A 57391-nucleotide genomic window follows, 5' to 3' on the forward strand; every position below is an offset into this window, starting at 1 on the left:
TCACCCGTTCGCCACTCGCCGCCAGACCGAAGTCCGCGCTGCCGTTCGACTTGCATGTGTAAGGCATGCCGCCAGCGTTCAATCTGAGCCAGGATCAAACTCTTCAGTTCAATCTCTGTTGCGCCCTTGCGGGCAACCTCGTAAGAGGTGTCGCTCACTCAAAATACTGACAGGTGGCATCTTGCGATGCCGACCTACTTGTTTCTTGTGCGAGCACTTCATATGCTTTGAGCCACGCAGCTTGCGCTGCCGGCTCGCTTCATCGAGCGCCCACACTTATCGGTTGTTGGTTGTTAAAGAACCGGACTGCCTGCAACAGAAGTCAGAAGACTGTTTCCGTCGCATCACTGTCGAAGCGTTTTGTTCGTCAGCAGCAGAGAAACGAGATTATGGACGCTTTTCGAAATGCCGTCAACAGTGATTTTCGGCTTTACGATTTACGAAACAATGCACCGTTGCTCCAAGAATTTCCTTGGTGAAAGGCAAGCGTGCAGCACCTGTATTGATCCTCCCTACTCTTAGTACGTGTCTACGCTTCGGAGCGTCTCCTCAGGCTTCGCGCGTAGCGAACCGTGTCCAGACAAGCGTCGACCAGCCGCTCGGCCTCCTTGACAAGATCAAAGACGTCGCTCGCAAACAGCCAGCTTTTCATTGCTCCATCCATACCCGCATGGAACATCACGGCAGCCAAGGGGATATCAACGTCGCTTGCCAGCTGCCCCTTTTCCACGGCGAGCTCCAGTATCTTGACCAATCTAGCCCGTCCATTCAGGAATGCTTCTTGCTGCCTGATGTAGGCCGGATCGGTCGGGTCGACAAATTCACACTTGTTGTAGAGGATGTCGAAGACCTTGCGCATGTGAACATCGGTAGCTGCCTGCGTCAGGAATAAGATGCAAATGCTGCGCAGATGTCCAAGAGGATCTTCATTGTCGGAACTGACGCCGGCTGCGGCCAGCTCCTCCATCGGCAAACGAATGCGTTCGCACATGGCATTGAAGAGATCGCTTTTGTTTTTGAAGTGCCAATAGATTGCGCCGCGGGTCAGCCCTGCTGCTTCGGCCACCGCTTCGAGTGTGGTACGTGCGTAGCCGGCCCGGTGAAATACATCTTCCGCGGCGTCAAGCAGATGGTTGCGCGTTTCAAGCGCTTCTTCCTTGGTTTTCCTTGCCATTTGGGTAGGGAGTGAAGTTGGCTGATAGCCGTAGGTCAACAACATACATTCAAGATCGTATGTATAATACACCGATCACGAAAGCAGCGGAAAGCAGAATGCAGTTCACCGAAGACGACTGCACATTCTTGCAATCTGCAGTAACTTATTCCACTTTTCCCTCGGAAAACCCACATGAGAGCACTATACCGATACACCCCGCTGGCAGCCGTCCTCGCTGCCGCGCTGAATTTGTCGGGCTGCGGCGACCAGATCGCGAGCGCCCATGCGCAGGCGCCGGGGGGAATGCCGCCCCCGGAAGTTTCCATTGTCACCGCCGCCCCCGAAAGGCTGACGCTGACCAACGAACTTCCCGGCCGCCTTGAAGCAACCCGTGTGGCGGAAGTACGAGCGCGAGTCGCCGGTATCGTCACCAAACGGGTGTTTCGCGAAGGCAGTGAGGTGAAGGCCGGCGAATTGCTGTTCCGGATCGACCCCGCACCTTTCGAAGCCGCGGTCAACAGCGCCCAGGCGAGCCTGGCGCGGGCCGAAGCCAATCTTTCGCAGGCTACGACAACCGCACAGCGATACAAGCCGCTGGTAGAAACCAATGCGATCAGCAAACAGGAATATGACACTGCACTGGCAAGCCAGAAACAGGCGGCGGCGGACGTTCAGGCTGCCAAGGCGTCAGTGGTCACGGCACGCCTGAATCTCGGCTATGCAACCGTCAATGCACCTATTTCCGGCCGTATCGGCCGTGCATTGGTCACCGAGGGAGCGCTTGTTGGTCAAGGCACGGCAACGCCGCTGGCCACGATCCAGCAGCTTGATCCTATCTATGTAAACATTACACAGTCCGCTTCCGAAGCCTTGAAACTGCGGCGCGCAATGAGCGCGGGCCAACTGCAGAAAGCAGGCAAGGACGAGGCCAAGGTCAGTATCGTGATGGAAGACGGTGAAGTTTATCCGCAGACTGGCAAGCTGCTGTTTTCCGACCAGACGGTCGACCCGAGCACGGGCGCCATCACATTACGCGCGCTTGTACCCAATCCTGACCGCTTCCTCCTGCCCGGCATGTACGTCCGTGCCAAGGTAGAGCAGGCGGTGCGCGAGAACGCGATTACTGTGCCGCAACAGGCGGTGCAGCGTACGCCCAAAGGCGCAGTGGTCATGGTGGTCGGCGAGGACAACAAGGTGGCGGCGCGTCCGGTGAAGGCCGACACGGCGCTGCAGGACAAGTGGGTGATCAGCGAGGGGCTCAAAGGCGGCGAGCGCGTGATCGTGGAAGGTTTCCAGAAGGCGCAGCCGGGCGCGGTCGTGAAGGTCGTCCCCTGGAAGCAGGCCGGCGCTCAGGTACCGGCGCAACCTGCCGCCCAGCAGGGCAATCAGCAGCAGGGCAACCAGCAACAATCTGCCCAAACGAAATAAGAGAGCAAGCGAATGGGAAAATTTTTCATTGATCGCCCGGTATTCGCCTGGGTGATCGCGGTCTTTATCTTGCTCGGCGGCGCACTGGCCATTACAGGCTTGCCGATCTCGCAATATCCGACGATCGCCCCGCCAGCGGTGGTAATCACCGCCACGTATCCGGGCGCGACCGCCCAGACCCTGGAAAACAGCGTCACCAGTTTGATCGAGCAGGAGCTTAACGGCGCGCCAGGCCTTCAATACATGGAGTCGCAAAGCCAGGGCAACGGCCAGGCGCAGATCACCGCGACCTTCGAACCCGGGACCAATATCGATCTGGCAGCGGTCGAGGTGCAGAACCGCATGCGCCGCGTCGAGTCACGCCTGCCGCAGGCTGTCACCCAGCAGGGCGTGCAGGTGACCAAGGCCCGCAGCAACTTCCTGATGGTGATCACACTGTCGTCCAAGGACGGCAGCATGGATCCGATTGCGCTGGGTGACTATATCTCCCGCAACATCCTGAACGAAGTCAAGCGCGTACCGGGCGTTGGCGAAGCCATTCTTTTCGGTACCGAACGCGCGATGCGCATCTGGATCGATCCGGACAAGCTGGTCGGCCTCCAGTTGACACCCACCGATGTCGCCAATGCAATTCGCGCGCAGAACGCGCAGGTTGCGTCCGGCACGCTGGGTGAATTGCCGGCTCCCGGCAGCCAGCAGGTCACCGCGCCTATCGTGGTCACCGGCCAGTTGAACAGCATCGAGCAGTTCGGCAACATCGTGCTCCGCGCAAATACCGATGGCTCCATCGTGCGCCTGCGCGATGTCGCACGCGTCGAACTCGGCGGCCAGGCTTATGCGACATCGGCCCGCATCAACGGCAGCCCGTCGTCGGCGATCGGCTTGCAGCTCTCGCCGACTGCCAATGCGCTTGCCACCGCGACCTCGGTTCGCGCCAAGATGGAAGAACTGCAGAAGTATTTCCCGGCCGGCATTCAGTACGACATTCCTTACGATACTTCGAAGTTCGTCAAGATTTCGATCGAGGAAGTCGTCAAGACCCTGCTTGAAGCGGTGGTGCTGGTGTTCCTCGTGATGTATCTCTTCCTCCAGAACATCCGCTATACGCTGATTCCGACGATCGTCGTGCCGGTAGCACTCATGGGCACGTTCGCCGCGATGTTCGCATTCGGCTTTTCGATCAACGTGCTGACCATGTTTGGCATGGTGCTGGCCATCGGTATCCTGGTCGATGATGCAATCGTCGTCGTTGAAAACGTCGAACGCATCATGAGCGAGGAAGGCTTGTCGCCTGCCGAAGCCACGCGCAAGGCGATGGGCCAGATCACCGGCGCCATCGTCGGCATTACCCTGGTGCTCATCGCGGTGTTCATTCCGATGGCCTTCTTCGGCGGCGCCGTCGGCGCGATCTACCGCCAGTTCTCGCTGTCCATGGTGGCATCCATGGCGTTTTCGGCACTGATGGCGCTGACGCTGACACCCGCCTTGTGCGCCACGCTGCTCAAGCCGGTACAGGCAGGACATCATCATGAAAAGCGCGGCTTCTTCGGCTGGTTCAACCGCAAGTTCAATTCCACGACCGATGGCTATCAACGCGCGGTGGTCGGCATGCTCGGCAAGACAGGCCGCTACATGATCGTGTATGGCCTGATCCTGGCCGTGGTAGGAATGCTGTTCATGCGCCTGCCCTCCTCCTTCCTTCCGAACGAGGACCAGGGCTACATCCTGACCAATATCCAGCTGCCGTCCGGCGCCAGTGCAAACCGTACGCTGGACGTGGCCAAGCAGGTGGAAGGGTATTTCCTCAAACAGCCGGGCGTCGAACACATCATTTCGGTGATCGGCTTTTCCTTCTCGGGAAGCGGCCAGAATGCAGGTATTGCCTTCGTTCCGCTCAAGGACTGGGATGAACGCGGTTCGGATACGGCGGACAAGATTGCCGGCAAGGCCATGGGTGCGCTGAGCGGCATCAAGGACGCCATCGTGTTCGCACTGAACCCGCCGCCCATCCCCGAGCTCGGCACGGCGACCGGCTTCAACTTCCGCCTGCAGGACCGCAGCGGCATGGGTCATGATGCCTTGCTTGCGGCGCGCAACCAGCTGCTGGGCATGGCAGGCAAGAGCAAGATCCTGGCAGGCGTGCGTCCGGAAGGTCTGGAGGATGCGCCGCAGCTCCAGATCGACGTCGACCGCGACAAGGCAAGTGCACTCGGCGTGTCGTTTGCCGATATCAACAACACGCTGTCCGCCGCACTGGGTTCGTCCTACCTCAACGACTTCCCCAACCAGGGCCGCCAGCAACGCGTGATCCTGCAGGCGGAATCGACCAAGCGGGTTCAGCCGGAAGACTTGGGCAATCTGTATGTGCGCAATACAGCAGGCAACATGGTGCCGCTGTCGACCTTCATTTCGGCAAGGTGGATTAACGGACCGGTGCAGATCGTGCGCTACAACGGTTATCCGGCGATGAAGCTCGCCGGCCAGGCCGCACCTGGTTTCAGCTCGGGCGACGCGATGGCAGAGATGGAAAACCTGGCGGCAAAGCTGCCGACCGGCTTCGGCTTCGAATGGACCGGCCAGTCGCGCGAGGAGCGTACTTCCGGCGCGCAGATGCCGATGCTGATGGCGCTGTCGCTGCTTGCGGTGTTCCTGGTGCTGGCCGCGCTCTATGAAAGTACGTCGATCCCGCTGTCCGTCATGCTAGTCGTCCCGCTCGGCGTGCTCGGAGCGGTGCTCGGGGTGACGCTGCGCGGCATGCCGAACGATGTGTACTTCAAGGTTGGCCTGATCACGATCATCGGCTTGTCTGCAAAAAACGCGATTCTGATTATCGAATTCGCCAAGGACCTGCAGGCGCAAGGCAAGGGGCTGATCGAAGCGACCGTGGAGGCGGCACGACTGCGCTTCCGCCCCATCATCATGACCTCGCTCGCCTTCATCCTCGGCGTGCTGCCGCTGGCGATCGCCACCGGCGCGGGTTCCGCGAGCCAGCGCGCCATCGGTACCGGCGTCATGAGCGGCATGATCACCGCCACCGTGTTCGCGGTCTTTCTTGTGCCCGTGTTCTTCGTGGTCGTGCGCAGACTGTTCAAGGCAAGCGAACGCCAGGAAAAGTTCTGGGCCGCCCATTCACCGAAAACCACCCCTGACGACGTAGGGGGCATCTGAATATGCTCAAGTTACGCAAATCCGTCTTTCTTCTGCTTGCCGCAGGCGTGCTGAGCGCCTGCTCCCTCGCGCCGAAATACGAGCGTCCGGCCGCACCGGTGGCCGCCACGTTCCCGGCCGAACCTCTCCCGGCATCCGCTTCATCCGCGGTAACCGTGGAAACGGGCTGGCGCGAATTCTTCCAGGACCCGCGATTGCAGGTGCTGGTCGAGTCGGCCCTGACGAACAACCGGGACCTGCGCATTGCAGCCTTGCGCATCGAGGAAGCCCGGGCGCAGTACAACATCACCTCCGCCGACCTGCTGCCCAATCTCAACGCGTCAGCCGGCGGATCACGGGGCCGCACGGCCGCGGCCACCTCCCCGCTGGGCGTCTCCGGCGTGACAACCGTCTATCAGGTCGGCCTCAATCTCGCCGCGTTCGAGCTGGATTTCTTCGGCCGCGTCCGCAGCCTGAACGAAGCGGCCTTGTCGCAGTACCTTGCGACCGAGGAAGCGCAGCGTGCGGCCCAGATCAGCCTGGTTGCCGAAGTCGCCAAAGCCTATCTTGCGGAACGCGCTTTCGCCGAACAGCAGGAACTGGCGCAGCGCACGCTCAACTCGCGCGAGTCGGGCTACAAGCTGGCTCAGCAGCGGTTCGAGGTGGGCGCATCATCGGCGCTGGACCTGCGCCAGAATGAGGTATTGGTACAAACTGCTAGGGCATCCCTCGCCACATTGGTGCGGCAGCGCGCACAGGCGCAAAATGCGCTGACCCTGCTGACCGGCCGGCCGTTCGCCGAGCTTCCTCCGGCGCGCAGTCTGTCCGAGCAGAATATCGTGGCCGAATTGCCGGCGGGCCTGCCCTCCGATCTGCTCGTTCGTCGTCCGGACATCCGCGCCAGCGAACAGCAGCTGATGGCCTCCAACGCCAATATCGGTGCAGCGCGCGCGGCGTTCTTCCCGCGCATTTCGCTCACCGCCGGCATCGGCAGCACCAGCACGGAATTGGGAAACCTGTTCGAAGCGGGCACGAGAACCTGGTCATTCGTGCCGCAGCTGATTCTTCCCATCTTCGATGCCGGCCGTAACCGCGCCAACCTGTCATTGGCCGAGGTGCGCAACAACATCGCGGTAGCCAACTATGAAAAGACCATCCAGACCGCCTTCCGCGAAGTCTCGGATGCCTTGGTCGCCCGCGGCGCCATCGACGAGCAGATCGATGCGCAGCGCCGGGTACTGGAAGCGCAGGCAGACCGTCTGAAGCTGGCGGAGCTGCGCTATCAGAACGGCGTGGCGAGCTCTCTCGATCTCCTCGACGCGCAGCGTGAGCTGTTTTCAGCCGAGCAGTCGCTGGTTCAGGCGCGCCTGCTGCGCCTGACCAATGCCGTGGACTTGTATCGCTCTCTGGGCGGCGGACTCAACGAAAAGACCCGGCCCTGATCATCAGGAAATCAGGAAATCAGGAAATAAAAATGCCGGCTCCTGCATTGCAGGAGCCGGCATCAAAACTGCGCCATGGCATCTTATACCCATCTCAAGGCATAACATGCCACGAGATCGCGTCTTTTTCCGCCTGTCCGCGTTGTGCTCGTCATCCATGGCCCCGCCATGGATTCCTGATCTTGCAACCTCGGCCTTGCCAGACGAAAAAATCCATCGATCTCATCGGGCACGTTATGCCTTGGGATTGGTATTACTGATTCGGACGCGGACGACGAAATTGTCTCTTCTTCGGATAGCCATTGGCCTGGCTCTTGCCGCCCTGCTTGCGCGGCCAGTTCGGCCCCGCGTTCATCGAGCCGGGATTATCAAGCCAGGCGCTCAACTGCTCGGAAATCTGAGCAATCCCCCCGGTCACTCGCAGATACCGGTTCCTGAATGTCTTTCGCAGGAACTCGTCAGCCGCTGCAGGAATATCTTCACGCAGGCCGATCATACGCTGGCAGTTGCGCAGCGAAGGCGCCGTGCGCAGGTCGTCCAGGGATACTGCCGCCAACTCCAGTTGAGGGAAGCGCGGCTGCAGATCTTCAAAGTCGCGCGTGCTGATGCCGATCAGCGCAATCATCGGCTTGAATGTGCTGTTCGGCGACGGCGGCAATTTTGGATCGAACAAGGGCTGCACATCCATTTCGGCCAGGTGCGCATCGTCGTCATCGGCACTGGCGCTTGCATGCGGTGCCTGCTCCATGCCCGAGGCGGCGGCGTAGGCCGCCTGCTTCGTCAGCGGCTGGTTGACCTGATGTCCGCGCTTGGACCGCTGGTCGGCGGGCGGTGTCTGTCCCGCGCCGGCGAGTACCGCCTGGAATAGCGACGAGAACGCCTGGGGTCCGCCCTTCTCCATCAGGTTGTTGACGAGCGCTGCAGCCAGTTCTTCGCAGACCATCGCCACGAAAGGACGTGCCATTTCAACGAAATTGCCTGCCGCGGCTTGGGATGGTTGCGGCGCGGAGTGTCTGCCCCGGTTGCTGTCAGCTGCCTGCTGCGAGCGGGGCGCATGGGCGCGCTCATTGACGTGCGGATGTTGACGAGACGTAGCTGCGGCAGGACGAAAGCTTTGTTCATCGGAAGCGCTCTCCGCGACCGGCTCTTCGTCGCCGGATTCCTCATATTTGGCCTCTGCTGCTGCATTCTGGTGCAGGCGCTCCGCACCTTGCTGCGCTTGTTCGCCTTCCGGCTCCGTTTGCTCCGGCACCGCCGAGGACTCCGGGAATTCCGGCTGGCCGGCCGAGGCTGCGGCAGTCTCTGCGACTGCAGGCGCGGTATCGTCCCGGTCCTCCTTGTCAGCCGCCTTCGGCGCATCGAACAAGTCATTCTGGGAAAGCGCATCGAGCTTTTGCAGGATGCTGTGCAGACGCTGGCGAATGGCCTGGAAACCCTGCGAGATCGAGATCAGCTTGCGATGCCGGGCGTCCGACAGCACTTCCTGCGCATTGAAGACATCCTTGGCCTTCACTTCTTCCAACTGGGGAGATTTAAGTAATTGGCGACCCTTCATTTCCAGAAGGCGTGAAGCAATTCTTTCCCACTCTTCTTCTGTCCACTTAATCACAGTGGGCGCCGCTGCCGTTTCAGGTTTACGAGGCATAACTTCTCAATACAAAAATTGGTCTTGATGATGGCCGGATGGCCTTGTTTGTTTTATTCCTGTACGTATTTCACCCGGATCCAGACAGACGGTTCATGCTGTCTGTGTATGGGCACGCAAGTTCTGGTTAAGTTCAATCCGACAGGTCCGCAGGGCAAGGGCTTGTACCTTTGCAAGCCCTCATGCTGAGTCGACACCGGCTCGGGCAAAGCCGGACAAAAGACGGTACTGACGGCGGAACAATGCGAACAATAAAAGGATAGCACGATCGGTCATAAAAGAATGGGTCTATTCTTTCGGGCCGAATAAATAATCGATCAATACCCACAAAAGTCGTGCGCCATGGTTGCAATCCATTTTATACCGGCGATTACGTGCACGAATCGGTGAGCCATTCGGATATGTGACAGCTACATGAAAAGAGATGCGCTTAATTAAAGCCGGACTTGATATTAATCAGGCGGCATTAGCGAACGAAAACTTATTTGCTACTGTCCACTTCATCATTCGTTAAAATGCCTGCTCCATCTTTATCTTTAATAAGGTATTTCACATGCGTACAACCGTTTCAGCGGCAAAGGCTGTCGAGCTTGAATTGCAGCATGCACGGGAAGGAATGCTGTATTACACGAAGCTCGTCGAAAACCTTGAGGATGTGCTGGAAACGCTGGCAGCGATCGATTCGCCGACAACGACAAAGCGTACAAAGGAAAGCAGCCGGACCGCATCCAGAGCGAAATCGAAACCGGCAGTGAAGGCTAGGCAAGCTGCCCCCAAGGCATCGGCCAAGTCCGGTCTGCCGCCTACCGGGAAGGATTTCTGGCCCACGCTGCTGACGGATGTCCCGCAGCCGGCGGCAGAAATCTTCAAGGCAGCCGTCAATGCGCTCGGCATCCGTCCCTCGGCCGATGACAAGAAAAAGCTGACGCAGCGCATGTCCAATGCATTAAGCGTCATGGCCAAGAATGGCGAAATTCATGCGGAAGGCGATCGCCGTACACGCCGCTATGCAAGGAATCCGCGCAGCGCGGCCTGAGATCAAGGCGGGCGTTCATTCCTTATCAGGCAAGGTGCAAGTCTTCAGGCAATGGCATGCCGCCAGACTTGCACAGCAAGGCAGGGCACGCCTTGCGCCGATTCGATCGCAATAGCCGTTCATACCGACGCCCCATCGAATATTTCCCTCAGCCAGTCGGCAAATACGCGCACCCTTGCCGACAGCTGCCTGTTCTGCGGATAAAGCACCGACACCGGCAATGCAGGCGGCCCGAGATCGGTCAGCAGGATGCGCAGCCGGTCCGATTGCAATTCCTCGGCAATGCGATAGCGCGGCACCTGTATCAGCCCCAGCCCGGCTACCGCGCACGCTGTGTAGACCTCCGCACCGGTGACGGAAACGGAAGAGGTCAGCATCAGCTGTTTCACTTCATCGTTGATGATGAATTCAAGCGGATAGGGTTTGCCGGTCGCGGAGGAAACGAAATTGACGCTGCGATGACCATCCAGCTCTTCAATGGTACGCGGCGTCCCGTATTCGGCAAGGTAAGCGGGACTGGCGCATGTGACTTGCTCAAGCAAGGCGACACGGCGCGCGATCATTGAAGAATCCTGGAGGTTGCCTGCGCGGAGCACGCAGTCCACTCCTTCGCGCACCAGGTCGACCAGCCGGTCTCCCTCCCCGATCTGGAGTTCGATGCCGGGATAACGTTTCAGGAATGCAGGCAGCGCGGGAATCACGAAATGGCGAGCCAGGGTTCCCTGCAGGTTCACGCGCAGCAAACCTTTCGGCGCGGCGTTGCGGAACGCTTCCTCGGTTTCCTCCAGATCGGCCAGCAGGCGCGCGCAGCGCTCCTGGTAAGCCGCGCCATCCAGCGTCGGCGTCACGACCCGTGTCGTACGTTCCAGCAGTCGCGTACCGAGGCGTTCTTCCAGCCGCTTGATCGCATTGGTGACCGTCGCGCGCGGCAATTGCAGATCTTCGGCGGCCTGGGTAAAGCTTCGCCGTTCGACGATGCGGACGAAGATCTGCATTTCCTGGAAGCGATCCATCATGATAGACACCGGTATTGTTATTGCGAATGGAATAGTCTTGTCCATGGTAAGACAATTATCGATTTCCATGCATGGCGCATCATTCAGTCACCGTCACGACCGAATGAAAGGAAACCATCATGTCTCAACAATCCAGGAAAGTTGCCATCGTTACCGGCGCCTCCCGCGGCATTGGCGCCGCCGTTGCCGCACGTCTTGCCGAGGATGGCTTTGCCGTTGCCGTCAATTACGCAAGCAATGCAGAGCTGGCCGACAAGCTGGTCCATTCCCTGCGCGCATCCGGCGCCAGCGCGATTGCCGTCAAGGCCGACGTGGCATCGGCCGCGGATACGGCGCGCCTGTTCGATAACGTCGAACGCGAGCTCGGCAAAATCGATGTTCTTGTCAACAATGCGGGAATCCTGAAAGTCACCCCGCTGGCCGACACGAGCGATGCCTTGTTCGAGCAAACCTTCGGCGTCAATGTTCGCGGCACGTTCAACACCCTGCGCGAAGCGGCCCGGCGCATGAACGGCGGCGGACGCATCGTTAATTTCTCCACCACCGCATTGGCGCTGAACCTGCCGGGTTACGCAATCTACAACGGAACCAAGGCAGCGGTGGAAAGCATGACCCGCACCTTCGCCAAGGAGCTGCGCGGCAGGGACATTACCGTCAATGCAGTCGCTCCGGGGCCGGTTGCAACGGAGCTGTTCCTCGAAGGCAAAACCCAGGAACAGATCGACCACTTCGCCAGCATGCCGCCGCTCGGCCGCCTCGCGCAGCCGGACGACATTGCCAGTGTTGTTTCCTTCCTTGTCGGCCCCGATGCCGGCTGGGTGAACGGGCAGGTATTGCGGGCCAATGGAGGACTGGCATGACCGGCCGTGAAGTCCGTAAAATCGGGGTCATGACAACCGGGGGATAATTTCGTGCCCACTCCGACTCCGACTCCGACGCCAGCCAGGCCGCCCGCGCCCAGCAGTACCTTGTACCGGTCCGCCATGGGCATCGCCTCGGCGGCCGCATGCCTGCTCGTCTGGCTGAGCCTTGGTGTCGGCATCATCGGCAAGGATGGCGATCCCGCCAACCTGATGTATTTCGGCGTACTGGCCATTGGCGTCGTTGGTGCTGTCGTCGCCCGCTTCCGGGCTCCCGGCATGGCGCGCGCCCTGATCGCCACCGCGCTTGCCCAAGCCCTGGCTGCCGCGATCGCGCTGTTCGCAGGCCTGGGTCTTCCCTACAGCGGACCGGCCGAGATTCTGCTGCTGAACGGGTTTTTCATCGCCCTGTTCGGCGCAGCCGCATGGCTTTTCCGGCGCGCCGGCAGCCGTGCATAAAATGCGAAGGCAAGGACGCGGAACCGGCACGGCCGAGCAAAGTTGATTATCATTGGGCAAGGACAGCGAACCGGCCGCGGACCGGTCGAATCGAGACACTTGCATGCGCTCCAGCGATCACTTACCCAACTTTCAAGTATCACAATTCGGAGCGAATGCCGAACCCTTTCTGTTCGATCTCGTCAAGCTCGACGGCAGGACCGACGTGCCCCGCCCCTTCCTGCACCGGCACAGCTACTATCACCTGCTGTGGATCTCGGAAGCGCGCGGAAAGCATTTGCTGGACTTCGAAACGCTCGAAGTCAGGCCGCGGTCGGTCTTCTTCATCTCGCCGGGACAAATGCACGCCTGGAGTTCCGACATTGCGCCTTCGGGCTATGTTTTGAATCTCAGCGCCGAGTTCTTCCTGCAGATCTATCCGCGGCAGGACGACATTCCCTTCTTCGGCATCGCCAATGCCCATCCTGCGCTCTATCTGTCGGGGGAGCAGCATGGAGAATTGCAGCCGCTGCTGGCGGAGATCGAATGCGAATTCAACGCAAGAGATGCATGGGGCCATGATGCGATCCGGTCCTGCGTGCTGATGCTGCTGACCCGGCTGCGCCGCCTGCTGCCCGAGAGGCCCGGCGACCATGCGGCGCCAAGGCACTACAGCCTCGCCAGGCGGTTCAAGCTGCTGGTCGAGCAGCATTATCTGGAATACCGGTCGGTGAAGGAGTATGCGGATGCGCTGCTGGTCACGGAGCGCCGTCTCAATGAAGCGGTCAGGAGCACGACGGGGAAAACGGTCACCGCGCTCCTGCAGGAAAGGATGCTGCTCGAAGCCAAGCGCCTGCTTACCCAATCCGACCTCGACATCTCCCAGGTGTCGTTCCGGCTCAACCTCGAAGATCCTGCCTACTTTTCGCGCTTCTTCAAGAAGCATACGGGCATGAGCCCCCTCGAATTCAAGAAGACCTTCTCGGGGCCGGTGTATTGACGTTTCGGCAATTCCAAACCTGGGAACACGGAAAAGTTCAAGCGGAAAAGTCCAAGAAAAAGGCGCTTAAGTCCTAACCTCCTTCCGCATCGACCGTTTAAGCTGCAAATGAACTGAACTGCCCGCGTCCACAACAAGGCAGTGCTGGCCATTTCGAATCAACCTGGCAGGAGACACGATGAACACCACCTTCCGATGCGCAGCCCTTGCTGCAGTGATGCTATCCCTACCCCTGGCCCATGCGCAGAACAAGGCCGAGGATTTTCCGAACAAGTCGGTGCGCGTAGTCCTGCCGTTCGCGCCGGGAGGCGCAACCGATGCGATCGCCCGCACAGTCGCCCAGAAACTGTCCGAGAAGTGGGGCCAGCCGGTGATCGTCGACAATCGTGCAGGGGCCAACGGCAATATCGGTGCCGGACAGGCGGCGCGTTCGCCCGGTGATGGCTACACCATTCTGATGGCCACATCCAGCCACGCCATCAATGCCTCCCTGTACAAGAAGCTCGATTACAGCCTGAGCAAGGATTTCGCGGCGCTGTCCAACCTTGCGACCGTCCCGCTGATCCTGGTGGCCCATCCCGATGTCCCGGCCACCTCCGTCAAGCAGCTCGCAAGCCATGCCGGCTCCCAGCCCGGCAAACTGAACTTCGGTTCCGGCGGCGTCGGCACGGCCGCACATCTTGCGGGTGAACTCTTCAATACCGCATCCGGCGCGAAGATGGTGCATGTCGCCTACAAGGGCGGCGCGCTGGCGATGAACGATCTGCTCGGCGGACAAATCCAGGTCATGTTCGCCAACCTTCCCGAAGCCCAGGCTCAGGTCAAGTCGGCGAAGCTGCGCGCGCTCGCCATCACCGGAAACCAGCGCAATCCGCAGCTTCCCGACGTGCCGACATTCGCGGAATCCGGCTACAAGGAAATCGATCTCAAGTCCTGGTTCGGCATGTTTGCGCCGAAGAGCACCCCGGCGCCCATCGTCGACAAGCTCAGCCGCGATATCGCCGGCGTCGTCGCCGATCCGTCGGTCCAGCAGCGGCTCAAGGAACTGGGTGCGGAACCCATCGGAAACAGGCATGAGGAATTCCAGGCCTACGTCAACAGCGATATCGAGCGCTGGCGCACGCTGGTCCAGAAGTCCGGAGCAAGCGTCGATTAATTAATCAGAGTCAACACAACGGAAGTCAAGCACATGATCATTGATTTAAGAACCTACACCATGGTACCCGGCCGTCTGAAGGCATTCCTCGAACTCTACGAGCGCGAAGGCCTGCCGGTGCAGCGCAAGCATCAGGGCGACCCGATCGGCTACTTCGTGACCGAGATCGGCACCAACAACCAGGTCGTGCACATGTGGGGCTATGAGAGCCTCGCCGACCGCGAGAAGCGCCGAGCGGCGCTGGATGCGGATCCGGAATGGGCGGCCTACCGCGCCAAGAGCGGTGCCGCGGGCAATGTGCAGCACCAGGAAAACAAGATCCTCAAATCGGTGTCGTTCTCGCCGATGTAATCCCGGCAATATTTCAGCGGTATTCTTCAGGCAGCCGCGTTCGCCGGCTGCCATTTCTTATTCTCATCCGAACAGCCGAATACCCTCGCCGCCGTATTGCCGATATGAAGCCGCATTGCAGCGAGCGCACGCGCTTCATCCCTGTCGAGGATGGCATCGAGGATCATGCGATGCTCGGTTTCGATCTGAACCGACCGTTCAGTCTGGCCATGCAGAGACGAGAACTGGCGGGACAGGTTCATCGTGAACAAGGCATGCGCTCGAAGCGATTCCATCACGGACGCAAACACCGGATTCTTCGTTGCCTGCGCAATCGCCAGATGAAACCGGAAATCCGCTGCGGCTGAATTGCGGCTGCAATCCGTGCCTGCATGGAGCGCATGAAATGCCGCTTCCATCCGCTCGATATCGCCGGCGTCCCGATTCAATGCGCAAAGCCTGACGGCGCCAAGCTCCACGGTGCGCCTGAATTCGACATGCTGCCTGAGGTCGGCAATGCTCGACAGCGCCTGGTAGCGCGGCGCGCCGATCTGCCTGGCGAGAAGAGCGGCGGCGTTTGCGCTCCCTTCTCGAAAATGCGGCAGCGCTCCCTTGGCACGCAGCCTGATCAGGGCCTCGCGCACCGTAGGCCGTGACACATTGAATTTCCTGCACAGTGCGGCTTCCGTGAACTGGCGTCCATCCGCACCGAACTCACCGCGCCGGAAAGCTTCTTCGATTGCGTCGTGCACCAGCTCGACAAGATTGGGACGCCGGATGAGTCCCGGCATGGCTTCAGTAGACATCGTCAATGCTTTCTCCAGGTAAAACAGACGCCGCCCGCCGTGCCTGCTATGTCGTCAGGCTGTTCTCCGGCCGCTTACCGGCAAGTCCGTCCGCCAGACTCTGGAGCACCATTTCTCCCATGGCGGTCCTGCTTTCGATGGTGGCGCTTGCACGGTGCGCCTGCAGCACGACGTTGTCCATCTCGAACAGCGCTTCCGGCACATGGGGCTCATCCACGAATACGTCGAGCCCCGCGCCTGCGATGCGCCCGGTCTGCAGGGCATGGACCAGATCGTCTTCCCTGACCAGCCTGCCGCGGGCAATATTGACCAGGAAGCCGTCCTTGCCCAAGGCGTCAAGTATTTCGGCATTGACGATGCCTTCGGCCTTGTCCGCAGCGGCGCACAGCACCAGGGCATCGCTTTGCTCGGCAAGCTGTTTCAGGCTGCTCACGAATTCATAGGACAAGCCGCCGACGGGCTGAAGGTCGGTGTAGCTGATCGAACAGCCGAATGCAGCGGCACGCGTCGCGACCGCCCGGCCTACCCGGCCCATGCCGACGATGCCGACACGCATGCCGCTGAAACGGCGCGCCAGCGGAATGGCGCTCGGCTGCGGATGCTTGACCCACATGCCGTTGCGCACGAAGCGGTCGACCGCGCCGATGTTGCGGCAGGTCGCAAGCAGCAGGCCGATGGCCAGGTCGGCGACGTCTTCCGTCAGCGCGCCGAAGGTTCCGGTGACAGGAATGCCGCGTTCGCGGGCATAGGCGAGATCGACGGCATCCGTGCCCACGCCGTTGACCGCGACGACTTCAAGCGCCGGCAGCTGTTCCATCAATGCCCGGCTGATGCCGGTATGGCCGCCGGTAATCACGCCTCGCACGGACTTGCCGATCTCGCGGATGTATTCCTCCTTGTTCTCCTGCTCGAAGTAGCGCCTGACGGTATAGAGCGCGTTCAGCTTCTGATTGATGGAGGGCACGAGTATCGGATTGAGTTGGAGGATTTCCGGTTTCATGATTGGGTCTTTCTTTGCTGTTGAATGGGCGAGCGCCTGCACCGCCCGTTTTTGAATGCGGTAGACGAAGACCGTCTTCGTCACCGATGGGGCGTGACGGACTCCGTAACGATCTGCGGTGATCTGGAGTGATCAGTGATACCCCGCCATGTGCAACCCTATGGTTTGCACACGCGGGTTCAGTCCACGGCGATTCCTTTTTCCTTGATCAGCCGTGCATACTTGCTCCTGTCGGCATCGATCAGCGCCTGGAACCTGGCGGCATCGCTGCCTACGGGAACGGCGCCGAGGCCGGCGAACTTGTCGCGAATTTCCGGAGCATTCATCGCCTCCTGCACATCCGCGGAAATCCGCTCGACCAGCGCTTTCGGCGTTCCCGCCGGTGCGAGCATGCCCATCCAGGATGTGGCGTTGAATCCGGGAACGGCGGCTTCGGCGACGGTCGGCACGTTGGGCAGGGCCGACGCGCGCGTCGTGCCCATCTGCGCCAGCGGACGCAGCTTTCCGGACTTGATATGGGAATTGAGTTCCAGGATGGTCGCAACCGACATGTCGACCTGGCCGGCCAGCAGATCCTGGATGGCCGGACCGCCGCCCTTGTATGGCACGTGCAGCAGTTTCGTTCCCGTGCCGCTCGCCAGCAGCTCGGCAGCGAGATGCATGGAGCCGCCGGAACCGGACGAGCTGTACGACAAGCCGCCCGGCTTGGTTTTCGCAAGCGCGACCAGTTCGCCGAGGGACTTCGCCGGCGAGTTCTGGTTGACGACCAGGAGCAGCGGCAGGTCAGCGATCAGGGACACCGCGGCAAACGCGGTGTCGGGGTTATACGTCATTTTCTTGTAGAGCGAAGGATTGACCGACTGCGTGCCGAGATTGCCGATCAGCAGCGTATAGCCGTCCGGCGTCGCCCGTGCAACGGCGTCCGCGCCGATCATTCCCGCCGCGCCGGGCTTGTTCTCCACCACCACCGGCTGCTTCCACTTCTGCGACAGTTTCTGCGCAAGAATCCTGGTGCCGGTATCCGTGCCGCCTCCGGGTGCGAAGGGGACCACAAGGGTGACGGAGCGCACCGGATAAGGTGAGGCAGAAGCAGCAGCCGACGCTTGGGCCTGCGCATGGGCGGTCATGGAAATCATGCAGCCGGCAGCGGCCGCCAGTACAACACGCAAGGTCGTCATTGTTCGTATCCTGTCGTTAATCATGGGCAAGTGAATTGGGTTGAAATCTATTGCGATACGGGAATAACAGGCTTGCCTCTGTCGATGAAGCTGCTTTCACTGCCCTGCATGATCCCGCCGGTCTCCAGCACTCTTCGTGCACATCTGCGAATGCTCGCGAAGGTTTGCAAATGTTCGCGACTTCACGGCCAATTGTAGAAAGCCTGACTCATTTAGTCTAAGCTAGATGCTGTATCGATTTATTCAAAACCTGTATCAATGTTCGAACTATTCCAGCTCCGCTGTTTTGTCGTCGTTGCCGAAGAGCTTCATTTCGGCCGGGCGGCCGCCCGCCTGTTCATGACCCAGCCACCGTTGAGCCGGCAGATCCAGTTGCTGGAGCATGCCCTTGGCGTCCGCCTGCTTGAGCGCTCCACCAGGGCTGTCACGCTGACCGCGGCGGGACAAAGCTTCTACATGAATGCGCGCTATCTGCTGAAGCAGGCTGACCAGGCCGCCATCGAGGCGCGCCGCATCGATACGGGACGCGCGGGCCGGGTCACGCTCGGATTCACGGCGGTGGCCGGCTACGATCTGATTCCGGATCTGCTGTCGGCCGCAAAAACCGAACTGCCGGAAGTCGATATCCTGCTCAAGGAAATGGTGTCGCTGGACCAGATTGCCGCCCTGTCCTCGAACATCATCGATCTGGGTTTCATGCGGCCTCTGAGCGCACAGCATCCCTTCGCAAAGGAATTGCTGATCGCCGAACCATTGATGCTGGCCGTGCATGTGTCGAACCCGCTCGCGCGCAAGCGCACGATCCGCCCGTCGGATTTGAAATCGGAACCCTTGATCATGCATTCGCCCGACGAGGGAAAGTATTTCTACAACCTGATCACCGCGTTGCTGGGCGCCGCGAGCGTGCATCCGTCCTATGTTCAATACCTCGAACAGAATCACACCATACTGTCACTGGTGCGCAAGGGGCTGGGCGCCGCAATCGTTCCGGCGTCTGCCAAGCATCTCCAGTTTCAGAACATCGTGTTCAAGCCGCTCTGGAAAAGCGAGATTCAGGCTGAGATCTATCTGGTCTGGCGGCCCGACAGTCACAACCCGGCGCTGGCCTCGGTCCGCGAATTCACCTTGAAGCACTGCAGGCGGGTTCCGGCCTGAAGCGCTTTTCAAGAATGCGCCCTCAATTGCACTCGGCTCCGCAATACATCAGGGCGATGAAAAACAGCGCAACTGCCAGCAATCCGCCGGCCCACAGCCAGTGCTTGGCCGCGAGAAAATACCCCAGCCGGACAGACTTGAGCCAGGCATAAACAGGCTGTTCATAAATATCGTAATCCACCGATTTCCTGTCGCTCGGAGGATCTGCGTGAATCCGTATCGCCAGCGAAGGCAGCGAGGAGATGACCCAGGCGTTGAAGAACAGGGCGGCACCCAGAAATCCGAATGCCGCAAGCGCGAAAAACAAGGCCTCGGCAGGCAGTTGATGCATCCTGGCAGTGTCTTCCTTCATCAGCAGAATCACAAGGCCGGCAATCGTTGCTGTCTGGATTCCCGACATCCACCTGGACCATTCGCCGACATGCTTCAGCGCCTCGTCCGCGCCTTTCTGAGTGGTCTCGATCGGATTGGGCTTCCTCCAGGCCGCGACGATCAGAACAACGATGACCAGGGCGAATGCCGCCGCAATCATCTGCAAGATAGACATGGTTGTTCCTTCCCATGGATAGCGATTCGGACTCAGTTTTCCGGAATGACAGTGCCGTCGCTTGCATGCGACTTGGCCTGCTCGCTCGTCAAGAAGGCGGCTGCGATGCCCTCCCGGGTCTTCTTGTATTCATGCCAGTTGAATTTGCGCAGAAACCCCGCCGCCGCTTCCGCGCCGCGCGCGAACAAGTCCAGTTTGTCCTCGTCGCTCATGCTGAAGTTCAGCCAGTGATGGCGGCCGGTATCGATCATTTCCACCAGCTGCTGATAGTCCGGGTTCTGCGTGATGAAATCGTCATCCAGCGTATGGCGCGCTGCATCGAAGATCGCGCTTAACAGATGAGCCGGCTTTGTGATCCGTGCCGGCGCATTCCGGGTGATGCCGATCTTGACGCCGAAGGTCGGCGCCAGCGGCACGCGATAAGGCTCATGGAACAGATTGATCGGGAAGTTGGACATGATGCCGCCGTCCATGAAAATCACCTCCTGCGGCAATACTCCGCCATACCCCGCGCGCTTCCATTGCGCGCCCGTGTTTTGCGGGCATCCGCGAACCCGGAACGGATGGAAGAAAAATGGGATGGACATGGAAGCACGCGCAAAGCATGCCGGATTGACCTTGTCCGGATCTTTCCAGTACAACTCCGCCATTCTCGGAAGCTCTACCTTGGTTTCGGTGGTGACGTCCGCCGCCACCATGGCAAGCCGCCCCGCCTTTTCCTCGGGAGCCAGCGCAATGCCGGGCCTTATTCCGCGGCGAATGCGCAATGAGGCCGGCACGTCGGCGAGCTTCGCCTGCAGATCCGTCGTGCTGCGCACACCGGCTTCATCGAGCGCCTTGCTCAGCCAGCGCAGAAATGCGTCTCCCGGATGAAGACCGAGATCGTCCCGCAGGTTATCCATCACTTGGACAGCCTTCCAGAGCAGCTTGGCCATCCCGGCCTTGTTCAGCAGCGCATCGGAAAAATCGCGGGCGTCGCCATCGCCGTCGATGAACGAGGCGATAGGCATGTTGGCAAGAAGCCTGGCAAGCTCGCCGCATTTTTCGTCGCCGGGTTTTCCGAGCGCGGCGAGCATGATGGCGTTGATCGCGCCGGCGGACGTGCCTCCTATTCCCAGAAAACGGATGCCGGCCTTTTCCAGCACATAGGTATACCCGACCAGGGCGATGCCCAGGACGCCGCCGCCTTCCATGACGAGATCGACGTACTGGTGTCCATCATCGTCGACGAGGTCGGAATACTCGTTATCGGCGCATGTCATGGCAGCCGCCGTCGCGGCCTGGGTGCGATCGTCGTGGGTGAAGTCATCGGCGTCAAGCATACGGCCTCCAGCAGAAAGCAGATCCTGATATCTATGGCCTTTCAGGCCCTGTAACGGTTCGATTCAACGCGCCATGAGCGGATCGTGCGACTGAAGCGAACGGGAGTGCCGGGGTGCCGATGCCGGCTGGAGAAGACGGGACGCCGCACCATCGTCTTCGACGTATCGTTTCACGTGGTAGGGCCGGACAAACCTGATCGGCGTACCGTTGATGCCGGCCAGCGCGCCCGACCAGGCCGTCCCATACAGCCTTGCCAGATCCGCCTTGTCCGCTTCGGTGAACATGCTGGCTTCACCGTAGTTCATGATCGTGAACTGCGAATCGCTGCCGAACTCCAACGAAGGCCAGGCCGTTTCGGTAATGTTGGCGAACCAGTGCCGAAGCCCGAAGATATGGCCTGTTTCATGAATCAGTGTTTCGATCTGCTCGCTACGGTCCAGTTCGAACAGCGAGGGGTAGATCACGAATTCGTGACGGCCTTCGTCCGGGAAAAAGGCGCTCGCGGCGACGCACCCGCCGATATCGCAATCCTTTTCGCTGCGCACGGAGATCTCGAAATCCCAGGCATCGTCCTGCTCGGAGAATCTGATCGGCGCCGCGTCGCCCCAGGCGGCGAGAGCTTCGCCGAATAGCTGGCGAACGAATGACTTCAATTGATCGGGCCGGGCAAATTTCAGCAGCGACCTTTCCTGAAAGCGCCAGCGCAGCGTCTGTCCCTGTTCCCACAAGGGAACGATGCCCTCGGTCTGGTGGAGACGGTGCTCCAGAAGCGATCTGTTTTCCGGCAGCGCATAACCGCGCGGTTCGGTATCGCACACGATATGCGCCCCCTTGCCGAACACATGGATATGCGTATCCCTGGCTTTCAGCGCCGACTTGTCTGCGCGTTTCTGCAGCATGCAAGGCACGTCGTTGCCCTCGGCGTGCCGGAAGCCTGATGGCTGGCGAAACGCATCGGGCGCGTGCAGCCCGCTTTCAAATGCAAGCTTGCTCACCCATTCCGGATGATCGATGAAAGGATTGCGGTTGCCTTGCACCTCGAAGATGGCCTGATTGCGATGCCGCTCGTACTCCGAGACCGGGTCGCCTTCATGCCATTTCTTCAGAATCGTCAGGCGCTGCGGCGTCATCTGGCTGATGTCGAGGTCGATGGTGCCGGGATAGCGCAGCAGGAAATACATGGTGGCCCGGGCCACCGCGCCCTTGCCGGAAATCGGCTCGAACCGGTCTTCCTCGCGCCGGCCGCATTGCTCCATCGTGGCTTCCGTATCGGGAAAGTCGAAATAGGCATGGTTTCCGCGGAAGGAATTGCATCGGGATTCGCAGGCGAACAGGTGATGCAGGTCGCCCCGCATCGGCTCGCGCTTGCTGAACCATGATTGGGGAACGGTATGCTCACAGTTGTATGGCGCGCCGGCTTCGAGCATCTGCTCGACCATGGCTTCCGACATGTTCGAGGCCGCTTCATTGCTGCGCAGCGAAGCACGCATTGCCTCCCGGCGCGCTTCGATGGCGAAGGCTTCGTCGATGAACTCTCTCGCATCGAAGACCTTGCCGCTATAGATGCTCTTGATGGCCAGCCTGCGTCCTTCCTTGTGCAGATCAATCCATGGATAAAGCAGTCTGGCCGGTGCATAACGGGGGCGCGTGCGATGCGTCGTTTCGAGCAGCTCCGACAGTGCGGCAAAATTGGCACGCCGATCATTGGACAAATCCACCGCAGCATAATAGGCATTCGCATCCGTTTCGGCTTGCCGCTTGTCGTAATAAGGCCGCGTGCGGCTTCGCGCCAGTTCCCGCAAGACCTCATCGCGCTCGCGGGACAATGAGGCAGGCAATGGCGAAAGCGGTGCGGCCGCGTCTGGCTCGCCTGCTGTCTGCATGTCATCTGAAGCGGGAACGCTATCATGCCGACGAGCGGTATCGCGCGCCCGTGTGCCGCCGCTTCCATCATCATGAAGGATGCCCGTCGGAGTAGCCTCGCCGATGGAAATGCCTACCTTCAGCGGCAGGGTGAATTCAAGGTGGCCTGGCATGTCTCCTCCGATGAGTATCTGATGTTTGGAATGCCCGGCATCGATAGTTCGGCGATGGGCAGCCGCCGCCAGGGCGATGTAGTCCGGACGGTTTGCTTCCAGCACGGCATCCAACGCGCGCGCCTGCTCGCCGTGCGCAGCCTTGCGCCGTTCGGCCAGCAGACGGACCAGGGCCGTTACCCTGATGCCTTCGTTTCCCACCCATTTCACGCGCGTGTCGTCGTCTCCCGCATAGGGGATGCCGTCGAGGTCCAGGACATTGCCGTCAGCATCCATGGCGGACACCGCCTGGTGATGGAGCGCGATGACTTCCCACAGGCGGCTCATCGCCGGCGCGCCGGACGAACCCGGCATGGTGTCGGCTTCATAGTGCGCATACATCTTCGGGTCGCGCTGCCCCGCGAGTTCGGGCAGCGCCAGCAGCCTGTTGTCGCGGACCACCCATTGCATGGGTTCTCCGCTCGGATGCTGGATGATATTGACCGGGTCCCCGACTTCTATCTTGCCTTCGACACCGACCAACGGCAGCCATCCGAAATCGGTGATGTCAAAGGAACCGGAGATGCGCTCGCCGACGCTGACGAAGGTACAGTCATGGTCGCGGTCGGTTTCGAAAAGGATGCCGGGGTTGAGCCGAAATACCGTGGTCGGCATGGCTCTGCCGTAGGGGTCGTTGCGGTAGTCGAACGTGATCGTTGCCGACTGCGCGTCTTCCTTCGACATCAGGACGTGGTTGTTCGTGACCAGCACGCCGGGCGCCACGAGAAAGCCGGTGCCGCGCAGGAGAATGCGGCCGATACTGTCCTTCACGTCGATCAGGCAAACCGCCCGGCCGACGGTCAGGCCGATCTCTAGAAATGCGCCGGGTTCGAAGTCGGATCGCCCGATGACGCGTTCCAGGCCGCGCGTGCCGAGCCATTCACTCAGCCGCATCGCCTTGGCGGCGCCGGTTTCGGCAGCAACCGTCGGCGCCATGGCCAGGGCGCGCCGGGCGGCCGCTATCTGCCTGGAGGCCGTGTCGGGACTCTCGCCGCGATTGAGCATGGCCAGGGTGCGTTCATGCTCCTTGTGCACCGACCGCCATCTCGCTGCGGCGCCGCGCCAGTCTCCGCGTCCCAGATAGTCCACAAGCATATTCGCCTCCTGCCACTGCAGTTCTGCGCACCCGCTCCAGGTTAAAGGACGGCCTGCAGACGGAACACGACACCGATCGGACCGAAGTCACTGCCCTGCATGCCGACGACGATTTGTCGGAGTCCCGGATGACATGAAGGCGCAACCAATAGTTACAAAATACTCAATGGAGGCGCAAGATACAGGCGGCACTTCGGGGAAGCTTGATCTAGGTCTAAGCGGCAGGTGTTGAGTAGTTGGGTAGTTGACTACAACATCGATATGAAATTTCGATCATCCAGACACGAGCATGCGTCCGAGCCAGAACCATGCGCCGCCGGCGGCAAAGATTGCGGCGGTAGCGGCCGCCACCTGAAGACGGGCGGGGCCGGCGCCCAGCACGACAACCATTCCGCATTTGACCGCGGTATTGGCGAGCGCCGCGAGGACGATGGCAGTTACCGCCTGGGCGGGCTCGATCGCCTTGTTCGCATCATTTGCAATGGACAGGGTGATGGCATCCACATCGACCGATCCGGCCAGAGCCGATACGAGATACACGCCGAGGCCCGGCGCATTTTCCTCGGCCATCTTCACCGCTAGCAGCACGATGGCGAATACCGCGCCAAATTGAATCGCGGAGCCGAGGCTGAACGGATTCTGCAACGGCATGCCGGATGCGCCGGCGCCGGCTTCTTCACTGTCCGGCTTGCGATGCGCCGTGCCTTTCAACCCTGCGTAGTAGTGCCAGCCGGCGAATGCTGCGGTCACGCCGCCCATGGCCGCAAAGGGAATCCACATCGTTTTGAGCAGGGCCGGATTCATGAATGCGACCAGCACCGTGGTACGCACGAACATCACCAGCCAGGCAAGGAGAATGCCGGCGGAAACCGCATGGCCGTCGGCCTGCGCCGGTTCGTGGCGGCTGGAGCGCGCAAAGTTGAGCGTGGTTGCGGTGGAGGACACCAGGCCGCCGGCCAGCCCGGTGACCGCGGTGCCCTGCGCCTTTCCCAGCATGCGGGTGGCCACGTAGCCGATCAGCGACAAGCCGGCGATCAGGATCACCAGCAGCCAGAGCTTGTACGGATTGATCGCTCCCCAGGGATCGATCGCCTCGTCGGGCAGCAGGGGCAGGATGATGAAGGAAGCGATCAGCAGCTTGATGCCGGCGAAGATGTCGTCGGTTCCGATGCGGCTCACCAGTCCGTGCAAGGGCTGCTTGAACGCCAGCACCGCCGAAGTCACCACCGCCAGCGCCACCGCAAGCGATGGATAGCCGATCACGACCATCGCGCCCAGCAGGCAGACGGCGATGGCGGCGATTTCGCTGGTCAGGCCGATGGCATCGTCCTGCGCCCGGTTCTGGAGGACGTAGCCGGCGATGATGATTGCGCTCACCGCCAGCAGGGTGGCAACGAAGATCCACACCGCATTGAGCTCAAGCGCCACCCAGGCCGATGCCGCACCAACCAGCGCCAGCAGGATATAGGTGCGTATGCCGGCGGTATGCCCGGGCTCGGCATCCTTTTTCTTCTCGCGGTCGATGCCGACCAGGGCGCCGATCAACAGGGCGATCAGGAAATTTTGCGCGACTTCGAGGGTCATTCAGACGTGTCCCGGGATGGTGTCAGCTGTGTCCTTCCTGTTTAACACAGCGGACAAACTCCATTGCGACGTTCGTCAATGGCAGGCAATACGCCGCGGTCCGGCATCGACATCAGGAGCCGCTGGCCTGAGGATCCGGCTTCTTCTGAAGAATGCAGATGCTGCCGTCCGACTCGAGGAAAATGTACTGCACGTCCTTGAGCGAACAGTCGGCTTCATGCAGCGCCTGCTGGATGTCGCCTTCGGTGACGCGCGCCGAGCGCCTTGCATCGTGAAAGATCTGCCCGTCGCGTCCCAGCAGTACGGGCGTGCCGTCCACCATCCTGGCCAGCTTGCCGCTGCGGGCGGTTGCCTCCGCCACCAAGGCGTTCAGGGCGATGAGGGTGGCGGCGACGATCAGTCCGCCCGATATGGATTCGTCGGATCCCGACAGGGAATTGGAAACCGATTCGCTGAGCAGCATGACCACCAGCAGATCGAAGGGACGGAACTGGCCAACCGTCCGCCTTCCGGAAATGCGTACCATCAGCAGCAGCACGCAGTAGATGATGGCGCCCCTGACGATGAATTCCCACCAGGGCAGTTGCATGTCGAACATAAACACCTCCGATGCAGGTCGACGATGTTGACGGCTTGCCTGTTCGACCGCAGGTGTCCGGAGGAAGTGTCTGGGATTGCGAAGCAACAAACCCGGCACGCGCCAGTAAACACATCTGGCGCACGCCGGGTTGAAGCCGCTGCGGGATACTTAGTTGGAGAACGCAGGAATGCCGGTGATCGCGCGCCCCAGGATCAGGGCGTGCACGTCATGCGTACCTTCATAGGTATTGACGACTTCGAGGTTGACCATGTGGCGGATCACGCCGAATTCGTCGGAAATGCCGTTGCCGCCCAGCATGTCACGCGCCATGCGCGCCACGTCCAGCGCCTTGCCGCAGGAATTGCGCTTCATCATCGACGTGATTTCCACCGCCGCCGTGCCGGCATCCTTCATCCGGCCCAGCTGCAGGCAGCCCTGCAGGCCGAGGGTGATATCGGTGAGCATGTCGGCCAGCTTCTTCTGGATCAGCTGGTTGGCGGCCAGCGGCCGGCCGAACTGCTTGCGGTCCAGCACATACTGGCGCGCCGTCTCGTAGCAGAATTCCGCGGCGCCCAGCGCGCCCCAGGCGATGCCGTAGCGGGCGGAATTGAGGCAGGTGAACGGGCCCTTGAGTCCGCTGACCGTTGGCAGCATGTTTTCCTCGGGCACGAACACGCCGTCCATGACGATTTCGCCCGTGATCGAGGAGCGCAAGCCCATCTTGCCGTGGATGGCAGGCGCGCTCAGGCCCTTCCAACCTTTTTCCAGGATGAAGCCGCGGATCTGCTCGTCATCCGTCTTGGCCCAGACCACGAACACGTCGGCGATCGGGCTGTTGGTGATCCACATCTTGGCGCCGGAAAGCAGGTAGCCGCCGTCGGTGGTGCGCGCTCGCGTCACCATCGAACCCGGATCGGAGCCGTGGTTGGGTTCGGTCAGGCCGAAGCAGCCAACCCATTCGCCGCTGGCCAGCTTGGGCAGGTATGTCCGTTTCTGTTCTTCGCTGCCGAATTCATTGATCGGCACCATGACCAGCGAAGACTGCACGCTCATCATTGAGCGGTAGCCGGAATCGACGCGCTCGACTTCGCGCGCAATCAGGCCGTAGGACACATAGTTGAGGCCAGCGCCGCCGTACTCTTCGGGAATGGTGGGGCCGAGCAGGCCGAGTTCGCCCATTTCGTTGAAGATGGCGCGGTCGGTCTTTTCATGGCGGAAAGCTTCCAGCACGCGCGGCATCAGCTTGCCTTGGCAATACGCCCGGGCGCTGTCGCGCACCATGCGTTCTTCCTCGGTCAGCTGGGTATCGAGCAGCAGCGGGCTTTCCCAGTTAAAGACTTGCTTGTTTGACGCCATGACATTCCTCCATTGCACTTCGAGATTTCGGATGAGGCGCATGCAACCGCCGCCCCGGATAATGGGAAATGCTACCGGCGCAGAACGTGTCCAGCAAGCGACAAATCCGTACAATCCTGTGCGAAAATGGAACTCCGTAACACGACAAGCCTGTTCCGATGCGACGCAAGATTCCGAATACCGGCGCCCTGGTGGCATTCGAAGCCGCCGCGCGGCATGAAAGTTTCACCAAGGCGGCGGAAGACCTGGCCATGACGCAGAGCGCGGTCTGCCGGCAGATTTCCTCGCTGGAATCCTATCTCGGGTTGCCGCTGTTCCGCCGCACCCGGCGCGGCGTCAAGCTGACCGAGGCGGGTCTTGCCTACAGCAGGCAGGTGTCCGCGCGGCTGGAAGCGGTCGAACAGGACACCCTGAGCATCATGGCGCACCAGGGACGAAGCGCCACGCTGGAACTCGCGGTGGTGCCCACCTTCGCCACCCAGTGGCTGATGCCTCGCCTGGCCAGTTTCATCGCCGGGCACGCCGATATCACGGTCAACCTTACCACCCGCACGCGCGCCTTCCTGTTCGCGGACACGCAGTTCGATGCCGCGATCTACTTCGGCGACGCGCACTGGCCCGGCACCGAGGCGCATTACCTGATGCGGGAAAACGTGGTGCCGGTCTGCAGCCCGCGCCTGATGCAGACGCTGTCGAAGTCGGGCAAGCCGGTGTCTCCTGACGCCATTGCGACATTGCCGCTGCTACAGCAGGGCACCCGTCCCTACGCATGGCGGCACTGGTTCGAGTCGGCCGGCGTCCAGGCGGCGAATGATTTGGCGGGACCGCGCTATGAACTGTTTTCGATGCTGGCGCAGGCGGCCAGGCACGATATCGGCGTGGCGCTGATTCCGCCGATGATGATCGAGGACGAACTGGCCAGCGGACGCCTCGTGGTGGCCTGCACGCACACCTATGCCAGCAGCAATGCCTATTACTTCATGGTCCCGGAGCAGAAGGCCGGCATGCCTGCCCTGCAGTCATTTTCCGAATGGCTGAACGACCAGGCTGTACAGTATCGCGCCGCGGCCGGGACGGATTGACCCGCTCCGGGCACGGATATCACGCCGGCATGAGCGCATGCCGGCGCTTCAGCTTCATCAGCCTTCTCAGCTTTCGTTGAGCTTGATGCCCTGCTTCTTCACCAGGCTTTTCATCTTTTCCAGCTCCGTTTTGATTTCCGCGGCATGTTCGGCCGGCGTATTGCCGACCGGCTCCGCGCCGCTCGCCTTCAGGCGTTCGCGCACCTCCGGAATGGCCAGCACCTTGACCACCGCAGCGTGCAGCTTCCTGATGACCTCATCCGGCGTTTTCGGCGGCGCAACCAATCCGTACCAGGCCGGGTCGTTGACCTGCGGCAGACCGAGTTCCGCGAAGGTCGGCACATTGGGCAGCGCATCGACGCGCTTGTGCCACGATACGGCGAGCGGCTTCAGCTTTCCGCCATTGATATGCGACAGCGACGACGGCAGGTTGTCGAACATCATGTCGACCTGGCCGCCCAGGAGATCGTTCAGCGCGGGGCCGGCTCCGCGATACGGGACATGAAGGATGAAAGTGCCGGTGGAGACCTTGAACTGTTCGCCCAGCATGTGCTGGATCGTGCAGGTACCCGAGGTTGCGTAGGTCAGCTTTCCGGGATTGCGCTTGAGCTGCTCAAGCAATTGCTTGACGTTTTCCGTGCCGGCCTTCTGGTTGACGGTCAATACATTCGGCGTGCGGGCAAGATTGGTCACGGGCGTGAAGCCGCTGACCGGGTCATAGCTGAGCTTGGGATTGCAGGCCGGGTTGACCGCGTGCGTGGACACGGTGGAGATCCCCAGCGTGTAGCCGTCCGGCTCGGCCTTCGAAATGGCGGTCGCGCCGATGCTGCCCCCGCCGCCGCCCCGGTTTTCCACGACGACCGCCTGTCCCAGCTCCTTGCCCATCCTGTCGGCCACGATACGGGCGACGATGTCGGTCGTGCCGCCTGGGGCAAAGGGCACGATGAGCGTGATCGGTTTTTTCGGATAGGTATCGGTCTGTGCGTTTGCGTGGGCGGCCATGACAAGGCCCGAAGCGGCAAGCAGCGCGAGGCGTTTCAGTCTCATTTTCTCTCCTAATGTGGATGCAGCGGGCGTTTATAAGGGTGTAAACGGCATGTGCCCGACATTGCGGACTTTCCTTTTGCATGCGCCATGCCAGCTACACGAAGAATGCAAGTCCTTGATTTCATGAGCTATTGGAAGGTGAACATGCGTTCGCGGCCGCATGCGTGTGCGGTTCTTCGGACAAGCAGCCCGGGAGCCGTCCGAAAAACCGCATGACTGGACCGCAGGAAAACCCCGACTTCGCCGGCACGGACGGAAATCGATGCGAAGGCGTGCGAACACGAAGAAAAATCGGCTAGTATTTGAAGCCCTACCGCCAACCGCGCCGCATCGGACCAGCCATGAAGTTCGCCAAACAGAAAGTGCTGCTTGCGCTCGTCGCCGTTGCCGCGATAGCCGCCGGCATGCTGATCTGGACCGTCTATCTGGCGGCCAAGGCGCGAGCGACCGATGATGCCCATGCGCAGGCAGAGCGGCAGCTGCACATGATTGCGATCGATCTTGAATCGCTGCTTGAACGCCACGAGACCCTGCCCTTCACGCTCAGCTTTCTTCCGGGCGTCATCAAGACTCTGCAGCAGCCGGCCTCCGACACCGCAGCCAGCCTGAATGCGACGCTGGAGACGATACAGCGCCAGGCCAAGGTCAGCGCCATCTACCTGATGGATGCCAACGGCGATACGCTGGCCGCCAGCAACTGGAACGAACCGATTACCTTCGTCGGCCGCAACTTTGCCTTCCGCCCGTATTTCCAGCATGCGTTCGCCGGCAGGTCCGGCCATTTCTACGGCATCGGCAATGCGACCAGCGAACCGGGTTACTTCATTGCGCAGCCGGTGTATGCGACGCCGGCCGTGCGCACCGGCACGCCGCTCGGCGTCATTGCCGTCAAGATCAGCCTCTCCGATTTCGAGCAGACATGGCGCAGCAGCGAAGAGCCCATCGCGCTGGCGGACCGCAGCGGCGTCGTCTTCCTGAGCAACAGGGAAGCATGGCGCTATCGCAGCATCACGCCGCTGGACGCGGCGGCGCAAGCCGCTCTGGCCAGCACCAAGCAATATGCAGAGCAATCCATCGCCTCGATCGCCTCCCTGCCTAAGGATGCCGCTGCCGGTTTCGGTGCTTATGCGGGCAAGCAGGTCGGCCGCCTCGGCTGGCAATTGATGCTGTTTCCTTCGACGGCGCGCGTGCAGCGCACTGCCGCCTTCGCGGCAATGTCCGCGGCGCTGGCGATCGGACTTGCGGCCATTTCCCTGATGGCGATCTACCAGCGCCGGCGCCGCATCGAGGAGCGCCGTGAATCTCGCAGGGCGCTGCAGCAGGCGGCGGAAGAACTGGAGCGCAGGATCGGCCAGCGCACCGGGGAACTGCTCGAGGCAAACCGGCATCTCGAGCACAAGTTCGCCAAGCTGCAGGAAACCGAACGCCTTTTGCGCAGTACCCAGGATGAGCTAGTTCAGGCCGGCAAGCTGGCCATGCTGGGGCAGATGGCCGCCGGCGTCACGCATGAACTCAATCAGCCCCTGACTGCCATCCGCACCTTCGCCGACAATGCGGTGACTTTCCTCGGGCGCGGCCAGCCCGACAAGGCAAAGGACAACCTGGGCCATATCAGCGCCGCCAGCGCGCGCATGGGCGCCATCATCGGCCAGCTGAAGGGATTTGCTCGCAAGAGCCACGACAGCGTCTCGCGCGTCGACCTTGGCAGCGCGATCGAGGCGTCCATCATGCTTCTCAATAATGAATTCAGGCGCCATGATGTTCACCTGAGCACCGACATCGCGGAAAACATCGTCGTGGCCGGCGACATGGTGAGGACCGAACAGGTACTGATCAACCTGCTGCGCAACGCGCTCGATGCGGTGGACGGCGCAGCGCAGCGCAATATCTTCGTGGGCCTGCGCCGGGAAGGCGACGAGGCCGTCGTGCGCATCCACGATTCCGGGCCGGGCATACCGGCCGAAGTGGCCGAGCATCTGTTCGAACCGTTTTTTACTACCAAGCCGTCCGGCAAGGGTCTCGGACTGGGGCTCGCCATTTCATCCTCCATCGTGCAGGCGATGAACGGACAGCTGAGCGCGCATAACAGAAACGAAGGCGGCGCGGAATTCGTCGTGCGCCTACCGCTGCAGACATCGATATCACATCAGGACGGGAGCCGACTTGTCAGTGCTTGAAGCGATACTGGTAGAGGATGAACACTCGGTGCGCCTAGCTACCATGCAGACCCTGGAACTCGACGGCTTTCGAGTGCAGGCCTTCGAGGATGCGGAACAGGCCCTGTCCGCCATACGGCCTGGCTTTCCCGGCGTGGTGATTACCGACGTCAGGCTGCCCGGCCGCTCCGGGCTCGAACTGCTTGCCGGACTGACCGCCGCCGAACCGGACCTGCCGGTCATCGTCATGACCGGCCATGGCGACGTCGACATGGCGGTGGAAGCCATGCGCGCGGGCGCCTATGATTTCATCGAGAAGCCCTTTGCCGCGGAGCGCCTGACGGAAAGCGTGCGGCGCGCCCAGGAAAAGCGCCGGCTCGTGCTCGACAACCAGCGCCTGAGGGCTGCATGGTCGTCGCATCCCGACATGCCGGCGCTCATCGGGGAATCGGCGGCCATCGAGAAGGTGCGGACTCTGATCAGGTCGATCGGCCCGACTTCCGTCGACGTTCTCATCAATGGCCAGACCGGCACCGGCAAGGAAGTCGTCGCAAGGCAGCTGCATGCCGCCAGCGGACGCAAGGGGCCGTTCGTTGCGCTCAATTGCGGCGCGCTTCCCGAAACGGTCTTCGAGAGCGAAATCTTCGGCCATGAAGCCGGCGCCTTCACCAGCGCCCAGAAGCGCCGCATCGGCAAACTCGAGTATGCCAACGGCGGCACCGTGTTTCTCGACGAGATCGAGACCATGCCCCTGTCGCTGCAGGTAAAGCTGCTTCGCGTGCTGCAGGAAAGGAAACTGGAGCGTCTCGGCGCCAACGTGCCGATCGACATCGACTGCCGCGTCATCGCTGCCAGCAAGACGGATCTGCTGGCGCTCAGCGCGGAAGGGAAATTCCGGGAAGACCTGTATTACCGCATCGGCGTGGTCAGCATCGACCTGCCGCGGCTGGCGGAGCGGCGGGAAGACATTCCTTTGCTGCTGGCCCACTTCGTGGAGGGCGCGGTGATGCGTTTCCAGCGGCCATTACCGGCATGGACCGCCGCCGAGGTGGCGCAATGGCAGTCGCGCGACTGGCCGGGAAATGTACGAGAACTGCGCAATTTCGCCGACCGGCTGGTACTCGGCGTCATCGATCGGATGGAACGCTCGCCGCAGGCCTCCGACTCTGTCGCTCTTACCCTGCCACAACAGGTCGACGCTTACGAGCGGCTGCTGATCGTGCAGGCATTGCAGGCAAATGGCGGAAACGTCGCCTCGACGGCGCAGCATCTCGGCATACCGAAGAAGACCCTGTACGACAAACTGAAGAAACTGAACATCGGCATCTCATGATTGCATGTTTGTCGGTTTTGCCCTCTGGAATTTCTTTCATATAACCAAAACACATACCTCTTATTACGAAAATAAAGAGGACAACTATGATGCACTGCATTAAAGTAGCGCCTGTCTCCTCCAACTCTTCTTGAATTGGATTGAACCCGCAAGCCGAAAAAGCCTGCGGGTTTTTTTTCGCCTTGGAAAATGCCGTCAGAACGCGGACAATGCCCGGTTCCGGTTCGCCGCACATCAGGAAGACTTCCCGCCTCAACATGCAAATCCAGCAAATCCGAGAACGCCTGCGCGCGCTTGGCGCCAAACCGACCCATGAACAGCGCGTACTGCGCGACTGGCTGCAGGCGCGCCCTTACGACCATGGCCGCCGCCGTCCCAAGGATTTCCTGCCGCAGCCGGTGCGCGATGCCTTGCCGGAAATCGATGCCGAATTGCGCGGCATGGCGCGCCTGCTCTCCGCTCATCCTGCAGACGACGGCTCATCGCGCCTGCTGGTCGGCCTCGCCGATGACCAGACGGCGGAAAGCGTGCTGCTGCCGCGAGGCGGCCTGTGCGTCTCCAGCCAGCTGGGATGCGCGGTCGGCTGCCGGTTCTGCATGACCGGGCGCGACGGCCTGCTGCGCCAGCTGACGAGCGGCGAAATCCTTGCACAGGTGGCGCTCGCGCGGACGCAGCGCGCAGTGAAGAAGGTGGTGTTCATGGGCATGGGCGAGCCCGCGCATAACCTCGACAACGTCATGGAAGCCATCGAGCTGCTGGGCACCGAGGGCAATGTCGGGCACAAGAACCTGGTATTTTCGACCGTCGGCGATCCGCGCGTATTCGAAAGGCTGCCGCAAGGCCCGGTCAAGCCGGCGCTGGCCCTGTCGCTGCATACGACCAAACCGGAGCTGCGGCAGCACCTGCTGCCGCGCGCGCCGCGCCTGACGCCCAAGGAACTGGTCGACCTCAGCGAGGCCTACGGCCGCTCGACCGACTATCCGGTGCAGTACCAATGGACCCTGCTCGAAGGCGTCAATGACGGCGCAGACGAGCTGCACGGCATCGTGGCCCTGCTGAAGGGGAAATTCGCCGTGCTCAACATGATTCCCTACAACACCAATCCCGGCCTTCCCTTTCAGCGGCCGTCCTGGGACAAGGCGCGCGGCATTGCACGGTGGCTGCACCAGCGCGGCGTGCTGACCAAGCTGCGCGACTCGGCAGCCCAGGAAGTGGACGGCGGCTGCGGACAGCTGCGGGCGCGCGCCGAGGCACTCAAGCCTCAGGCAGTCACGCTGCGGCGCATGTGATTCCTGCGGCCTCATGCCGGCGCCTTGATAGAACCCCGTTCCGCCGCCGTTGACACCGCCGGGTGGTACCGCTACCATCGCTGCGGAAACAGAAGCGGCAAAGCCCTCTTACCACTTTACCCTGAAGCCGGTGCATCACTCATCAAGCCGCGCCGGCTTCAGCGATATCGAAGACATTGCCATGTGCCATAAAAACTTCCATTCATTCGTCCGTCCAACAAGGAGACAAGGCATGACCAGCAGCTTGAACAGCAAGCGACGCAGTTTTCTCAAAGCCGCATCCGGTACCGGATTGCTGGCGCTCGGCGGCAGCGCCCTGGCGCAATCCTTCGAATTCAAGCCCAGCCAGCGCTATCCAGATCCTGCGGTGCTGATCCTCGATCCCAGCTTTGCGAAGTACCGGATCTACAGCAGCACCGTCGAACAGGTCGGCACCGGCATGCGCTGGGCGGAAGGGCCGGCGTATTTTCCGAACGCCGCGCCGGGCAAGCCGGGTTACCTGCTGCTGAGCGACATCCCGAACAACCGCCTGATGAAGTTCGATGAAGCGACCAATAAATTGTCGGTGCACAAGGAAAACGTCAATTACACCAACGGCAATGCGCGCGACCGCCAAGGCCGTCTGATCAGCTGCGAGCATTCGGTCACTCGCCGGGTCGTGCGCACGGAAAAAGACGGCAAGCTGACCGTGCTGGCCGACCGCTTCGAAGGCAAGCGCCTCAACGCGCCGAACGATGTGGTGGTCAAGTCCGACGATTCCGTCTGGTTCACCGATCCGCTGTTCGGCATCAACGGCGAATGGGAAGGCGAGCGGGCCAAGCCGGAACAGGAAACCACCAATGTCTACCGCATCGCCAAGGACGGCCGCATCACCGCCGTCATCCGCGACCTGGTCAATCCGAACGGCCTGGCTTTCTCGCCGGACGAGAAAAAACTGTATGTTGTGGAATGGAAGGGCACACCGAACCGCAGCATCTGGAGCTTTGACGTCAATGACGACGGCACGGTAGCCAACAAGACCAAGCTGATCGATGCCGACGGCCCCGGGGCGCTGGACGGCTTCCGCGTGGACCGCGACGGCAACCTGTGGTGCGGCTGGGGATTCACCGGGGCATTCGCACCGGAAGCCACCGATGTCGGCGGCGGCCTGCGCGCCCATCTGCCGCTCGGCAAGTCCGAGGAATTCGACGGCGTGAAGGTGTTCAACAAGGACGGCAAGCCGATCGGTTTCATCCGCCTGCCCGAGCGCTGCGCCAATCTCGCCTTCGGCGGACCCAAGCGCAACCGGCTCTACATGACGAGTTCGCATTCGCTGTATGCGCTGTATGTGGAGGCGCACGGCGCGGTGTGAACCCGCGGCGGCGGCGGTATGGCTTCGTTCGATTTTCCGAGGGCAGCGGCGCCAGCCGGCTTCGGATCAGCCATGCCGCCCATCATGCCGGCGGAAGCAGGGCCAGCGTATTGCGATCGGGGGTTCCGCCGAAGAACTCGGCGAGGCAAGCGTCGAACACCTCCTCCTCGCACGCCGCATGCGCGAACAAGGTGACCGAGGAATGGAATTTCATATGGTCGGGATAACCGAAGATCTCTTCCACCGACCTGCGCTTGTGATTCAAGGTCAGCCGGCAGCATTCTCTCAAGCGCGCGCCGAGCAGAGGATGCGCGAGATAGGCGCGCGCCTCGTCGATGGAACCGATCGCGTAGGTCTGCGCCATCGCACTGTGCCCGAGTCCCGCGATTTGCGGAAAGATGAACCACATCCAGTGTGATCGCTTGCGTCCCTGCCGCAGTTCCTCGAGGACATCGGCATAGACGTGCTCCTGGGCGTCGACGAATCGCTGCAGATCGTAGGTATCGCTCATGCTGTTGTCCGCTCCTTCAATGCGCAAGCCGTTCGGCAGTTGGAACGCACGGCATCGAAAAAGTTGACCTGTAATCTATCCACCCGGCTCCTGCGTAACCTTTCTCTGCAGCTCCAGCAACTCCGGCGGCCACTGGCTCTTGATGTAAGCCAGCACCGCAGTGATGTCCTCGTCGGACAGCAGGCTCCCGTAAGCCGGCATGTCGCTCTGGTAGCCTTCCGGCGCGGTTTTTCCCGGCACCAGTCCGTTCTTCACGATATCGAACAGCACCTTGTCAGGATGATGCCAGGTATGGCCCGACGCATCATGCGGCGGTGCCGGCAGCCGTCCGCTGGACAAGCGCATGCGCCAATCGGGCTGGCCTTCGAGCGCGGCGCCGTGGCAAGCAGCGCATTGCGCGGCATAGATGCTCTTTCCGCGCGCTACCAGCGTAGTGTCCGATGGGCTGATGTAAGCCGGCGCAGGGGCTCCGCGAAAGTGAATGCTGGCCGCAACGATGACGGCGAGGATAGCGACAATGGCGGTGACAGCGGTGATCGAAACTCTTCTGGTCATACGCGAAAAAGTTGGTTTGACTTAATGAAATGCATGCTTGATTTAGCCGGCTGATTGCATTGCAATTCTGCATTCTGCAGATTTGCGCCGCATGCGGCAGCATTCTGCACTTTATTTGATGCAACAGCTTTGGCTGTGTCGCGCCGATGGATACAATATGTCCCTCCGCAAGCCGCCTTCCGCCATCATTCACGGTTGCTGGCGGCTTGCCTTTCAAGGTCTCAGGAGCAAGTATGTCAGAACAGGGAGCATCTCTCAGCCAGAGGCTGGGAGCCATTATCGAGAAGCTGCCGTCCACCGGCGTGACATTGCGCCATCTGCTGGAGCTGGTCGGTCAGGACGGAATGATGATCCTGATCGCATTGCTGTCCCTGGTGTTCATCATCCCCGTTTCGATTCCCGGCGTGAGCACCGTGTTCGGCGCTGCGATTCTGCTGATTGCCGTCAGCCGTCTCTTCGGCCGCAACCTGTGGTTGCCGCAATCCTTCCGCGAACGCGAGATCTCCACCGAAAAACTGCGTCCGGTACTGCAGCGGGCATTGAAATGGCTGCACCGCCTCGAGCACATCAGCCGCTCGCAGCGCATGGCCTGGCTGGCTTCGGGCAAGTCGTGGCAATGGATGAACAACAGCGCGCTGATTCTCGGTGCGGTCCTGTTGATGGCGCCGTTCGGCATGATCCCGTTCAGCAATACCCTGCCCGCGCTGGCGCTGCTGTGCCTTGCCGTCGGCCTGCTGCAGCGTGACGGCTTGTGCATCCTGCTCGGCCATGCGGCCAATGTACTTACCATCATCTACTTCGCGCTGCTGATCGCCGGCGGCGGCATGATGCTGCGCCAGGCCTGGGAGCACTTCTCGGGTTGAAGCAGATGGCGGTTCAGCCCCGTAAATCGGGCCGGTAGCGCTCAAGGAACTGACGGAAGGCGGGCAGGCTGTCCGCTCTGTATTCGGCCATCGCAGGCGCCAGGCTGTCGTTCGCGGCCAGCAGTGCGTCCCTCGCCGGGGGATTGCTCATCAGCTCGCTCAGCTTCCAGAGGTAAGTCTTGATGCCGAAGACGACGGCGCCCGAGCGCGGCAGTCTGGTGAAGGTTTCATGTTCCGATCGCAGATAGCCGCGCTCTGCCCAGCCGTCTGCATCCGGTGCCGGCGCTTCCCCGACGACGTCGGGATGCAGGAACAGCTCTCCGTCCGGCTTCATGCCCCAGTTGCGGCGCCACGTCCGCATCCCGGGCTGCATGCGGGCGAAGAACATGTCGACCCGGGCTGCGAATTGCTCGATGTAATGTCGAACGTGGCCGTCATGAATCTCGTAAGGCGTCTTGCCGAGCCGGGCGGCGCGCTCGCTGCGCCGCCGCCGCGCTTGCCACGCGGCCAATGCCTGCGGATCACCCTGCGGCTGCGGATCGCTGAACCGGCTGCGCAATGACCATCCGTTCGGAAACAGCAGTGCGCCCGACTGCAGGGTATAAGCCATGCCTGTCTCTCGCTGCGACGGCAGCAGCAACAGCATGTCTTCGCTGGCAAGCAAAGCCACCGCCACCAGCGGGTCTGCTCCGTCCGGACCGACATCGATGGCCAGGCCGGTGAGAAGCGACAGAATCAGATCGCCGTCACGACGGAAGTACTCGGGGTACTCAGCCGGCAGATACGCCGCCACTTCGTCCCGCAGCTCAAGCTCGGCCTGCCGCACGGCCTCGCCCGCAAGGCGGTCGATGACGAACCGGAACCGGCTCGTCAGCAGACGATGGCGGTAGCGGATCTGCGCCGGATAGGTGCGGTCTACCAGCAGCCATTGCAGGCCGGGTTCCCAGGCATTGATCATCACGGTAAGCGGGACGGCGCGGAAGCGTTCCATGTCGTCACTGCGCAGGCTTTCTGCCAGTTCCTCGTTCTCTGCAAACCTGTCCGTGTAGATGCCATGCAGCGTCATGCGCTTCCCTTTCCAGTTCAGGATTCAACGAGGTTTCCGGCACGGCATTGCACAAGGCGGGTGCGGCAATCTCTTGCATAATGGAGACGCTTTCCCTATCGCAGGATAACGACGAATGCAAACCGGCAAATCTTCCTCGCCTTCCTCCACATCTTCGCTGATGCCCGCCGCACCGGGTGCGGACAGGCGCCGCCGCTCAAGCTGTCCAGGCATTTTACGTGCAGGCCTGCTGCACTCGTTCCTGGCAGCGGGCATCCCCCTGCTTTTGCTCTGCTGCAGCGCCTGGGCCGCCGATACGCTCAAGCTCGGCTCGAAACGCTTTACCGAATCCTACATCCTCGCCGAAATCGCGGCGCAGGCCGCCGCACCGCATGCGCCCACCGAACACAAGCAGGGCCTGGGCAATACGGCGATCGTGTTCGAGGCATTGAAGAGCGGCGGCATCGACATGTATCCCGAGTACACCGGCACGATCGAACGGGAAATCCTGAAACAGGATGTGCCCGTCTCCGCCGAGGACACGCGAAGAAAGCTGGCCGAATTCGGCATCGGCATCGGCGTGCCGCTCGGGTTCAACAACAGCTACGCCCTCGCCATGCGCGCTGCCGATGCCGAACGCCTCGGCATCGGCAGCCTGAGCGACCTGGCCAGGCATCCGCAATTGAGGCTTGGGCTGTCGCATGAATTCCTCGGGCGCGCCGACGGCTGGCCGGGCTTGTCGCGGCGCTATGGCTTGCATCATGGCGCACGCGGCATGGACCACGGCATTGCCTACGATGCCCTGTCGCACGGTCAGGTGGATGTCATCGACATCTATGCGACGGATGCGAAGATCGAACAACTGGGTCTGCAGGTGCTGGCCGACGACCTGCGCTATTTCCCCCGTTACGATGCAGTGCTCCTGTACCGGCTCGATGTCGAGCAGCGCTTTCCCCAGGCATGGCAGGCGATACAGGCCTTGCAAGGCCGTATCCGCGCTGAAGACATGATACGGATGAACGCGGCAGCCGAACTTGAGGGCAAAAGCTTCGCGGCCATCGCCGGCGCCTATCTTGCCGATGGCGCTTCCTCCCGGCCGGCGCCGCAAACTCGACAGACCGCTGCTGCCGGCCTGCACGGCAAGCTCTTCGACGGCAATCTCTGGCGTCTGACCCGGCAGCATGTCTTCCTGGTCGCTGCTTCGGTATGCGCGGCGGTGCTGATCGGCCTTCCGCTCGGCATCGCGGCCGCATTCGTGCCGCTGCTGCGGCATCCCATCATGGCGATCGTCGGCATGCTGCAGACGGTGCCCTCGCTGGCGCTGCTGGCCATGCTGATCCCGCTGCTCGGCACGATAGGCACGCTGCCCGCGCTCATCGCGCTCTTCCTGTATGCCTTGCTGCCCATCGTGCGCAATACCTGCATCGGCCTGCAGCAGGTACCCGACGGCTTGCGCCAGGCGGCGCTTGCGCTCGGGCTGTCGCCGCGCCAGCGCCTGCTGCATATCGATCTGCCGCTGTGCATGCCTGTCATCCTGGCCGGCGTGAAGACCGCTGCCGTGGTCAATGTCGGTACCGCCACCATTGCCGCCTTCATCGGCGCCGGCGGGTACGGCGAACGCATCGCCACCGGCCTTGCGCTGAACGACAACGGCATGCTGCTCGCCGGCGCCATTCCCGCCGCAGTGCTGGCGCTGCTCACGCAACTATTGTTCGAAGTCGGTGAACAATTTCACCGGCGCACTCATTCCTTCCGTTCGGTACGCGACTCGGCGGACAGCTGATCCGGCCTGGCGGCCCGTGCGTTCATCGACGCCATGCGTTCCGCAGGTGCAGGTGCCGGCTTGCCGCGGCAGCTCGCAAGCATGTCGAGGTCGTCGCGGTAGAGCATGTTCCTGGTTGCCATTGCGCCCTGCAGCGTGTGATACAGGTTGTCATGGCTGTAGGACTTTGCCGTTTGCCGCTTCATGCATGCGGCATCCATGCCGAAGCGCTCGCGATATCCGGTCGACATCCACAAGATGAAAGGAATCCGTTTCTGTTCCTCGGGTGCGAGCGCATAGGGGGCGCCGTGCAGCAGGATGCCGTTCTCCCCGAGGGACTCGCCATGGTCGGACACATAGATCAGCAGCGTATCGAAGCGGTCCGACAGCCGCTCGAGCAGCGCAATCTTTTCGGCCAGCATCCGGTCGGTGTAGACAATCGTGTTGTCATAGGCATTGCGCACTTCTTCCGCGCTGCAGCCTGCTGGCTCATTGGTGCGGCAGGCCGGCGCGAAAGTCGCCGATGCTTCGGGATAGCGCTTGTAATAGGCGGGACCATGACTGCCCATCTGGTGGAAGGCGATCAGCGTGTCATCCGTAACATGCGTGAGCTGCTGTTCAAGTCCAAGAAGCAGAATTTCGTCAAGGCAGGACTCCGCATTGCAAAGCGATGCGGAATCGCGCTGGCCGAATTCGATGGTCTTGATCCGCGCGCTGACGCCCTTGCTGCCGGCATTGTTGTCTCGCCATTCCACGTTGATGCCGGCCCCGGCCAAAGTATCGAGCACGTTCGCATGGCGCCGCGACTCTCCCAGGCGGAAATCTTCACGTCCCAGGTGAGAGAACATGCAGGGCAGGGAAATCGCCGTGGTCGTACCGCAGGACACGACATGGCTGAAATAGTAAAGCGGCTCGATGCGGCTCAGGCGCGGATTGGTGGGTCTTGCATAGCCTCCGAGCTGGAAGTTCGCATGCCGCGTCGTCTCGCCGACTACCAGGAACATCAGCAGCGGCTTCGCGCCTGCTGACTGTCCGGTACGGTAAGGCGCGCCGCCCGGCTCCGCCACGCGGTCGGCCGGACCGCCCGTCAAGGCTGCGACCGCAAAGCGCGTCGCGCCGTCGACTGCGGCACCGGGCACCGAAAGATAACGCAGATGAACATGGCGCTGCATGGCCTCCAGCTGCGCGGAAAACGCATGCCACGCCGGCGCAAGCAGCGCCATTCCGCAGCTCAGAAACACCGCGCGATGCCAGAGGTGTCGGCGCAGGCTCATTGCCGCCATGCTCGCCCGCCCCACCAGGAACAAAGGCAGGATGCCGAGGCCGACGGCATAGAGCAGCAGACTCGGGCTGAAGAGGCCGGCCGCTTCCCTGCGGTCGGTTTCCATCAGGCTGCGGATCATTTCCTGATCAATGGCGAGGCCGAAACTGTCGGCGCAGAAGGATGCCATCGCACAGACAGGGAACAAAACCACGACGGCTATCTTGAGCACCGCGCGTCCCGGCACCAGCAGCAGTGCGGCAGCATAGCCGAACAGCAGCGCGAGCATCAGCCACAGCAGGAAGAGCAGGTCTGCAAGCCGGCCTTGCCAGAAGAGCGCCGCCGTCTCCTGCCAGAAACGCAGATTGAAGGTGGCGAGGAAAAAGCCGGCGATGGTCAGGCAATACGTGACCGGCGACCTGAAGTGCAACAGCCCGCCGCCTTGCGGAGCGTCTTGCCTTGTGCTGCCGGAAGCCGGTGGGCGTGCCATGCGACTGTTTCTGTTTTGCCGCAGCAGTCGTTAGCCGAGAATGGTAGGGGAGCCTGTTTCCGGTACGGGGTTCTTCCCGTAGGAATGAATGAGATTAAGCACGCGCATCAATTCCTCGGGACTGCGCGGATTGAAATCGCCGAGATGGTCATTGGTGAGGGAGTACAGCTTCAGCGTGGTTCCGATTCCGCCCTGGTCGACCACATGCACTTTCGCCACATGCGCCAGGTTGATATGCCAGCCGTCGCCAATCTCGATAAACATGCTTTCTCCTCGATAAATAATGTCCGAACTGACGGATAGACATCTTGACCGGGAAACAATTCGCTTTGCATCGCAAGGCGGTGCAGAAGCTATTGCCTGAAAGCAGGCAAGCAGGTGGATAGACGGAAAACGGACAGGCGGCGCCGATACGCAACGGCGTCCCGGCGCAGGCATGTCATGCCTTCTGCTCAGGACAGTGAGCTTGCCGCACGGATTGCTGGCTGGGTGAAAAGGGGCGATGCGAAGAGCATAAGATCTGGGCCGAGCACATTTACTGTCTCGGCCCCTGCAGCGAAGGGCGATGCCGCAACCCTGACGAACTCTAGCAATAGCAGGCCGATGCGGGCTTGGGAATGAACTTGCCGTCCTGGTTCGGCTCCTCGGTGGACAGTTCGACGCGGATTTCGCCGATCGAGACCGATTGTCCGCGCTGCACCGCACGGCCGCCTACCCGCACCAGCGAGATGCTGATATCGCGCGCGTCCGGCGCCAGGTCTGCGAGCAGGCCGGTTGCGGGGAAGCTGATATTGCCGCCGCCGTGATGCTCCGCCGCCGCAATTTCGAACGGCCCGATGACGCCGAGCAGATTGCGGCGCTGCGCCGTCTCCGCATCATAGTCTTCGGGCAGGTTGGCATAGACGTTGTAGTAGAAGCCGCCATTGCGCGCCGCGCCGTTCATTTTCACGCTGTCGAACGCGACCTGCACCGACCGGTACGGCGCCGCACCCGCCGCCGCTCCTGCGCTGCGCCCCAGCGCGGACTGCAGCTGCTGGCGGGATGCAGCCTCGATCGGCACCTGCACTGTGGTCGATACATCGGCCAGCGAGATATTGCGCGCACCGCCGAGGGAGCGCTTGCCGCCGCCCAGGTCTCTCGGACCGGCCAGCGCGAAATTGCCCGCTGCCGGCCGGCGCGATCCGCGCCCGGGCTGCATCTGCACGCGCACCATGCGCGCCGCCTCCGCACGCGGCGGGAACGTCGAGGGCCGCGTCAGGTTGTCGTAGTGGTAGTTCATCCAGTTGATGTGGTAGGTGCGGTCGCGCTGCGTGGTCATGCCTATCGCGTAGGTGAACGAACCGCTCCAGTAAGGATCGGTGTACCACGGCATGTTCTTGCCGTCGGGCAGAGCCCAGGCATGCCAGAGCCGGTCGATATTGGCATGATGCAGCCAGAAGATTGGATCCATCGATGCGTCCATGCCGGCCATGAAGCCGCCGATGATGTTGTGCACCGGATTATGCGGCCCCCACTCGAGCAGCACCTCGAAGGCATTGGTCGTGCCGCGCTGGAAATTGACGATCGACGGTTCGAACGGCGCAAGCGTCAGCGCATCGTAGACGTTGGTGTTCACCCGGCTGACATACAGCGGATTGTTCGAGGAAGGATCGGTGAATTCGGCCGGGACATTCGGGTTCTTGAAATAATCCCAGTAAGGCAGCGTGAGCTGGCTGTTGCCCGACACGGTGCGCAGGCGCTGCTCGAAGTGATGTATGTAGCCTCGGTGCCAGCTGAGAAAATACGGCACGCCGTGCAGGCCCGAATTCAGGTGGATGTTGGTCCAGAAGCGCCAGCTGTTCGGATCGGCGGCATTGTTATTGGCCCGCATGAGTCTGATCGCATCGAGGAAGGATGCGTACTGCGGACTTGCCCTGAACTGCTGCCATTCGAGGCGCGTCCAGATCGTGCTCTGGGCCAGGGCCGAACGTACGGGCAATGCGGCAACCGCGATTGCGGAGAGGGCTCTTTTAACAAAACGTCTTCTGCTGATGTTCTGAGATTCCATGGCGATCCTTCATGAGTGGGCTTGCGGCCCAATGTTTATAAGGCTATCGCCACTGGAATCGTAGTGAATTTCAAAGCTTGTTTGATATAGCTAAATACGCGTTTTGGACATATCTGGCATGTCGATGGAAGCATAAATATCTGATCGATGAACTCGATTAAATGTCTTTCTTCTCGCTCTCTTTTCTTGCAAGTCAAACTTCCGATTTCTTCAACAGCACGAATGTCGCGCCTATGCTGAGCCAGATCAAGCCGCAAGCGAATACAACAGGTAAAACAGGCTCTGAGCGATCACGAAGAAAAAAGCCGGCAAGCCCCTGACTGCTCCTGCCCGCCGGACACAAGCATTCGCATCCCCCGCAAGCCGTTCGAGTACCGATCAATCATCGGACATGTCTCTACGATGAAGGAGATGGCAATCGTGACACGACATGCAACAAGGAAGCTGTGCATCATTGAAGCCAACGAAGTACCGCTCAGGGTCTGGCAAACCTATGCCGAGCGCTATCCGACATCCGCCGTCGCACGCCTTCTCATGCAGGGAAAGGTCTTTCAGACCGTGGCCGACGATGTCGAGGAAGAAGAGCTTTATCCTTCCCAGACATGGGCATCGCTCAATACCGGCCTGCCTTATGAAGAACATGGCATCCACTGGTATAACGACCCGAAACCGGATCGGCAGCGGTTCTGGTGGCATCAGGCGGCATGCCGCGGCAAGCGCGTGGGCCTGGTCAATGTGCTCCACTCTTCGCCGCTGTCCGAGTTTGCCGCGGAAGGCGATTACGCATTTCTGATTCCCGATTGCTTCGCGGCGGACAGCCATACCCTTCCGGACAGCTACAGGCATTTCCAGGAATTGAACCTGCGCTTTACGCGCAGCAGCGGAAGGGTGGCGAGCCTGAGTCCTTCCGACCTGCTGCACATGGCCGCGCGCGCGGCGGCGCATCCCGGCTGCTTCGGCGTCGATGCCTTCAGCCTGGGCGAATCGCTGCGCGCCCTGCCGGCGCTCATGCATTCCCGCGAACGCCTGCGCAACATGCAGTTTCCGCCGCTGGCCAGCATGTTCCTGCAGCTGCTGCGCAAGCATGACCCGGACATCGGCATCGTCTTCACCAATCACATTGCGGCAGCCCAGCACCGCTACTGGTATGCGCTTTTCCCGGACGACTATGCCGAGCGCCTCTACGATGACGCCTGGATCGCGCGCTACCGTGACGAAATCCTGAACGCCGTGGGGCTGATGGACCGTTACCTGGCCCGGGTAAGCGCCTATTGCGCGCAGACCAGACGCATCCTCCTGCTTGTCTCTTCAATGGGGCAATGCGCGAACCGGCAGCTGAAACAGCACGAGGTGCGCCAGGAAACCTGTTTTTACCGCATCGACGATCCCATGCGGTTTCTTGCCGCCGTCGCCGGCACGGTACCGGCAGAATGCAAGACTGCCATGGTGCCGCAATACACCTATGCCTTCGGCAATGCCGCCGCACTGGACACGGCGGCTGCGGCATTCAGGAGTTTCATTGTCGACAATCCGGCGTTCGGAGATTCATGCATCGATGTGAGCGGAAACACGCTCACTTTGACACTGGCCATCGGCGTCATGCCCGAGACGCTCAACGTGGGAGCGCGCCGGCTGAGCTTGCATCAGCTGGGGATCGGCGCCGTCGCGGTGGACGACCACCATTCCGGCCGCCACCACCCTCTTGGCATGCTGCTGGTGTGGAATGACGAGGAGGATGCGCTGTTCAACTCGAAGGATACACCGGACCGCTTTTCCTACCTCGACTATGCCAGCCGCCTGCGGTCCTACCTCGGCTTGCCGATGACGCACGCCATGGCGAATGAAACACCTTGGGTCAGGAGGAAGATTTCGGCTTGACCGTGCAGCGGATCAAGCCGGCGAGCAAGTGCAACCGGCAGCTGCATTGACTGTAGGAAAATCCTGAACGCGTGTAAAGGATTTCTGTAAGCCTTTGTTACAAAAGCATTTTTCCTGTAATCCACATTCCCTGTGGAAAACTTTGTGGGTAAGTCCATCAGGCACGGAAAAAGCCTTGAATTCATGCGGTTCCGAACAGATTGCCTATTTCTTGAGCAAAAAATAGAGTCATTGAAAATCAATGACTTAGAGAAAGGCAATCTGTTGTTGTCTTGGAGATAGCGCAACTCAACCGTACATGGGTCATGACATTTTTCCATGTGCACAACTCAAATTTTGTGGACTGTGTCAAGTAGGCATGTACGCTTTTTCCGAGTGCCGGGAACGCAAGCTGCGCCGGCGGTTCAGGGGTCCAGCAGTAAAGGCAGGCAGCTGCGAAAGTACATAAGTGAATGGCAAAGCGGCATGCAGGGTCGGTTTATGGACCAGCGCCGCATGCCGCTTTTAGCGGCGTCTTGTCAGCGCGTTGAAAACCTGGCGTGCCGAGGTTGTTAACGCAGGCGAAGCGCATTCTCCTCCGGCTGCGACTCATCCAGCTTGAAGACGCTGACCACGCGGGCAAGGTTGGCTGCCTGGTCCTGCAGCGACTGGGCAGCGGCCGCGGCCTCTTCCACCAAGGCCGCATTCTGCTGGGTCGCGCTGTCCATCTGCGTGATGGCCAGGTTGACCTGGCCGATGCCGTCGCTTTGCTCCACGCTCGCCGTGCTGATTTCGCTCATGATGCCGGTCACGTTCTTCACCGAGGCCACGATCTGCTGCATGGTCAGTCCGGCTTCATCGACCAGCGTGCTGCCGGCTTCGACCTTGTGCACGGAATCGTCGATCAGCCCCTTGATTTCCCTGGCTGCCTGCGCCGAGCGCTGCGCCAGCGTGCGGACTTCGGATGCCACGACCGCAAAGCCCCTGCCCTGCTCGCCGGCGCGTGCGGCTTCTACGGCGGCATTCAGCGCCAGGATATTCGTCTGGAAAGCGATGCCGTCGATGACACCGATGATGTCGACGATCTTGCGCGAGCTTTCCTTGATCGAGCCCATGGTCTGGACCACCTGATCGACCACCTGTCCGCCCCTGGTTGCCTGGCTGGAGGCCTCTACCGCAAGCTTGTTGGCCTGGCTGGCGCTTTCCGCATTCTGCCTGACCGTCGTGGTCAGTTCTTCCATCGCCGACGCGGTTTCCTCCAGGCTGGATGCCTGGGCCTCGGTACGGGACGACAGGTCCATGTTGCCCGCGGCGATCTGCGTGGTGGCGGCGGCAATCGTCTGCGTGCTGTTGCGGATGTCTCCTACGGTTCTGTTGAGCGAGGAGACGAAGCGGTTGAATCCGCTCGCCAGTTCTCCGATTTCATCCTCGGATTCGACGATCATGCGGCGGCTGAGATCGCCGTTGCCGTCAGCGATCTCGCCGAGCATCCTGGCGGCGCGGCTGACCGGTGCGGCGATGGCGCGGCTGATGAAGAAGATCATCAGCAGTCCGAGTCCGCCGCCGACCACGGCCGCGACGACCGCCGATATCGTGGCCGAACGGGCGACATGACCGAGCACCTCAGTTTCAGGCACCTCGGCGATCACATACAGGTTCAGTTCGGGCACGAAGGATGAAGCGACGAAGCGATTGCCGTCGGCCACATAGCTGGCATGGGCGAATGCCTTGCCGTCGAGGAGATGCCGGCTCAGCTCCGCCGAGAAACCCGGGCTGTCCTTGAGGAAGTGCTTGCCGTCGGCTAGCGCGGAGTTGCGGTGCATGAGGTAACTGCCGTCGCCGCGCACCAGGTAGACGAATCCCGACTCGCCCACGCGGTAGGCGCGGATCGCATCGGCCATCGCATCGACCGACAAACCTAGGCCGGCCACGACCGGCTTGTCGGGAGCGGCGTCCGCCCGCACATTAATGAACAGCATGTACTTGTCGGCGCCGGCATCTTTGTCGATGTCCAGAGTATAAGGTTTGCCGCTTGCCAGAAAGCCGTAGAGCCACTGGTCGCCGGCGGCGCTCTTGTCGAGCGTCCTGCCGAGGCCGGCATCGGTAAAGTATTTCCCGGTCGCGCCCGACACCCAGAAAATGGACGCCGCCTTGCTCTTTTCCTTCATCCGGGCGGCATAGCGCTGCCAGCCCTGCAAGCCGGCTTCGTCCAGCCCCTGCTGTTCCCACTGCTGCAGGAAGCTGTTGTCGGCAATGGCCTGCGACGTTGCCAGCGGCTGGGCGATGTGGCGCAGGATATCGTTGCGGATTTCACCCACCACCGCGGGAAGCTCCTGGTTGACCACGCGCTCCCGCGCGTTGCGGCCGGTCAGCGTAATGCTCAGGATGGAAGACACCAGCGCAAACAGCATCAGGCACAAGGCCATGCTGAACAATAGTTTCTGCTTGATCGAAAGACGGCGTATGAAGCGCATGAGGACTCCCTTGGCGGAGTGAGACTGCACCGGAAACGGGCATTCGACCTGTTCTGTGGCAACACAGTTATATCGCGCCCGAGCGTTTCCGCTAGGTATACCGTGCGACGGCTTTTATATCTGCGGGTATTTCCTGATAGCTACTATAAGCGTCCGGATATAAAAACCTTGCGTGGACTTGCAAGATTCATATGCAGGCCGAATGCCCCAGCTCTTATCAAGGATCTTTGACACGCTGCCGGCGATCTTCTTCAGCAAGCTGCTTATATGGCAAAGACAACTCCCGGAAGGACAACACTGCGTCCAGGCATATAACGCTGACGTATGGCATTCATGAAATTGCTCTGATAGGGAAAGGCGGTTCGAGCTTTTACACTGGCCTCACATCAATCAACTTCGTTGGGAGGAATTACCATGACTGCCATAACGATCGGTTCTTCGCGTTCCTATATCCGGAACGTTCATGCTGCCGTTCATGATCTCGTCGTCGCCCTGCTTGCGCTGGACCGGAAGCGTCCGGCAGATGCAAACACAAGGCATAGGCCACATCGGCCCGAGGGAGCTTCACTGCATCAGGCATATGCCGATGTGTTCGCTGCGCAGGCACTGTCCAAGGAAGCGCCGCGGCCGAGCAGGCCGGGACGGGGCATGTCGCATGCGATGCTGCCCTACCATCTGTGGTCGGCGCCCGGTTTGCAAGATTGAGCTGAGCTGAGGCGCCGCATGATGCCGAAAGCATTGACGAATCATTACTTCAGCAGCGAAGCACGGCTCGCAATGAGCGCCATCGCCAGGCTGAGCGAGCCGATGAAGCCGATCGCCGCCTGCATGCCCACCACTTCGGCCAGCGTGCCGACCAGCGGAGGACCCATCAGGCTGCCGGTGTAGGACATGGTTGCGACACCGGCAAATGCCAGCGGACCTTCCTTGCCTGCGGCGCTGTAGACGAAGGGGAACAGCAGCGACAAGCCCATGCCGGCGGCGGCAAAGCCTGCAAGCGCGCACAATGCGCTGGGTGCGAACACCGCAAAGAACAGGCCGCAGGCCGAGAGCAGAGCGCCGCAGCCCACCAGCGGGCGGGCGCCGAAACGCGCCTTCATGCGGTCGCCGCACAGGCGCGCCACCAGCATCATGACCGAGAACGCGGTCAGCGCGAGCGGCGCAAAGCCGTCGGTGACCTGGAAATGGTCCTTCAGATAAACACCGCTCCAGTCGGCGATGCTGCCTTCGGACATCGAACCGAGGAAGCCGAGCGCGCCGAGCCAGATCAATGGTCCGCGCGGCAGGCAGAACACCTTGGCTTCCACGGCTTCTGCCTTGTCGTCACCGTCGAGGGAATCACAGGCAAGTTTCAGCAGCAGCGATACGGGCATGGCAAGCATCAGGTAGTGCATGAAAGGCTTGACATGCATGCCCGCCATCACGCTGCCGAGCGCGGCGCCCATCAGGCCGCCCGCGCATCCCCATGCATGCAGCTTCGACATCTCGGAGCGGCCGGTGGTCTTCTCCAGCTTGGTGGCGATGGACTGCACCGCGACATTCATGCAGCTGGCCATGACGCCCAGCATCAGCACCGCCAGCATCAGCAAGGGAACATTCGGCGCCGCGCCGATGCAAAGCAGCACGGCCAGCAGCGACTGCCCGGCAATCAGGACGGTCCTGCGTGGCCCGAAAGCGGCCATCAGGCGCGAGGACACGGGGTGAGACAGCAAGGCTCCGAGCCCGCCGCACAGCAGAACCATGGACAAGGTGGCATGCGAAATACCCAGGCCTTCACGCAAGGCGGGAATGCGGCCCGCCCATGAACCCATGGTGATGCCAAACAGGGTGAACATCGCGGGAAGCGCGAAGGCTTGGAGAGACTTTGAAGAATATTGTTGTAGGGTCGCTGTGGAATGCATCATTGATCGTATTGTTGAGTATCAGCAATACGCCTGTGATGCATTCCCTTCCGCAATAGTTTCTCAAATGCAGCTTATATCAGACATTCAGAGTTGAAATGAGGAAATTGGCAACTTGGGCGGAAAATGCAACCGGCCTCCTCTTAATCCTCCGTTTCGATTTTTCTTCCGAGAGAACTCATCAGCTCGACAAGGAACCTCTTTCCTTCCGTCGAGAACATGTTCCATTCCTCCAGGAGGTCCGCTTCAAGTGAATCCAATGTGTCCTTGTCATCGGTCAGCAACTCCTTTTTCTGCTCCACGAGCTTTTCAAGATGCGCACTTGCCCAAGCCTTGACGTCCGTTGTTTGGTCGCGCTTGGCGACGGTGATACCGAGGTAAAACACTAGTTCCTTTACACTCCAGGCCAGTTGAAAGGAGGAAGATGCAATGCAGCGGTCAACCGTGCGCATCATCTCATGCGGATTGCTGATATCAAACAACGTGAACAGCTTGTCTCTCAGGTCGTCCAATACTTCCACCGTTGTGATCCATGTCGAGAAATCGGCAACCGTCAACTCCCATTGCCGGCCTTGCAAGTCGATAGTGATCGGAAGCAGGTCCTGAAAATCATCGATTGACATCACGCTTCGGGAAAGCGCTTGGAACAGGCATGTCTTGACACTGTATTCATCGGCAGTGTCGATGTTCTTCGCAGACAGCAAGGACTCATGGTATTGAGATATCAAGCGTTGAAGATAGACGCCGCTGTCCGCATCGACAACCACGCTGCCGTCCGCATGCCTTAGATTGCCGTTGTCCTGCATGGACTGGCCGAACAGCATTGGAAGATCGTTGATGGACTCCAGCGGAACCGTGCTTCCCTCGGCGTTCCTGAACGATAAGGGCACGCCGCGCTGCCGCAAGGCCATCAGCGGCGCGTGAAGCAGCAAAAGAAGTCGATTGGCCGAATCGATATCCGGAGCCGGCGGGAGGCTGGCGATATGAATGGGCTTCATCTCCTCGACAAGGCCCAACGCCGCATCCCTGAAAATCTTCGCTTCTCCACGAATCAAACGCTTCACATCAAGCGTGCCTCGGAAAGCATTGAAAGACTCGCCTTCGCGCCGGATGTTCCAGTCGACCAGTCCAAGCTTGGCTGGCGACATCAGATTCGCCACCGTGGAATCGATATCTATATAGGGATAGATGAAGATCGATGCCTCGTGCCGGTCGCTGTCCATGGCAGCGGCGGTGTTCACGCTGGCCGGCGGGCTGGCCGTCGGGTCGACGATCTGCCACTTGCCGTCTTGATCCAGATACTCGACCCAACGGTGCCCGTCCACGGGTATGTCGTTTCCTTTATTGACGTACCCGCCACACAGCCTTGCAGGTATGCCGAACGCCTGTTCAAGAACTGCGGCAAAGGTGGACGCAAACTCGAAGCAGACGCCCTTGCCTTCGCTCAGGAAGCGCTGCATGCGCTCGCGGAGAGAGCCGGTACCGTTGAGCGCCTCCGCATCCTCATCCGAATACCGGAAGACATCCGCTTTGCGGAAGAATTCGTCGAGCGCGTTGACGACGGCATGCCTGTCGTCTTGTTGCAACATCGTGTTGATATGCTCCTGCAGGCGCGGGTTCGCGGTCAGGTCGAGACCCGAGAACAGCGGTCCCGGTACCACGAAGGGTTCCGTCCACGGTCTCAGCCGGTAGCTGACCTTTCCGATGCTGGTGGCGTTACCCTCCGCCAGCGTGTACCAGCCTCCGTTCTCGTCACGGTGGATGCCTTGCCCGGGCAGATTATCCAGCTGCACATTGACCGGCCGGGTGTCTCCGGCGGCCAGCAGATACACGCGCCGCTCACCTGCGATAACGGTAACCGGGAGGTCGTCCAGTTCGATGCCGGTCAAGTCGTCGGTGCCGCCTTCATTGGGCAATGCTGCCTCGGCTCGAGTGGTCAGCATGACATTCTGCAGGCTGACACGGGCCGTCCGCAGGTAGATTTTGCTGCCTGCAAACTGGCTGATTCTCCCGATACTTCCTGTACTGTTCTCGGTGCCCACTCCGGAAGTGTCCAGAACGGGCTGCATGCTTCGTCCTGCGGGCGCCGCTTCGGCTTGCACTCTGTCAGGCCGGTATAAACCGCCGCGCAATTCCTTCAGCAGTGCAGAGCCCAACTCGCGAAGCGAGCGCCGGGCGTCAAATCTCACCACATGCGTGTCGGGATAGACAATGAACATATGAGTGGACTCGTCCATGCCTTCCAGGACCGGCTGCGCCAGCCAATGCGGGAACGAGAGCGACATGAGCCTCTGCAATTGCCGCTTCAGGCGATCCGTGTTGTCTTGTTCCGGAACGGCTTGCCGCGATGCGTCGCCGGCTAGTTTGGCACGTAGACGATAGTAGGCATAATTCGCCTCGAATGCTGAGGTTACGCTTCTGCCCGGCTCCCGCTGCATCTGCCCGAGAGCACCGCGCAGCTGGCGGATCCCGGGGCGGAATTCGCTCGGATGCCCCTGCATGGCGGCGAGCAGGTCCAGATGCATTTTCGCCAGCTGTTCCACCTTGGCGTCGTCGATGACTCCCCACGCGATATTGCCGCGGCCGGTCTCGCGGCAAAGGTTGCCGGCAAGCGTCTTCGCAATCTTGACCAGTTCTTCCGGCTTGTAATCATCAAGAACAATATGCTGCGCGCGGCTTTTCAGCGCTGAGGATAATGGCTTGCGGCCGGCATAGTCGCCGGGATTGATAGTGGCAATTACGGCGAAGCCATGCGCGGCGGGTCGATCGACATGCCCGGTGAGCAGCGCATTCAATGCGGATTCGAGAATCCCGCTGGGAAGCAGGTTCAATTCCGATACGACAACGACCTTGCCTGTGTCATACGCGTCATTCAATACGTCAAGCAAATGCTGCAGACTGCCGGGATCGGCATTGACATGAATAAAGTGCCGGTTCTGGACGCGGAGCACCTCGCAGGCCGTGGCATCCTTGCCGCGGGATGCCGGGCCTTCGATCAAAAGAGCCCGCTGTCCCAGGGTTTCGCTCTTGTGGTTGAACATGCCTCGCATGTCTTGCGTATGCAGCCACCAGCTGATCTTGTCGGCCAGATCCTGAGTGCCGGGCGTGACCGCCAGCGTGGTCCTGCTCAGGTCTGTCTTAGGCGGCGAATACCATCTGTCTGTATTCAAATGATGCATCAGCCATACGAGGACGGCTTCCCGGTTCTCGGATGACAAGCTGTTTGCATAAGTGTTCATCGCCATTCCGGCAAGCCAGGGCGCCAATTCTTGCGGCGCAAGATGACTCGTATTGGTAGAAATGGACAGGGACAAGATTTGCGCGGCAAATTCCTCCAGGTGCCGTGGGGACAAGTCCAGTTCCGGAAATGCCTGATGAAGACGGGAATGAACATCCATCATTTGGCCGGCGATATATTCCTTGAGCTCGATGTTCTGGGGCCTCGGCGGCAGCTGCCAAACGTTGTCCAGAAGGGGATCGATGAATGTCGAACGCAAGTAGGCATCGAGGATGCTCTTATGCCGCTGGGTCGGGATCGATTCCGCGGCAACCGCCTGCCGGGTGCGGCCGGGCAGCGTATCGTCATTGCCCGTGAAGATGATCTTGTGCTGTTCGGGCACTGAATGGACGCGTCCATTGACATACAGCGTACGGTCGCCAAAAACTCCCTTCAGCATCGCCAGGTTTTCTTCCCGTGCCAGGTTCGCTTCATCGATCACCAGCGTGGCCGGGCCTGGATCGCGCACCCAACTCTCCAGCACGTCCTCGAAGCGTTGCGATCCCTCGTCGCCGATGTTGATCGCATGGATCGCGCCTGACGCCAGCTTGCCGGCTTGATGCGTTTTCCCTGCACCCGGCGGCCCCTTGAGAAAAATGGCGTCTCCGCGCTCGAACAGTTTCTCCGCCTTGCCGAGGTTGCGCTGGTCGCGCGGCATCCTGGGAGGCCGCCGATAGAGATCGAGCTTGCCGGCGACCGGGCTCTGCTCCCGCCTTGCATCCGGATACCCCATCGTGAAACCGGCCGGCAATGTCCAGCCTTGCAGGTGTGCCTGGCTGACCAGGAGTGCAAGAACCTTCCGGCCGACTTCTTCACACATGTTCCGCCGGTTCACCGTGGATAGATCAGAACCGACAATAGCCTTGATGACGTCCAGGCTGAAAGTGTTAAGGATGGCCCAGGGCTTGTCCATAACATCCTTTGGGTGGGTGATTCGGCCCAGCAGCTCCTGAATCCGAGCAGCGTCTACCGAACCGGGCGGCATCAGGTTCATTTCCTGCGGAAACAGGATACGCAGACAGATCTTCAAATAGTCGTACTGCGCATCGCCGCCAGTATCCGAAGACACATAATTGCCGATCAGGACATCCTTGAAGAGGGAACGGATCAGGCGAACCTGCACATGGTCGACGTCTTCTGCCTTCTCTGCGCCAGAATCCTTGGCGACTGCAAACAGATGACGGAACAGCATTTGCAGGCTTGGGAGATTTGCCGATGGATCACCTGGCGAAATCAGTCCTTCGGCGCGAAGAATGCCATGCAATGCAGTCAGCGCATCCAGACGCCTTTCTATCGCTTCCCTGCCTTGCCCGGGGAATTGCCTGTCCAGTTCATCGACGACTGCAGCGCGTCGCTGCTCGGCATTGAACGGATCCGGCCATGCAGGCGACAACGCATGGCTGTCCAGGAGCTTCTCATCCGTCGACAGCACAACCAGTTTTCCGGTGAAGCCGCCACCCTCGCCGAAATGCCACAAATCGTTGTTGATACGCACACCGTACGGCGGGTGCAGCAAAGTGGAAAGGTCAGCCGCCAGCCGTGCATTTTTCTCCAAACCCTGGAGAACCACGGTTTTGCCGCAAGCCAGATCCTGCACCAGTTGGTGCTTGTCGATCCGCAGGTTATCCACTCCCGCGGGGCGGCCGCCCGCAGCCGCGAAACCGCTTTCATCGACCGTGCCGCGCTGAAGCGAATAGATCAAGGCGTCGCCTCGCATGGCAGGCGTGATGAACAGGCGAGTGGGATTGTCCTGACTCAGATAGCGTTCCACCACCAGCGCCGGATCCGCGCAGTGCATGAAATTGACCGGCGGGCTGAAAAGGGGGGCTGCAGGTTTTCTGTCTGGCCGGTCGATGCTCGTGACGTGCCGGGCATAGTGAGCCGGCACCTCCACACCCGGAGCGGCAGCGACGTCGAACTCTCCGGGATGCAGCATCAAGCGGTGCCAGTGCGTCGGCGGCAAAGGTCCGGTCACCACGATACAGGCTCGTCGCCCGCCTACGGCGGCATGCCGCACCTGTTCCAGGAGCGACGGATGCATGATCGGCTTTCCGTCCCGAACGCCATAGTGGCTGGACAGCACCTCATCAATGTTTGAAGGATTGACGGTCAGAACTGGCGCGTTCCGGTCCGCAAGCATCGCAAGCGGATTGTCTGCCGGTTGCTTGCTGGCGAGACGATCGGCTGTCTCCGCAGCCGGGAGGCCGTTCTCCAACCGGATATGGTGTCCATCCTGTTGCCAGACCAATACCTGGTCCATCAGAGACGGATCCGCTGGCGGCACATTGCGCAGCACCAGCAACGAAGGAAAATGTTCGATGTCCAGGGCTCCGGGCAAATGGCGCCACTGCTGACGTTCATCAAGGGTCGGTGCACCGAACAGGCGACGTGACCATTGCGGATCGTGCTCCAAGTCCACGACCACCGTGCCGGCCGGATAGCGCTCCAATGGCGGCTCCATCACCGGATCGGGTTGCGGATCGAAAACATGATGACGCAAGTCGTGCAGTACGGTACGTGATATCTGTGCGCCGGACAGGCGATTTTCCTCAAGCGTATCCTCGACGCATAGGCAGAGAATACGTACCGGTTGCGCCAACTTTTCCCCTTGCCACAACTGCTCTTCCATCAGCGTATTGAAGGCTTCCAGTTGCTGCGGTGAAAAGCCGGACACATTAAGCAGGAGCGCTCCGCCGCTTTCCAGCAGCTTGCGAAATGGTCCAGCCGTCAGTTTCACATGCCCACTTTCAATCGCCAGATTGTCTTGCAACTCGTCCAGCGCTTGCGCATCGTGCAGATACAGGACAGGTCGCCCGCTGTGTCCGAGAACCTCCTGCAATGCGCGACGCGCATCGGTAAAGCGGGCCTTCGGTAATAAAACGTTTGCATGGTCCTTGTCCCGCAATATCCAGGCCGGCATGGAAGAGGAAGGAGTGTTCGTTGCAAGCGAAGGACTATGTGCTCTTGATCGTAGCACCGGCGCTTCCCGTATGGGTCTTGCACTGACCGCATCATTCGCCTGATCACCTGTGTTGCCCAGTTTGAAGACGGTTGGGCTTTGAATTGCTCCCGGGTCGTCCATGCCGACCGCGAGACCGGTGACTTCGCCTTTCAAATTAAAAGTCACGCGCGCCTTGAGTTCATTGATGCCAGCCTGGGCGGCGTATCGGTGTCGAAATTGGTATTGGTAGTGAATGAGGCCGCTGTCCTTTGCACTTACGGGGACACTCATCCTGAGAGGGAGAAAGTTACTGGACAAGTCCTCAAGTGCCCATTGAAGCCAGGCAGCGCTGACAGGATTGGACTGTAAGTCTGCCTTTGGCAGAAGAGCCGTAGCGTGAGCAAGCTGTCTTGCAAATTCGGGCGTATGAATTTGGCGGTGAATGCCGACGAATTGAGTATTGGCACCTGTATTCGGAAGTTCGGTGTTGCCCTGTTGGTAACGGGGAAGATTTGGCTGCAGTTGCCGGAACATCGGGCATTTCCTTCAATAAAATTCAAAATGACGACTCCGAAATGAATGTCTTCAAGAAAGAAATGGTTCCATGGCCGGCAAGGAAACCGCATGCCGCATGCCGTATCAGCCAAGGGCACGGTGAGACGCCGCCATTGTTAGCCCCAAGTTCAAATGTCGTGGTGCCAACCAAATAGAAATGTCGCGATTTTGACCTGTTTTCGCTGATTTCAGGCTGTTTTTGGGGTTTTAATAGTCACGCAGCCGCGATGGCGGAATGCCC

At 60.7% G+C, this 57391-nt stretch carries 41 protein-coding genes and 1 rRNA gene; 19 read left to right on the top strand and 23 right to left on the bottom strand.

Annotation, left to right across the window (positions count from 1 at the left end; all coding sequences use genetic code 11):
- Both IGW03_RS25705 and IGW03_RS25710 read right to left on the bottom strand, forming a co-directional pair.
- A 16S ribosomal RNA gene (locus tag IGW03_RS25705) occupies positions 1-110 on the bottom strand; the annotation flags it as partial.
- Positions 111-529: 419 nt separating this feature from the next.
- The gene (locus IGW03_RS25710; RefSeq protein WP_194725427.1) at positions 530-1174 is read right to left on the bottom strand and encodes a TetR family transcriptional regulator; all 645 of its coding nucleotides are present in this window, start codon (positions 1172-1174) and stop codon (positions 530-532) included.
- 174 nt (positions 1175-1348) lie between these two features.
- Between IGW03_RS25710 and IGW03_RS25715 the strand changes: the two genes are divergently transcribed.
- The 3 genes from IGW03_RS25715 to IGW03_RS25725 are packed head-to-tail and all read left to right on the top strand — an operon-like array spanning position 1349 to position 7173.
- A complete protein-coding gene (locus IGW03_RS25715; RefSeq protein WP_194725391.1) occupies positions 1349-2584 on the top strand; it encodes an efflux RND transporter periplasmic adaptor subunit in 1236 nt (411 codons plus the stop codon).
- 12 nt (positions 2585-2596) lie between these two features.
- Positions 2597-5752, top strand: a complete 3156-nt coding sequence (locus tag IGW03_RS25720) for an efflux RND transporter permease subunit (RefSeq protein ID WP_194725392.1) — start codon at positions 2597-2599, stop codon at positions 5750-5752.
- 2 nt (positions 5753-5754) lie between these two features.
- Positions 5755-7173 (top strand): efflux transporter outer membrane subunit, encoded by a 1419-nt coding sequence (locus IGW03_RS25725; RefSeq protein ID WP_194725393.1) that lies wholly within the window; start codon positions 5755-5757, stop codon positions 7171-7173.
- Between the two features lie 253 nt (positions 7174-7426).
- On the opposite strand, the gene IGW03_RS25730 is transcribed toward IGW03_RS25725, so the two are convergent.
- A complete protein-coding gene (locus IGW03_RS25730; RefSeq protein ID WP_194725394.1) occupies positions 7427-8818 on the bottom strand; it encodes a hypothetical protein in 1392 nt (463 codons plus the stop codon).
- Positions 8819-9371: 553 nt separating this feature from the next.
- On the opposite strand from IGW03_RS25730, the gene IGW03_RS25735 reads away from it, so the two are divergent.
- On the top strand, positions 9372-9854 hold the full coding sequence (locus IGW03_RS25735; RefSeq protein ID WP_194725395.1) for a hypothetical protein: 483 nt from the start codon (positions 9372-9374) through the stop codon (positions 9852-9854).
- Positions 9855-9973: 119 nt separating this feature from the next.
- Here IGW03_RS25735 and IGW03_RS25740 read toward each other — a convergent pair whose 3' ends face one another.
- Complete coding sequence (locus IGW03_RS25740) at positions 9974-10867, bottom strand: LysR family transcriptional regulator (protein WP_194725428.1); 894 nt, start codon at positions 10865-10867, stop codon at positions 9974-9976.
- Between the two features lie 122 nt (positions 10868-10989).
- On the opposite strand from IGW03_RS25740, the gene IGW03_RS25745 reads away from it, so the two are divergent.
- The 5 genes from IGW03_RS25745 (at position 10990) to IGW03_RS25765 (ending at position 14675) form a co-directional block, all read left to right on the top strand.
- Positions 10990-11730 carry an SDR family oxidoreductase gene (locus tag IGW03_RS25745; RefSeq protein WP_194725396.1) on the top strand — a complete coding sequence of 247 codons (741 nt, stop codon included), beginning with the start codon at positions 10990-10992 and terminating at the stop codon, positions 11728-11730.
- Positions 11731-11781: 51 nt separating this feature from the next.
- Positions 11782-12189, top strand: coding sequence for a hypothetical protein (locus IGW03_RS25750; protein ID WP_194725397.1), 408 nt, complete (start codon positions 11782-11784; stop codon positions 12187-12189).
- Between the two features lie 103 nt (positions 12190-12292).
- Positions 12293-13168 (top strand): helix-turn-helix domain-containing protein, encoded by an 876-nt coding sequence (locus IGW03_RS25755; protein WP_194725398.1) that lies wholly within the window; start codon positions 12293-12295, stop codon positions 13166-13168.
- A 178-nt stretch (positions 13169-13346) separates the two neighbouring features.
- Complete coding sequence (locus IGW03_RS25760) at positions 13347-14324, top strand: Bug family tripartite tricarboxylate transporter substrate binding protein (RefSeq protein ID WP_194725399.1); 978 nt, start codon at positions 13347-13349, stop codon at positions 14322-14324.
- A 33-nt stretch (positions 14325-14357) separates the two neighbouring features.
- Positions 14358-14675, top strand: coding sequence for an NIPSNAP family protein (locus IGW03_RS25765; RefSeq protein WP_194725400.1), 318 nt, complete (start codon positions 14358-14360; stop codon positions 14673-14675).
- 26 nt (positions 14676-14701) lie between these two features.
- Here IGW03_RS25765 and IGW03_RS25770 read toward each other — a convergent pair whose 3' ends face one another.
- From IGW03_RS25770 to IGW03_RS25780, 3 genes are all read right to left on the bottom strand, one after another.
- Positions 14702-15460 carry a FadR/GntR family transcriptional regulator gene (locus IGW03_RS25770; protein WP_228536091.1) on the bottom strand — a complete coding sequence of 253 codons (759 nt, stop codon included), beginning with the start codon at positions 15458-15460 and terminating at the stop codon, positions 14702-14704.
- 46 nt (positions 15461-15506) lie between these two features.
- A complete protein-coding gene (locus tag IGW03_RS25775) occupies positions 15507-16460 on the bottom strand; it encodes a 2-hydroxyacid dehydrogenase (protein ID WP_194725402.1) in 954 nt (317 codons plus the stop codon).
- A gap of 179 nt (positions 16461-16639) precedes the next feature.
- Complete coding sequence (locus IGW03_RS25780) at positions 16640-17638, bottom strand: Bug family tripartite tricarboxylate transporter substrate binding protein (RefSeq protein ID WP_194725403.1); 999 nt, start codon at positions 17636-17638, stop codon at positions 16640-16642.
- Between the two features lie 258 nt (positions 17639-17896).
- Between IGW03_RS25780 and IGW03_RS25785 the strand changes: the two genes are divergently transcribed.
- The gene (locus IGW03_RS25785; protein WP_194725404.1) at positions 17897-18793 is read left to right on the top strand and encodes a LysR family transcriptional regulator; all 897 of its coding nucleotides are present in this window, start codon (positions 17897-17899) and stop codon (positions 18791-18793) included.
- 22 nt (positions 18794-18815) lie between these two features.
- On the opposite strand, the gene IGW03_RS25790 is transcribed toward IGW03_RS25785, so the two are convergent.
- The 6 genes from IGW03_RS25790 to IGW03_RS25815 form a co-directional block, all read right to left on the bottom strand.
- A complete protein-coding gene (locus IGW03_RS25790) occupies positions 18816-19340 on the bottom strand; it encodes a hypothetical protein (protein ID WP_194725405.1) in 525 nt (174 codons plus the stop codon).
- 32 nt (positions 19341-19372) lie between these two features.
- Complete coding sequence (locus IGW03_RS25795) at positions 19373-20662, bottom strand: patatin-like phospholipase family protein (protein WP_194725406.1); 1290 nt, start codon at positions 20660-20662, stop codon at positions 19373-19375.
- Positions 20663-20725: 63 nt separating this feature from the next.
- On the bottom strand, positions 20726-23833 hold the full coding sequence (locus tag IGW03_RS25800) for an endonuclease (protein ID WP_194725407.1): 3108 nt from the start codon (positions 23831-23833) through the stop codon (positions 20726-20728).
- Positions 23834-24106: 273 nt separating this feature from the next.
- On the bottom strand, positions 24107-25417 hold the full coding sequence (locus IGW03_RS25805) for an MgtC/SapB family protein (RefSeq protein WP_194725408.1): 1311 nt from the start codon (positions 25415-25417) through the stop codon (positions 24107-24109).
- Between the two features lie 112 nt (positions 25418-25529).
- Positions 25530-26015 carry a DUF421 domain-containing protein gene (locus tag IGW03_RS25810; RefSeq protein WP_194725409.1) on the bottom strand — a complete coding sequence of 162 codons (486 nt, stop codon included), beginning with the start codon at positions 26013-26015 and terminating at the stop codon, positions 25530-25532.
- Positions 26016-26165: 150 nt separating this feature from the next.
- Positions 26166-27353 (bottom strand): acyl-CoA dehydrogenase, encoded by a 1188-nt coding sequence (locus IGW03_RS25815; protein ID WP_194725410.1) that lies wholly within the window; start codon positions 27351-27353, stop codon positions 26166-26168.
- Between the two features lie 158 nt (positions 27354-27511).
- Between IGW03_RS25815 and IGW03_RS25820 the strand changes: the two genes are divergently transcribed.
- Positions 27512-28435, top strand: a complete 924-nt coding sequence (locus IGW03_RS25820; RefSeq protein WP_194725411.1) for a LysR family transcriptional regulator — start codon at positions 27512-27514, stop codon at positions 28433-28435.
- A gap of 66 nt (positions 28436-28501) precedes the next feature.
- Here IGW03_RS25820 and IGW03_RS25825 read toward each other — a convergent pair whose 3' ends face one another.
- Positions 28502-29482: a tripartite tricarboxylate transporter substrate binding protein BugE gene (locus tag IGW03_RS25825; protein ID WP_194725412.1), complete on the bottom strand. Its 981-nt coding sequence runs from the start codon at positions 29480-29482 to the stop codon at positions 28502-28504.
- 341 nt (positions 29483-29823) lie between these two features.
- On the opposite strand from IGW03_RS25825, the gene IGW03_RS25830 reads away from it, so the two are divergent.
- The 4 genes from IGW03_RS25830 (at position 29824) to IGW03_RS25845 (ending at position 35611) form a co-directional block, all read left to right on the top strand.
- Positions 29824-31659: a sensor histidine kinase gene (locus IGW03_RS25830; protein ID WP_194725413.1), complete on the top strand. Its 1836-nt coding sequence runs from the start codon at positions 29824-29826 to the stop codon at positions 31657-31659.
- The gene (locus IGW03_RS25835; RefSeq protein ID WP_228536089.1) at positions 31646-32971 is read left to right on the top strand and encodes a sigma-54-dependent transcriptional regulator; all 1326 of its coding nucleotides are present in this window, start codon (positions 31646-31648) and stop codon (positions 32969-32971) included. Before IGW03_RS25830 ends, IGW03_RS25835 begins: the two co-directional genes overlap by 14 nt.
- Positions 32972-33228: 257 nt before the next feature.
- Complete coding sequence (locus IGW03_RS25840) at positions 33229-34260, top strand: RNA methyltransferase (protein ID WP_194725430.1); 1032 nt, start codon at positions 33229-33231, stop codon at positions 34258-34260.
- Positions 34261-34492: 232 nt separating this feature from the next.
- Complete coding sequence (locus IGW03_RS25845) at positions 34493-35611, top strand: SMP-30/gluconolactonase/LRE family protein (protein WP_194725414.1); 1119 nt, start codon at positions 34493-34495, stop codon at positions 35609-35611.
- An 82-nt stretch (positions 35612-35693) separates the two neighbouring features.
- On the opposite strand, the gene IGW03_RS25850 is transcribed toward IGW03_RS25845, so the two are convergent.
- Entirely contained in the window at positions 35694-36122 is a 429-nt protein-coding gene (locus IGW03_RS25850) for a DUF1810 domain-containing protein (protein WP_194725415.1), read from the bottom strand.
- A 75-nt stretch (positions 36123-36197) separates the two neighbouring features.
- Positions 36198-36677 carry a c-type cytochrome gene (locus IGW03_RS25855; RefSeq protein WP_194725416.1) on the bottom strand — a complete coding sequence of 160 codons (480 nt, stop codon included), beginning with the start codon at positions 36675-36677 and terminating at the stop codon, positions 36198-36200.
- Between the two features lie 233 nt (positions 36678-36910).
- Between IGW03_RS25855 and IGW03_RS25860 the strand changes: the two genes are divergently transcribed.
- Positions 36911-37540, top strand: a complete 630-nt coding sequence (locus IGW03_RS25860) for an exopolysaccharide biosynthesis protein (RefSeq protein ID WP_194725417.1) — start codon at positions 36911-36913, stop codon at positions 37538-37540.
- A gap of 13 nt (positions 37541-37553) precedes the next feature.
- On the opposite strand, the gene IGW03_RS25865 is transcribed toward IGW03_RS25860, so the two are convergent.
- Positions 37554-38606, bottom strand: a complete 1053-nt coding sequence (locus tag IGW03_RS25865; protein ID WP_194725418.1) for a heme-dependent oxidative N-demethylase family protein — start codon at positions 38604-38606, stop codon at positions 37554-37556.
- Between the two features lie 115 nt (positions 38607-38721).
- On the opposite strand from IGW03_RS25865, the gene IGW03_RS25870 reads away from it, so the two are divergent.
- Entirely contained in the window at positions 38722-40368 is a 1647-nt protein-coding gene (locus IGW03_RS25870; RefSeq protein ID WP_228536090.1) for a glycine betaine ABC transporter substrate-binding protein, read from the top strand.
- Here the strand turns inward: IGW03_RS25870 and IGW03_RS25875 are convergent.
- From IGW03_RS25875 to IGW03_RS25885, 3 genes are all read right to left on the bottom strand, one after another.
- Positions 40329-42098 carry a phosphoethanolamine transferase gene (locus IGW03_RS25875; RefSeq protein ID WP_194725419.1) on the bottom strand — a complete coding sequence of 590 codons (1770 nt, stop codon included), beginning with the start codon at positions 42096-42098 and terminating at the stop codon, positions 40329-40331. The genes IGW03_RS25870 and IGW03_RS25875 overlap by 40 nt on opposite strands.
- A gap of 30 nt (positions 42099-42128) precedes the next feature.
- Positions 42129-42362, bottom strand: a complete 234-nt coding sequence (locus tag IGW03_RS25880) for a hypothetical protein (RefSeq protein WP_194725420.1) — start codon at positions 42360-42362, stop codon at positions 42129-42131.
- A 322-nt stretch (positions 42363-42684) separates the two neighbouring features.
- On the bottom strand, positions 42685-44145 hold the full coding sequence (locus IGW03_RS25885; RefSeq protein WP_194725421.1) for a tyrosinase family protein: 1461 nt from the start codon (positions 44143-44145) through the stop codon (positions 42685-42687).
- A gap of 420 nt (positions 44146-44565) precedes the next feature.
- Here IGW03_RS25885 and IGW03_RS25890 point away from each other — a divergent pair, with 420 nt between their 5' ends.
- Complete coding sequence (locus tag IGW03_RS25890) at positions 44566-46023, top strand: hypothetical protein (RefSeq protein ID WP_194725422.1); 1458 nt, start codon at positions 44566-44568, stop codon at positions 46021-46023.
- Between the two features lie 551 nt (positions 46024-46574).
- Here IGW03_RS25890 and IGW03_RS25895 read toward each other — a convergent pair.
- Positions 46575-48476, bottom strand: a complete 1902-nt coding sequence (locus tag IGW03_RS25895; protein WP_194725423.1) for a methyl-accepting chemotaxis protein — start codon at positions 48474-48476, stop codon at positions 46575-46577.
- Positions 48477-48890: 414 nt separating this feature from the next.
- Between IGW03_RS25895 and IGW03_RS25900 the strand changes: the two genes are divergently transcribed.
- A complete protein-coding gene (locus IGW03_RS25900) occupies positions 48891-49181 on the top strand; it encodes a hypothetical protein (RefSeq protein WP_194725424.1) in 291 nt (96 codons plus the stop codon).
- Between the two features lie 44 nt (positions 49182-49225).
- On the opposite strand, the gene IGW03_RS25905 is transcribed toward IGW03_RS25900, so the two are convergent.
- Positions 49226-50311, bottom strand: a complete 1086-nt coding sequence (locus IGW03_RS25905; protein WP_194725425.1) for an MFS transporter — start codon at positions 50309-50311, stop codon at positions 49226-49228.
- A gap of 209 nt (positions 50312-50520) precedes the next feature.
- Positions 50521-56781 carry a transglutaminase domain-containing protein gene (locus IGW03_RS25910; RefSeq protein ID WP_194725426.1) on the bottom strand — a complete coding sequence of 2087 codons (6261 nt, stop codon included), beginning with the start codon at positions 56779-56781 and terminating at the stop codon, positions 50521-50523.
- Positions 56782-57391: the final 610 nt, after the last annotated feature.

Origin of the sequence: Noviherbaspirillum malthae (assembly GCF_015352985.1) — a bacterium.
GTDB classification, from domain to species: domain Bacteria; phylum Pseudomonadota; class Gammaproteobacteria; order Burkholderiales; family Burkholderiaceae_D; genus Noviherbaspirillum; species Noviherbaspirillum malthae.

Excerpts from the sequence above, each read along its gene's own strand:
- IGW03_RS25850 (WP_194725415.1), bottom strand. The coding sequence starts at position 36,122 with ATGAGCGATACCTACGATCTGCAGCGATTCGTCGACGCCCAGGAGCAC.
- IGW03_RS25805 (WP_194725408.1), bottom strand. The coding sequence starts at position 25,417 with ATGACCCTCGAAGTCGCGCAAAATTTCCTGATCGCCCTGTTGATCGGC.
- IGW03_RS25745 (WP_194725396.1), top strand. The coding sequence starts at position 10,990 with ATGTCTCAACAATCCAGGAAAGTTGCCATCGTTACCGGCGCCTCCCGC.
- IGW03_RS25730 (WP_194725394.1), bottom strand. The coding sequence starts at position 8,818 with ATGCCTCGTAAACCTGAAACGGCAGCGGCGCCCACTGTGATTAAGTGG.
- IGW03_RS25825 (WP_194725412.1), bottom strand. The coding sequence starts at position 29,482 with ATGAGACTGAAACGCCTCGCGCTGCTTGCCGCTTCGGGCCTTGTCATG.
- IGW03_RS25755 (WP_194725398.1), top strand. The coding sequence starts at position 12,293 with ATGCGCTCCAGCGATCACTTACCCAACTTTCAAGTATCACAATTCGGA.
- IGW03_RS25865 (WP_194725418.1), bottom strand. The coding sequence starts at position 38,606 with ATGACGCTGCATGGCATCTACACGGACAGGTTTGCAGAGAACGAGGAA.
- IGW03_RS25875 (WP_194725419.1), bottom strand. The coding sequence starts at position 42,098 with ATGGCACGCCCACCGGCTTCCGGCAGCACAAGGCAAGACGCTCCGCAA.
- IGW03_RS25895 (WP_194725423.1), bottom strand. The coding sequence starts at position 48,476 with ATGCGCTTCATACGCCGTCTTTCGATCAAGCAGAAACTATTGTTCAGC.
- IGW03_RS25870 (WP_228536090.1), top strand. The coding sequence starts at position 38,722 with ATGCAAACCGGCAAATCTTCCTCGCCTTCCTCCACATCTTCGCTGATG.
- IGW03_RS25905 (WP_194725425.1), bottom strand. The coding sequence starts at position 50,311 with ATGTTCACCCTGTTTGGCATCACCATGGGTTCATGGGCGGGCCGCATT.
- IGW03_RS25795 (WP_194725406.1), bottom strand. The coding sequence starts at position 20,662 with ATGCTTGACGCCGATGACTTCACCCACGACGATCGCACCCAGGCCGCG.
- IGW03_RS25830 (WP_194725413.1), top strand. The coding sequence starts at position 29,824 with ATGAAGTTCGCCAAACAGAAAGTGCTGCTTGCGCTCGTCGCCGTTGCC.
- IGW03_RS25740 (WP_194725428.1), bottom strand. The coding sequence starts at position 10,867 with ATGGATCGCTTCCAGGAAATGCAGATCTTCGTCCGCATCGTCGAACGG.
- IGW03_RS25845 (WP_194725414.1), top strand. The coding sequence starts at position 34,493 with ATGACCAGCAGCTTGAACAGCAAGCGACGCAGTTTTCTCAAAGCCGCA.
- IGW03_RS25790 (WP_194725405.1), bottom strand. The coding sequence starts at position 19,340 with ATGTCTATCTTGCAGATGATTGCGGCGGCATTCGCCCTGGTCATCGTT.
- IGW03_RS25715 (WP_194725391.1), top strand. The coding sequence starts at position 1,349 with ATGAGAGCACTATACCGATACACCCCGCTGGCAGCCGTCCTCGCTGCC.
- IGW03_RS25810 (WP_194725409.1), bottom strand. The coding sequence starts at position 26,015 with ATGTTCGACATGCAACTGCCCTGGTGGGAATTCATCGTCAGGGGCGCC.
- IGW03_RS25760 (WP_194725399.1), top strand. The coding sequence starts at position 13,347 with ATGAACACCACCTTCCGATGCGCAGCCCTTGCTGCAGTGATGCTATCC.
- IGW03_RS25820 (WP_194725411.1), top strand. The coding sequence starts at position 27,512 with ATGCGACGCAAGATTCCGAATACCGGCGCCCTGGTGGCATTCGAAGCC.
- IGW03_RS25840 (WP_194725430.1), top strand. The coding sequence starts at position 33,229 with ATGCAAATCCAGCAAATCCGAGAACGCCTGCGCGCGCTTGGCGCCAAA.
- IGW03_RS25710 (WP_194725427.1), bottom strand. The coding sequence starts at position 1,174 with ATGGCAAGGAAAACCAAGGAAGAAGCGCTTGAAACGCGCAACCATCTG.
- IGW03_RS25775 (WP_194725402.1), bottom strand. The coding sequence starts at position 16,460 with ATGAAACCGGAAATCCTCCAACTCAATCCGATACTCGTGCCCTCCATC.
- IGW03_RS25725 (WP_194725393.1), top strand. The coding sequence starts at position 5,755 with ATGCTCAAGTTACGCAAATCCGTCTTTCTTCTGCTTGCCGCAGGCGTG.
- IGW03_RS25720 (WP_194725392.1), top strand. The coding sequence starts at position 2,597 with ATGGGAAAATTTTTCATTGATCGCCCGGTATTCGCCTGGGTGATCGCG.
- IGW03_RS25765 (WP_194725400.1), top strand. The coding sequence starts at position 14,358 with ATGATCATTGATTTAAGAACCTACACCATGGTACCCGGCCGTCTGAAG.
- IGW03_RS25885 (WP_194725421.1), bottom strand. The coding sequence starts at position 44,145 with ATGGAATCTCAGAACATCAGCAGAAGACGTTTTGTTAAAAGAGCCCTC.
- IGW03_RS25780 (WP_194725403.1), bottom strand. The coding sequence starts at position 17,638 with ATGACGACCTTGCGTGTTGTACTGGCGGCCGCTGCCGGCTGCATGATT.
- IGW03_RS25880 (WP_194725420.1), bottom strand. The coding sequence starts at position 42,362 with ATGTTTATCGAGATTGGCGACGGCTGGCATATCAACCTGGCGCATGTG.
- IGW03_RS25860 (WP_194725417.1), top strand. The coding sequence starts at position 36,911 with ATGTCAGAACAGGGAGCATCTCTCAGCCAGAGGCTGGGAGCCATTATC.
- IGW03_RS25815 (WP_194725410.1), bottom strand. The coding sequence starts at position 27,353 with ATGGCGTCAAACAAGCAAGTCTTTAACTGGGAAAGCCCGCTGCTGCTC.
- IGW03_RS25785 (WP_194725404.1), top strand. The coding sequence starts at position 17,897 with ATGTTCGAACTATTCCAGCTCCGCTGTTTTGTCGTCGTTGCCGAAGAG.
- IGW03_RS25770 (WP_228536091.1), bottom strand. The coding sequence starts at position 15,460 with ATGTCTACTGAAGCCATGCCGGGACTCATCCGGCGTCCCAATCTTGTC.
- IGW03_RS25800 (WP_194725407.1), bottom strand. The coding sequence starts at position 23,833 with ATGCTTGTGGACTATCTGGGACGCGGAGACTGGCGCGGCGCCGCAGCG.
- IGW03_RS25855 (WP_194725416.1), bottom strand. The coding sequence starts at position 36,677 with ATGACCAGAAGAGTTTCGATCACCGCTGTCACCGCCATTGTCGCTATC.
- IGW03_RS25735 (WP_194725395.1), top strand. The coding sequence starts at position 9,372 with ATGCGTACAACCGTTTCAGCGGCAAAGGCTGTCGAGCTTGAATTGCAG.
- IGW03_RS25900 (WP_194725424.1), top strand. The coding sequence starts at position 48,891 with ATGACTGCCATAACGATCGGTTCTTCGCGTTCCTATATCCGGAACGTT.